Origin of the sequence: Paenibacillus sp. MMS18-CY102, assembly GCF_009789195.1 — a bacterium.
In the GTDB taxonomy this organism is placed as follows: Bacteria; Bacillota; Bacilli; order Paenibacillales; family Paenibacillaceae; genus Paenibacillus_T.
In genome coordinates, this window is sequence record NZ_WSTC01000032.1 from 1 (window position 1) to 57,671 (window position 57,671).

Consider the following 57,671-nt stretch of genomic DNA (forward strand, 5'->3'; position numbering starts at 1 on the left):
TACGGAGGATGATGTGAAAAGCCTCCTGCGCCTTTGTTTGAACGATGCCCCCTAGTGGGGCAACAACAACTAACAGGCTTCGCCTTCCTGATGGATAAATCTACTACACAAACTTTTTGACGCTACCCGGTTCGAGATTCTAACGGACACAGGAGCCGTTATTTGCACAAAAACAGCCTCTTTCGCACCATTTTTGCTAGAATAGCGGCTCTCAGGTCCGTTACAGATATAACATCGCATATTTCACGCAAATAACGACTGTACGGTCCGTTAGCGAGCACCAGCCCCACTAGCCCCTAGTTCGAAAAAACAAAAAAGCCGCGGATCAGCTCCGCAGCTCTCAACTCTTGCAAATCGCTTCTTACGTTCGCGGGACAAGAAACGCTACGCCAAACTGCTCAGCTTCCGCCTGCACTTCCTCAATAAACGGACGGAAGCTCTTATTGAGTGTTGGAACGCAAGTTCATAATTTCCATTACATTGCTGGAATGCATCAGCCAAGGCGACCGCCCCGCCGTACATTCAACGATGCACGCCATTCGTATCTGGCGTTACCGATAGTGAACGGCAACAGACCCGGAAGCGATAGCGCCGGGGTATTTTCCATGGACATTTTTATAAAAATGCTATTGACCGACCAACGGTCGGTGTCCTATACTTTAAGAAAAAATTGGAAGAGATGTGATCATCAATGGCCAGGACACGTGACGAAGGATTTAACGAAATTATACAAACGGCCGAACTTCTGTTTTTGGAAAAAGGCTTCGAAAAAACAACGGTTCAGGACATTGTGCTGCGAATGGGCATTGCAAAAGGAACCTTTTATCATTATTTCAAATCGAAAGATGAATTAGTGGATCATGTGCTTCAGCGTTATTCTGATCGCCTTATCGAAGGATTGGAAGCGACTGCACACAACAGCCAATTCGATGCGGTCTATAAAATTGAACAGATGGCCAAATCTTTTATTTATTTTGAAGGTTGGCATAGCGACCTCATGCGTTATATCCATCAAGATCAAAGTTTAGTGCTGAATCATTTGTTTGAAATTCGATGCAATAACGAGATTAAGCCACTTGTACAATCTGTGATCGAAGAAGGTGTTCAGGCTGGCTTGTTCGATGTGGAATTTCCAAAGCAAACCGCCTTTATGATCATCGCGGTATTCGACTGTATTTTTGACGACGGCAGTTTACGAACGGGTATTTTTGATCCAGAGGTTCTTGCTGCGATGGAAGATTTCTTAAATCGATTACTGGGGGCGAAACAACCATTTCATTTATCGAAACAATAAAGAAGGAGATGGTGGCGAGTGAACAATTTGAGTAAGGGCAGGACGGCACTAACGTTTATTGGAATTATTTTAGGATATTTTATCGCACTGCTGGATACGACGATTGTGAATATTGCATTGCCGAAAACGGCTGAATATTTTAATCGTGATGTGAGTGATATTAGTTGGGTCATGAATGGGTACAATATCGCATTTGCGGTATTGATGTTAACAGCTTCGCGCATAGCGGATCAATTTGGCCGCAAAAAACTGTTTCTCATTGGACTCGTTTTGTTTGCATTAACTTCGTTTTTGTGCGGCATCGCATCAACCCTTGATTTACTCATTTTGTTCCGTGTGCTGCAAGGCTTAAGTGCGGCCATCATTGTCCCCGTCACCATCCCGCTTGCCATTCAACTTTTTCCGAAAGAAAAACATGGCGCTGTTCTAGGAATCTGGGGAGCAATAGCAGGTGTAGCTAGTGCAAGCGGGCCAGCACTTGGAGGCATTTTGACCGAGTACTTCAATTGGCAGTCTGTCTATTTCGTCAATCTTCCGATTGCTATCGTTTCGTTTATCGTTTCTTACCTATTATTACAAGAATCCTACGACAAAACCGCTAGCAAAAACATGGATTTTGCAGGAATGTTAACGATATCCGCCGCTATTTTCTGCTTCACACTAGGATTAATTGAGACTTCGGATTATGGTTGGCGTTCCCTCTACGTCCTATCGTTATTCGCAGCATCATTACTGTCACTTGCCTCGTTTATCGTTGTTGAAAGAAGATCAACAGATCCGATGCTCCCCTTGTCATTGCTGCGCAGTTCAACCTTTAACGCCTCTTCCACTGCACTATTATTCACTTCGATTGGAACATCTGCTGGAAGTTTTTTAATCGCCTTTTACTTAACGAGTTTACGCCATATGTCGGTGCTTGAAGCAGGAATGACGATCATTGCAAGCTCTTTGACTGCAACAGTATTTTCTATCGTTTCCGGACCGTTGTCTGAAAAAATAGGCGGCCGCTTATTGGCAAGCATCGGTTTGGCCATGATCACTGTAACCGTCTATTTATTTGGCGGGCTAGACGCGGATTCATCTCGCTTGGACGTCATGTGGCGGCTTTCCCTGTTAGGTGCAGGGCTTGGCATATCGGTTGTGCCGCTGTTTGGTTCAGCTGTTAACAACATTGCTGCCGACAAGCTTGGGATCGTTTCAGGAGTGACCAACGTGGCTCGTACACTCGGAATGGTAGTCGGTGTCGCGTTATTAGCAACGATGCTGAGCAGCAATATGAAGCACGAACTTTCAATTGCCCGTGACAAAGCGATACAAACTATCCAAGCTTCCGCACTTGATGCGCCTATGAAAGACGGGCTGATTACAAGCATTCAATCCATGAACAATGAATCGCTACAAGAAGGAAACGCCCAGCAAAAGATGACATTAGAGAACGTGTTGGAACAGGTCGATCAACGTGAACAAGAAGCATTGCTTCAAGCGCCAAGCCAAACCCAGGAAACGAAAGCAGCCTTTGAGCATAATCGAGAACAAATTAAACAGTTGTGGCCAACGATTAATGCTGAAATTCGATCGGATATGGCAAAAGGATTTAGCTCAACGTTTCATTTGGTTAGCTTCTTGCTTATTCCAGGCATTATTATCGCTTTCTTCTCGGATCAACGAAGAAGGCAAAAAGCCAACGGAGAAACCAAGGCTGTCATTTCACACTAAATGTGATGTTGAACAAGCATAGGTGCCTCAATGGCCAAATGCAAAGCTCGCGTTAGCCAACGCGCAAAATGAACATGAGGTGAGCAGCCAGATGGATGATTGGAATCAATCAAGGCGAGGCAAGAACGGCAAATTCCAGAATGAAATCCCAGTAATCGTGAAATTGAGTCCCGGAGATATTGTCGCCATGCTTCGTGAATTCCTATCGGCTAAGACGCAGAGAAGGCCGAAGCAGCCGCTCCCGATCGTCCCTATTGTGCGTAGCACGCTAAGTGACGGAGAAGACAAGGTCGTTTGGTTCGGGCATTCGGCGTCCTTGCTGCAAATTGGAGGCAAAACGATTTTGCTTGATCCGATGCTAGGCAAAAACCCGTCGCCGCTTCCTTTCTCCCGCAATCGCAGATTCAGCGTCAAGCTGCCCCTTACAATTGAGGAACTGCCTCCAATCGATATCGTTGTTTTATCCCACGATCACCACGATCATCTGGATTGTTCCTCTATCCGCAAGCTTATTCCGAAAGCTGGCACGTTCCTCGTGCCGCTCGGAGTCGGCAAACGAATCCGGAAAATAGGAGCGGCGCCCGATGCCGTCATCGAGCTCGACTGGGGAGAAGAACGGATCGTTCAGGACATTCGCTTCATTTGCACGCCGGCGCGACATTTCTCGGGCAGAGGGCTTTTCGATCAAAACTCCACCCTCTGGTGCTCTTGGGTAATCAAGACAGGCGCGAGAAGCCTCTTCTACAGCGGGGATGGGGGCTATGGCCCTCATTTTGAGCGAATAGGCCGAGAGCACGGACCGTTCGAACTGGCCTTTATGGAATGCGGGCAATATATGGAATGCGGGCAATATGATAAGCGGTGGAGCGGCGCGCATATGCTTCCAGAGGAGACGGTGCAAGCGTTTCGCGACATCCAGGGAGGCGTGCTGCTGCCCGTACACTGGGGAGGATTCGCTTTGGCGCTGCATAATTGGAACGAACCTGTACGGAGGTTATCGGCCGCAGCCGAAGAGCAGCGCATTCCCCACCATATCCCTAGAATCGGCGAAGCGGTCTATCTGGACCAGATTCCGCTATCTGAGCAGCGGGATTTTTGGTGGAGGGATTAACTTTCATCGCCTGCATCCAGCCAACCATTCATGCCCCTGGCCGCCTAACGGACCTGAGCGCCTTTATTTAGCGAAAAAGTCAGGGTTTGAGATTCGAACGGACTCAGCAGCCGTTATTTGCACAAAAACGGCCGCTTTCGCATCATTTTTGCTCGAATAACGGCGCTGAGGTCCGTTACAGAAAAAAATTCGCTTATTTCATGCGAATAACGGCTGTACGGTCCGTTAGCGAGCGCCAGCCCCCTCCGTTCGGTACGGTATGCGGACTGTTGGCAAAATAGCCGATTTTGCCTAGCGGAATCATTACTTTTTAATGCTGTGTGCCTGTGTCGGATCACATCGACCATAGTTTATCAGTGAATGTATGTTCTACGCAAAAACTCCACCTGATTTGAAGGTGGAGTTAACAAATTCAATGCCAACGGTTTAAAAAGCGCATTCATCCGTCGTATTCGTCAATTCTGACCATCTTGCGGATAATAACTTCGCATAGTCCAACGAAGAAATTCCATAATGCCCCAGTGCGTACCCGTCATTTACTTCAATTAATAACGTTTCCCCTTTATCGGTTATACCAAAATCTACAGCATATCCTTTTGGGGCGGATTTGAATTGCATGACGATATCTTCAATAACTCGATAGTCGAAATGCGATCTCCAGTTCCCCCTATACCTTCGAACATCTAGAATATCCCCGTATCTGACGAAACATCTCCACTCTGCTACAAATTTAACCACATCCGAACATAATATCTCAGGATCTTCACCGAATGTCCCGCATCCTATTAAATCCGCCGTGCCTCTTACCACAACTCCGGTAAACTTTTTATCCTCCACCGGTTTAATAAATACATTCCAATTCTCTGGATTATTTGCAATCACGCTCAGTCTTGACTTCCATACTTTTCGTCCTAAAAATGCAGTTAATTGTTCTGGATAGTCCATCTCAGGTGCAACAATATCATATTTGCTAAGCATGGTTCTGACATCATCGACATAACTAACAATAATGTCTTCCTTTTGATGATCTAACAATTCGTTTACATCTTGGAAATAGCGTATTTCAAAACCCATTTGTTTAAATCCGTCATAAGCAGCGTAAAAATTATGGTTCGCGATTTCATCATCAGAACCTTTTTTTAAGTATATCTTCAATAGTAACTCACCACCTCAAATAGACTAACATCTGCCAGAAACGAGATAACTAGAATAACTTGTAGCAAACTTCGCGTTTCGGTGTAAAGCTCGCTCGGGAGATTAGAGTTAAAACTCGGAATGCAGAACTGCATGCACTGCTTGCCGAAACCGATGTCGAACCGAAACATTAACGTTAGCCCCTGTTAAAATACGTTATTGTTTTTTGAAGTAACGGGCAGGACAGTTTAATCATCTCGCCGAATACCTTGGACAAGTTTCAAAAACTGATGTGTTGGACCAACGGGGAAATAAAGATGCCGATGTAGTGCCTTTACGTTGGAATAATGATGGAACGATCGTTTTAAAGTGTTGTATGGATGAAGAAGGCGTGAACGAAGTTGAAAAAACAATAGATGTATCGTCATGCAAAAAATAAGCAGTTCATGATTTCTAGTCAATTCAGAGAAGTGCGAGGCATCTGCCTCTATATTTACGCTTACTCCTAATCGATCTAATATTAGATTGTGCATCTTGCTCTTCTCACTGCCATTGTTACCTACCAAAAAAACATAGCTGCTGCCGGCTCACTCATGATGAAGATCCCGTTCTTCAATCCGTTCGATTTCACCATTACTATGCTCTTTCACAAATTGACCTTTGCTTGTTTTATAAACAATATATGTGCCATTGGCTTTTGCGTCTAGCTTGGCTCGGTCAGTGGAATTTTCATCGCCTACAGACTCAGCATCGTAACCACTTTCTCCACTATTGCCAAATCCCGCTTCCCCTGATTCGTCTTCTGCTTGTGCATCGTCACCTACTGATTTATTGCCACTATTCCCTCCGGAAGTTCCACCATCATTAAAAGTGTTTGAGCTTGTACTGACTGTGCCATTAAAGCCTTCATACGATAGAAATGGTTGAACAACTAATCCCCGGACAAATAATCCAAAGATAGCCCAGCTTACAAGGTTTGAAAAAATTTCGCTAATAGAACACCCCATAGCCGGAGTGGATCGACCATCTGTAGGTGATGTGATTTTGGAGGGGGATTGTTCCGGCAAAGGTTCATCCAAGAACCATCGTACTTTCGAGTAAATGCTATATGAATGTATATAATCCAAATATAGTTGGTGCTGAGTCCGGCTAGCAAGGGAATAAGCATAACTGGCTGAATGTGTTCGAGACACGAATTCATAGAAAGTACCTATACAATGATTCAACTCCACTAATCTTTGCGGAAGTTGTTCTTCTTCCTCTTAATGAAAGGAATTGTCGAAGAACCCCATTTCGGACCATCGCAAAGGAGCGGCCTCATCGTTCACTTCTTCAACTGCACTTTCTCGACGATATCGTCGGGCGATAGTGCATCTTGGAAGTCTAATAGTTGAAGACGCTTCTTCTGAATGGTGAATATTTCGGCTTCAATCCGCGACATTCCCGCCTGTTCCAACGCCACGAGCGATGCCATAGCGGAAGGGGCGTTTTCATCATTCGCGTCATTGATGTTTAGCCCTTCGTGGACTTGCGACCATACGTAAGCGTAAATATCGTCGCAATATATCCATGTCCCTCAACCGCGATTTTCGCCCCAGCGGTATTCTTTACGTCGAAATACTGGAAGACCTTTTTGTTACCCCATATCATAGTGCGCCCCGGTATTGTATTGTTACAACTGCCACAACGAACCGTACACGGCGAATGTGGACGTGTCTGACAACGCAAATAAGCCCGGCGTACGCTTTGCCGAGCGGAAATGCCATCATACTGTATCTGGGGTATAAAGGCGGTGATTGAACTATTAATCCACGTTAGTCGAGGTATATGATATACAACGCTCAATCGCACAGCCAACCAGTTTGTAAGTGTGAAGCTTCATTTAATAAATCATTTCCTTTGTTTTCATTTAATTAAGCTCATGTAATTGGTGGTTACTGGAACTTTTTGAAACCCCCATTTTTCGTAGAACAACACGTTTTGATCTGCGCAAAATAAATCAACGCGTTCGAGACCTTTTATTAATGTACTGTTAACGACCGCTTCGAGAAGCAACCTTCCAAACCCTTGGCCTTGGAATTGTTCCAAAACGATAACGTCATATATCGTTGCTCTGAAAACGTAGTCAGTCACGACTCTCGTAAATCCTACTAGTTGATCTGATTCAGAATCACATAAACCAAATATATACGAGTTATCAATCATTTTTCGAACTTCATCACTCGTTCTTGTCTTGGTCCATGACCTTTCATTGTATAAGTTCATTAAATCTTGAAAATGCCTTTCTGATAACTGATTTACAATATAGGTACGATTCATCATTTTACTTCCTTTTCATATTTTTTATGATCTCACAGAACATTTGAACTGGGGGCAAATCGTCGTCTTTCCGCTTCCGATCGAAAAGGCGCTAAGTTTAATATAAGGAGGGTTATCATATTATGGAACCTAACATTTCAAAATTTTATGTATATGGTTCTCGCGCCCCAAGTGTCAAGGCCAGAATAACTTCCTTTCTGCTCCAGTATCCATTCTGACGCTTTTGCTTCATACGCTGCAAATAGTATTTTCCGTTTCTTTTCTGGTGATGATGTTTTATTTTGTTCTAGTAGTAAAGATAAATGATTCAAACTTGAGTTGCTTGCAAATAAGTTTACGATAGCAATATAAAAAAACTCGCTAGAATTAATAAGCGGATCATCTAACCATAGCATTGGTCCATCCAATAATATTTTTAGATGTCATTTAATAAAAGATGATAATGTTAACTCTAGGATGACTCGCCTCATTCCTGAAACTATACAGTTTGCTCGAGTACCGATTTCTACCATCGACGAAGATACTATTCTTAAGTGGTGCAGTATTGATAAGAGACTAGGTATCCAATAATATCAAAATTAATTATACCTTATAATAATTCTGAACATGGAATAGAGTGGGCTCCTCTCGCAATTTAATTGATCAGGAATTCATCCGATCCTACTATGATACTATCCCACTTTATGCATAATTTTAGACCGAACTCATGGAGTGGTTCGCGGGCAGAACTAATGCAAAGATATATTCCATTATTATTAGAATTAAAAGAACATGAAAATACAATCATTTCAAACCAGGATACTCATCAAGAACGGTCTTTTTGCACTGAAATACATTCAATTCGCGAGTGGGAACTAGCTTATGAATTAGAGCGTAATGAACGTTTTGAATAAATTAATACACCATCCAGAGTATTAACCGCTACGTCTTTTTTCAAGATATACAGAAAGTTACAGACTGCTCGAATGCTGAGCAGTCTGTTTTTCAGGAAATTCACTTCTTCACCTTATAAAACTCATGATATAGCTTCATGAGCGCCCTTTTCTCAATCCTTGAAACATAGCTACGCGAAATCCCCAGCTCCTTCGCAATCTCCCGCTGCGTCCGCTCTTCCCCGCCATGCTCCAGCCCGAACCGACCTACAACAACTTCCTTCTCACGGTCATCCAAAATATCAAGGTTCCGATATATCTTGCTCTTCTCAATCTTCAGCTGCACTTTCTCCACGATATCGTCGGCCTCGCTGCCGAGAATATCGATCAACGTGATTTCATTACCCTCTTTATCCGTTCCGATCGGGTCATGCAGCGACACGTCCTTGCGCGTTTTCTTAAGCGAGCGCAGGTGCATCAATATCTCATTCTCGATACAACGGGCGGCGAACGTAGCAAGCTTCGTGCCTTTGCCGACTTGGAAGCTCTCGATGGCTTTAATAAGACCGATCGTGCCGATCGAGATGAGATCTTCGAGGTCTTCTCCCGTATTGTCGAACTTTTTGACGATATGGGCGACCAGCCGGAGGTTATGCTCGATGAGCATGTTGCGCGAGTGCTGGTTGCCCTCGGCCATCAGCTGCAAATGCTTCATCTCATCTTCCTCATGAAGCGGCTGTGGAAACGCATTGTTTTTGACGTATGACACAAGAAGCGATAATTGTTTAATGAACAATGCTATTGCCGCAAATAATCCAGGCATTGATTAGGCCACCTCCATGCTGTTATGACGCGAGTGAAAATCCAATTCTCCGCGCACTCATCCTCAACTTTCTTATAGTGTATGTGGGCAGTGGCCCATCTGTGCCTGTACGCCACGTTTTCTTGGGAGCACCAGTCATTCTTATTAATCGTGTAATTGCACGTTTCCTTATTTCGTCCAACTAAAAAACCTCCCTAATGGGAGGTCTTAGCAACTTAACCTTTTGGTGTTTCAATTGTAGCAGTGGCACTATCCCGGTTCTTTTTCATATGGCTTTGCCCTTGGCCTGGATACCACCAACTGAATCGTCCGAGTAACTTCATGGTGACCGGCACAAGCAGCATCCTGATGATGGTTGCATCTAGGGCGATTGCTACGGCCATCCCAAATCCAATCATCTGAATTGGCAATGAACCTGAGAACGCGAACCCGGAAAACACCGCCAGCATTAATAAAGCTGCTCCTGTAATCAACGGACCGGTTCTCTCCATTCCGGTCGCTATGCTTTGCTCATGGTGACCAGTATCATCAAATTCTTCTTTCATTCGTGAAACGAGAAACACTTCATAGTCTGTACTTAATCCGAACAGAAGCGCCATCAGCAGGAGAGGAACAAAATGAATGATATATCCATTGGCCGTGACCCCGAAAATGCTGCTTCCATGCCCTTGAGCAAAAACAAATACGAGAATTCCGTAAGTCGCGGAAACTGAAACCAAGTTAAGTATGATTGCTTTTAACGGCAGGAGAATACTTCTAAATGTGAACAAAAGAATGACGTAAATTAAACCAAGCATAATCGCCAAGGCCGGCAAAAGGCTTTCATTTACTTCTTGGGATGACTGGATGCCCGACATCGTTTCCCCACCGATAAGGAAGGTTGTCCCGTCGGTGAATTGGGCGTTCGGCAATATCTGGTCCCGCAATTTTTTGACGAACTCGCGGCTAGTATCACTTGATCCATAGGAATCCAGCTTCACTTCGATTACAGCAACATGCTTATTTGTGCTCAGGAAGCGCCCTAGCATTTTCTGTACATCCATTGGCAAGTTATTGCTTCCACTTTGCAGAACTTCTGCTGCAGTAGATGAAGGTACGCCCGGCAAGAACGAAGCGACTGACGTCACTGCTTCAACATGTTCTTCCACTTTCAGTTTATTCTGCAACTCCATAATCTTCGTGTATGCCTCTGAAGTATCCAATTTTTGCTTTTCATTTTTCAAGACAATATTGACCGGGCTTGTCACACCTTTTCCAAACGAACCCTCGAGCGTTTCAAAGCCGTGACGCAGTTCGTTGTTCTCGGGGAGGACGCGGAAGTCCGGCGAGTAAAGCTTCATATTTAACGCGGGCGTAGCGAAGATTAGTAGAAGCCCCAACGATAAAATTAAAAAAACAAACGGACGCTTCATCACCATATAAGTCCATTTTATCCAACCGCTTAATGTTTGATCTGGACGCTTCGGAAGGGGAATCTGAAACTTGTTGATATTCGTGCCTAATATGCTTAGCAGTGCAGGCATCAGCGTTATGCTAACCAAGCCTGTAACAAATACGACCACAATTCCGCCAAACGCTATCGATTTAATCACTGGCATGTCGACGATAAATAAAGCAGACAATGCGGCGATAACCGTAATCGCGGAGAACAGGACGGTGTGCCCGGCCGTTTGTACGGTGTGCACCACTGCCTCCTCCTTATTTTTGCTCTCAAGTTCCTTCTTGAAGCGGCTAACAATAAATAAAGAATAGTCGATGCCTACTCCAAGCCCTAGCATCATGGCAGAACTTGTAACGAAGGAGGAAAGCTCTACATGGTTTGCAACCCCTTTAATGATGCCCATCGCTAAGATCACGGCAGCAATTGTAACGAATAAGGACGTCAGCGTGGCAGCTACCGAGCGGTAAGCAAACAGTAAGACGATAATGATGAGCGGGAAAGCCAATGTTTCTGCTTTAGCCAGCCCTTGCTCTGATAGTTTATCACTTTCCCCTGCATAAGCAGCTGCACCGAGTAAATCTGCCTGGATGTTCAAGGAATCAGCTTGCGCTTTTAATCGTTCTTGATAATCAGGCAGCTTCTTTCTTAAATAATCTGACGCAATACTCATGTCCACGAAGGCAATGCTGACATGCTTATCCGTACCAATCATCCCTTGCCTGATGCCGGAAGATGCATCTAATAGGCTTAATACGCTGGATACTCCCTCCTCCGTCTTGAAGCGAGTAATCAGTTTCTGAAGTTTATCTTTGTACTCCGGGGTGCCCGCCTCATGATCAGGATCACGAACAAGCAGTGTCAGTGACGTTTCAGACCGGCCTGCAAAATCTTTCGACAATAGCTCACTTGCTTGTTTTGCCATGGATCCTGATACTTGCATTCCGCCACCACTGAGAACACTATCCAGCCCCCTGGCATTCATTCCACCTAACGCTATAATCAGGACCCATGCGATGACGATAATCCATCTTGCTTTATAAACAACTTTACCCAATCCCTTAAGCATGCGATTCAAATAGCCACCTTCCATTCTCAGATAATCCCTTGTGACCATCGATTATCACCTCTTCCAATTTTTATAAATTATAATCCACCGACCGGCGGTCGGTCAATAAGATTCCAAAAAATATATGTTTTTTGAAAAACCAAAAAAACTCCTTTCGATCACTTTTTTTGAGGCAAGTGATAAAAAGGAGTTTTATAAGAAGACTACTGTTTAGGTGCCCGTAGACTATTAGCGAACAATCCGTTTCTGCTTCGCAGCCTCCAGCCATTGCGGGAATTCATCCAGCAGCCGGTCATAAAGCGCCTCATCGGACACCGTCTCGATGCGGTCCCAGTGGATGAAATTCGCGTTATCGACAACGCGACCGGCCATCGTATCAAGGCGCTTTAGCACCTCGAAATTCGATTTGCCTATGCCAACGAATTGCCAGAAAATCGGGAGCACAGCCGAGCGGGTAATCACTTTCTGAATCGACTTCAGCACGCCTCCATCGTTGATAAAAATAACGAATGCAGGCAGCTCCGATTCCTCTTCTACCGTATATTTGCGAATGACATCTTCCATGACCGGAGGCTCGTTGTTACGGCCGAATTTATGGACCGAAGGATCGTTCAATATCCGTTTCTTCACATATCCCTCAAGCTCTCGCTCCGTCACCGGCGCCAAGCGCGAAAACTCATTATCGTACACCCATACATCCAATTGGGCGTTGTCATCGAATTGGCAAGCAATTGCCAGAATGCGTTCGACCACATCCTGCACCGTTCCGTTTTGGTACAACGAGTGCATGGAGCCCGAGATGTCGAGCACGACCCCAACGCGAGCGACAACGCCAGCGATGTTCTTTTTGGTCAAAGTGATCGATACCGCTTTTTTGCGCAAATCAATCGTTGAAATCGGCTTCGCTGGATGCTCCGCCACTACGGCTGCCGGATGGGCTTCCTCAACTTGCGCCGCCGCTGCAGCAACTTCCGCAGACGCGTCCGATTCCTCCAGCTCCAAGCCGTAATGCGTCACTAATGCTTCCATTCCGCCATGAAAACCGCTGCCCACCGCGCTAAATTTCCACTCGCCTTGGTGGCGATACAGCTCACCTACCACAATAGCCGTTTCTTCGGAGACCGTGTCCCCACAGTCATAGGAAGCGATCTCTCCAGCTCCGCCCTGCTCTTCATCCTTCAGCTTCACGTACAAAGACGAAACGTCCTGCATCGTATGCCCACGTTTGGTGCTCTCGTAAATCGTCACCGTAACAGCAAGCCTAGCAATTCGGTCCGGCACCTGATCAAGCTTGACGCTAAGCGTGCCTTTGCCGCCGGCCTCATCTTGGGTATACACGACTGCGCCATCGAGCGAATATGGATTCCCGTAGAAAATTAGATCCTCGTCCCGCTCACAACGCAGATTTTCAGATAACATGAAGATGGAAGCATCTACGTTTACATTCGGGTTTTTCACCGTCCAGCCAAACGCAAGCGTCAACCGCTTCAAGGCACGCCCCTTCGTTATATCGATCTTCTGCCCTTTGCTTAATTGCATACGATGTCCCCCAGCTACGTATAGTGGTTAGTTGCTATCATATTGATTCTGTTCATGACGGTCGAATCCTTTAAACCGCGTCCCTTTAAATGTCAGGTAGCCATAATCGCCTTCGGCCAGCAGCCCATAATCCCGCGGGGTAACCCGGAATTCCGTTCGGCTGCGATTCGCGAATTCGAATGTAATGTAATAACTAGTGCTCGCGCTAGAATCCCCATCACCGCCAGAAACTCTCGTCCGCTTGCTGACGATATGGCAATATTCCGTAAGCAGCTCAGCCGCTTGATTGGATAAGCCGGTTGATACGGCTTTTGCCACTCCTGTAACAATGCCGCCAACAATTAAGATCACGATAATCGCGAAGAAAAACTGCATAAACACCGGCATATCGCCAAATAAGCTTACGAAACTAGGATCATTCATGGCCATCTCTCCCTCAACTCTCATTGTTGAAACTGCACCAAGAAGCGTTGGATCTCCGAAGGTACGATTGAATAGTTGACTATGCTGTTATGATTCGCTCCCTTTACAATCACCGTCTGCTTCTCGCCACCCCATTGCTGCATAAGGGCATGTGATCTGGCAGGTGAGATCGTCTTATCCCGATCGCCGATTAGCGTTAACACCGGTGTCGTGATCTTTGGCGCTAGCTCGGCTGATCTATAATGATTATGCATGAGAAACGGAGGAAACAACGGAAATAAATCTTGCAAAACATTTTCATACGTATCATAAGGAGAAATAAGGACAACGCCAGCCGCTGCACGTTGGCTCGCCACATATGCCGCAACGCCTGACCCTAAGCTTCTGCCCAAAATAACGACGTGGCTGGGATCGACATCCTCTCTTTGGACAAGCGTATCGAAGGTGGTTAACGCATCCGCTTTCAGATTGCCTTCATCAGGCTTGCCTTCACTCCGCCCGTATCCCCGATAGTTCGCATACGCGATATTCCAACCTTCAAGCTGTCCAAAAAAGCTTAGCGGCACATTTTCATTGTTTCCGCCATAATAAATCAACAACGGCGCGCTCTCAGCAGCGGATTGATTAATAAACCATCCTTGTAATTGGACATGGCCATTCGGCTCCACGATCAATTGCTCACGATTTGGAAAATGGCTCGCCACAAACGTTTCGGCTCTTTCAGACAATGCAGGGGACATGTAAAGCATGCGATCTTGGATCAAATAAACCGCACTCACCATTGCCCCGTAACCTAATGCGAGTGTAATCATGATCAACCCAACCATCGTTGCTAGCCGTTGCTTCGCATAAACCTTGAACAATAGAACGCCCCACGTTGCACACAACAGTAAGGTTAAACACGCAACAGGCCATAAAATCGGCAATTCACTGGATTGTTGAATCCGGGCGACAGGCCGAATGAAGAAGAGCAATGTGACTGCAGCGGCACCGAAAACAACTGCAAATAATCGAATCCATTTCCCGCTTTTTCGGATGGCTATCCCATTCATTACGTTCGCGTTTGCTGGCCTTAATTGCCGGGGTTGCTGAATTAGCGGATGATTCATTCTATCAATCTCCTGTCCCATATTATCCCAGTCGCATAAAATGTACCATATTCCCTTATCCTTGGGTCGAATCCGAACATCAATTTTCGCTAAAACTTTCGCCCGGGGACCTGTCAGGAGCCTAATGGCATTGGTCGTTGACCGCTGATCGTTCACCGTCAGCTATCGGCCGTCGACCTGCCACCTTCGACCTTCGGCTAGCTACCGTTCACCGTCAAGCTTGACCATCGGCTATCGACCGTCGACCGTCGGTCATCGGCTATCGGCCGGCTTTACTGACCGGCTGCTCGAATTCGCTCTCCGAATTGCTGTTTGCTGTCGGATTTGCCGTAACGGACCGGAAAGCCCTTATTTCGCTCAAATCAGGCTGTTTGAAATTTTAACGGACTCCACGGCCGTTATTTCGTCCAAATTGCACCATTTGATGCATTTTCAACGGGATTAACGCCTCTGGAGTCCGTTACAGCTCAAACCTCCCGTTTTTCGGCGCAATAACGGCCGTGGAGTCCGTTAGCGTCCATTGCCGTCCACACCAAAAAACCGCCAGCGCTTCATGCGCAGACGGTTTTCTAATTCGGCCTAATAAAAGTTGAGCTGCTGGCAAGGAGCAGGAGCAGCCTATAACCAATCTGTGTTTCCTACTAGCCCTATTCGCCTTCCGCCTGCGGAAACTGCAGCTCATACAGCTCTCGGTAGCGCCCGTCCAGCCGCAGCAATTGCTCATGCGTGCCGCTCTCCACGATGCTCCCGTGCTCCAGTACATGAATGTTGTCCGCTTGTTGAATCGTCGACAGCCGATGCGCGATGACGAGGCATGTTCGCCCTCGAAGCAGCTTTCCGAGCGCCTCTTGGATCAGATGCTCCGATTCCGTATCGAGCGAAGCAGTCGCTTCATCGAGAATGATGAGCTCCGGATTTTTCAGAATAACTCGGGCAATGGAGATGCGCTGCTTCTGGCCGCCGGACAGCTTCACGCCCCGTTCGCCAATCGCGGTATCATAACCGTCTGGGAACGCCTCGATAAAATCATGCGCATTCGCTGCGCGGGCAGCAGCCATCAGCTCTGCCTCAGTTGCATCTTGTTTGCCATAACTAATGTTATCCCTAACGGAGCCATTAAATAATATGATGTCCTGGGAGACGATGCCAAGCCGTTCACGCAGCGATGCAAGTGACACTTGGCGGAGCGGGTAGCCGTCAATCGTAATTTCGCCCGCCTGCGGCTCATAAAACCGGGCAATTAAATGGGCAATCGTTGTTTTGCCCGAGCCCGAGGACCCGACTAACGCCGTTACTTTCCCCGCTTCTAACGTTAAATTGAACCGTTCCAGCACCGCCTTATCGCCCGAACCGGAATAACGAAAGCTTACATCATGAAACTCCACTTGCCCTTGAATCCGCGGAAGGGAAATCGCGTCGGGTGCATCAATGATTTCAGGCTTTGTGTTCATAATTTCAGAAATCCGCTCGTATGCTGCCGCCGATTGCTGGATCGTATTAATAATCCGGCTGAAACGCCGAATCGGATTTTGGAGCAGCCGCAAGTATGCAATAACAGCAACGACCGTGCCAACGCTCAAGTAGCCTTTCATCGTCAGCCAAGCGCCGAACACGAGCACAATTGCAAGCCCGAGATAATTCAGCAGATCAATGACGGGCTCGTACATCGCACGAAGCTTCGTTACGCGGATGTTCGCCTCCATATTTCGTTTGCTGTGGCGGGCAAACCGTTCCGATTCCAGCGATTCAGTCGCGAACGATTTGATCAGCCGAATGCCCGAAAGCGTATTTTGCAAATGGTCGCTTACCTCCGCCACCGATTCCTGCACCGTACGGAACGAGCTGCGCATGCGCTTGCCGAACAGTCTCGTCGTCATCACCATAAGCGGGAATGTCGCCAGCAGCAGCACCGTCAGCCGCCAATCCAAGAACAACATATAAACCGTAATTGCGCTGAACGTGAATAGGTCCGTCACAAGCTGAATCATCGTGGACGAAATCAGCTGTTGGAGCACGCCGACATCGCTTGTCACCCGAGACATAAGATCGCCCGTCCGGTTCCGGTCGAAGAAGCCAAGGTCCAGCCGGTTAATATGCCGGTACAAATCATTGCGTAGATCGTAAATGACACGCTGCCCGAGTGATGCCGTGGTTGATGCACTGAGATAGTTCAGTATGCCAAGCAGCAGAGCTGCTCCCATAATGCCTGCCCCTAACCCTGCTAACTGGTTATAATGTTTTCCGGGAATAAGGACATCAATCGTATAGCGCGTTAACTGTGGAATCGTAAATTCCAGCAGCGAGATCGCAATGATGCATAATATAGCAACGATAAGAAGCTTCCATTGTACGCGTGCATGCTCGAAAATCCGGCTGAGCATGTGCCAAATGCTTGCCGGCTTTACTTTCTCTCCATTGCCGAATTTGCGCATTCCGCCACCGGGGCGATAAGTATGTGCTCGATACGGCTCAGCCATCATGCGCCCCCCCTTTATATTCTTATTAGAACCAACAGCAAAGAGATGCACATCCAAGCATGGATACGCATCTCCTTATGTCAAGCTAGGTTACTTCCCAACAATAATGCCATGCAACGCTTGCGTGCCTTGATCTGCGCCGCCTTGCGCCATCAGCCGCTCATACAACGACTGCGCTAGCTTCAGCCCCGGCAGCTCAAGGCCCATCTCAGCAGCAGATTCAATCGCAATGCCAATGTCCTTCACAAAATGCTTCACATAAAATCCCGGCGCATAATCGCCTGCGATCATCCGCGGCGCAAGGTTCGCCAGCGACCAACTGCCTGCTGCGCCCGACTGGATGCTCTTGAGCACCTGTGTTTGGTCCAGCCCTGCCGACTTCGCGTACGCAAGCGCTTCGCTCACGCCGATCATATTCGATGCAATCGTGATCTGATTGCACATCTTAGTGAATTGGCCCGCCCCAGCCTCGCCTTGATAGACAATATTCGTGCCAAGCAGCGTCAACAGCCCCTCCACCGCATCGAAGCCTTCCTTCGGTCCGCCAACCATAATCGACAGGCGCGCTTCCCGTGCGCCGATGTCCCCGCCTGATACAGGCGCATCCAATGCGCATAGCCCCCGTGCCGCAGCAGTGGCTGTAATTCGCTTCGCCAGCGCAGGGCTTGATGTCGTCATATCCAGCAAATACGCGCCGGGGCGAGCATGCGCCAGCAATCCTTCTTCGCCTAAATAGATGCTCTCCACATCGCTCGGGTACCCAAGCATTGTGAAGATCACATCCGCCCGCTCCACCACTAATCGCGGCGAATCCTGCCATTGCGCCCCAGCCTGCACAAGCTGGTCCGCCCTTGCTTTGGTCCGGTTATATACGTGGACTTCATAGCCGTTCCGCAACAGATGGCCTGCCATGCTCGCTCCCATAATGCCTGTGCCGATGAACCCGATCACGCTATTTTTCGTTATTGCCTTCTGCTGCGCCGCCATTGAAATTCCACCTTTCTATACCCCTAGTATAAACGTTCTGCCTAATTCTTACTTTACGAAAATATGGCCGCCAATCGTCGCTGTCACCGTACGTGATTTGAACCAATCGTTCTGCTTGGCGTTAACGCCGTTAAAATATAATCCGCCGTTCGTCGGGTCATTGCCCTTCGCCGCATCAATCGCCGCACGGAACGCCTCCGCATCCGGTTCGAGCCAATATGTACCGCTATCTATCGTATGGAATGCGCCAGGCGCAAAGATGACATCTTCAATCGTATCCGGAAAATCTTTCGAAGCGACGCGATTCAGCACGACAGCGGCAATTGCCACCTGGCCGTCATATTGTTCGCCCCTTGCTTCAGAATAAACGATTCGCGCCAGCATGGACAAGTCGGCCCGGCTGACCGTTACTTTTTTGAGCGCATGCATCGTTGTTTGCCCGACGACGCCTGTTTGCGCTATGGCTGCCCCTTTTTGAAAACGTTGAACAGCAACCTTCGTTCCATCGCCATAGTTGCCGTCTGCTTCCGAGCTTAAATAGCCGAGCATCCGAAGCCGTTGCTGCAGGTCTACAACCTGCGGACCCGTGCTTCCAACTGACATAGTTACGAAAGCATTGCTCGCTTCTGCCTGCGCCTGCGGGATGGCGATCCATGACAACAACAGGAGAGCAGCGACATATAGCCTGATCTTGTTGAACATCAATTTAAGTACCTCCAATGACGTAATTGAGCGAAAATAATGGCATGAAAACGATCACACGCGTTCAATTGTATCATTATTGGCCATTCTCCAACGTTTTCCTAGAGAATTCTAATGTTCCATGGCGGACATATTCCGATGTTCTCTCGGACAAATTAGTTGCATGAAGGAAACATTCCGTGGAAGAAGGAGGTACCTAAGACAATGGCAATATGGGTTGCAGCCGGGCTGCTAGCTGGGGGATTGTTGGTCATTAATACGATTTTTGCTTATCAAGCCGTCCACATCGATCATGCTTTGCTGCGAGCTGCATGGTATCACTTCAAGCTGCTGCCCTGCTTCTTTGTGGCAAATTTGATGATCGGTTATGGCGTGGTGGGCGTGCAAAAATCGTTTGGCAGCTTGACCTTCTCGCTTAGCTTAGCCAAAGGCATCGAGCTGGCGTTATGCGTGGTCGTCGGCTGGTGGTTTATGAAGGAAGCGCCGACTTGGCGAACGCTCGTCGGGTTGCTAGTCGTGCTGGGCGGGTTTGTCATTATGAAATGGAAGCCTGCGGGGTAATCAAGCCTGCGATGAAGGATGAGCCGCCCTCCTCGCTCCCAATCGATCCAATAGACGCACCGTGCCATACAGCAAGCCGCATAACAGCCATACGACTGGCTCGAGCTCGATCAAGTACCATGGCCAAGGGCCAAGCCAGTCGAGCATCGAGCCGCCGACAGGCTTCCAAGCGAGAAACATATAGTTTGTGCCCGCGATCGCGTTCACGATAGCACCAGGAATGGCGAACACATGAAGTGCAATGACCGCCATTGGCAAGGAACGCAGCCTTGGACGAAACTGCTCCACTGCTGTCATGTAGACTGATGCTGCAATAATGCCGATGTGCCCCACGAAAAAGTGAAAATACCGAAAATGAGGGAACGTCTCTGTGAGATCAGGCGTGAGCATCGCTTGCAGCGCGCCAATCGTGCCTAAGTAAAAGAGAATTTCATATAGCCTCTGGCTGCGGGTTAGCAGCATGATGGCTGATAGCCACAACGATATTGTGCATAGCTGGAACGGGAGTGCGCCTATGCTCCATTCATGGCGCATGGTATAGGTGAGATAGAGAGCCAACTCGGATATCGCCAGCACGAGCGCGATGGCAATGGCTGCTGCCCTGCTTGCTTTTTTATGGCTGCGAAGCTGCCTGCGCAAGAGAATGAAGCCTATGCACACGGCCGCACAGCCGATTAATGCGCCCCAATGGGCTGCCGAATATGGTTGGAACATACGCAGTCCCCCTTTACATTTATTGAAAGAGTTAGCCTAATTGTAAAATGGGCCTAATGGCGGGACTAGTACCATCTTTTTTTGGTACCAAAAACGAACAGCACCTCCGCTTCCATGCTTGGCTTCAAAGCCTTCAGGAGCAGAGGTGCTGTTTATTGTTTATTGCTTATTGCGATGCAGCTACCATTTCGTTCAACGCTACATTATGCGCGTGCTTCCGCTTGAACCGCAGCATTGGGCATGGAACGGGGCAGCGTCATCTCCACAGGCTGGATGCCGCCTTTGTCCACCAGCTCGATATAGCTGCCGAATTCATCGCGCTTCACCAGGATCGAATCCTGATGCGGCTGCAAATCACCCGCTGCATCAATATCGAGCGGCATCGCTTGCTCTTGCTCCGCTACCGCGTCAACGAGCTTCACTTTCACATGATAGGTTGTTTTGCCATACCGATACTCGACTTCGAAGGACGGCCAATCCCGTGGGACAGCTGGTCTCAAGTACAGCCGATTCGAACGGCGCTGCAGCCCGATAATCCATTCCAAGCCCGCTTGGTACATCCAGCCAGATGCGCCAGTATACCAAGTCCAGCCTGCGCGGCCTTTGACAGGATCACGCGTGTACACATCGGCCGCCATAACATAAGGCTCTCCTGCATACTTTCGTACGTCACTCTCGCTGCGCGCATGCGTTACCGGGTTCAGCAGATGGAACAGATCCATCGCTTTGTCTCCATTGCCAAGGCCACACCATGCGACGATGCTCCAAATGACGCCATGCGTATATTGGGCCCCATTCTCGCGCAGCCCCGGCGGATAGCCCTGAATGTAGCCGGGACTCGGGTCAGTCCGGTCGAATGGCGGCGTAAGCAGCCGTGCGACCATTATGTCCCGATCCACCAGCTCGCGATCGAAGGAAGCCATAGCTTGCTGCGCTTTCTCCCTCGGCGCTGCACCGGAAATAACGGACCAGGACTGGGCGATGGCGTCGATCCGGCACTCTTCGTTATGCGTCGTGCCGAGCCAATTGCCTTCATCGGTACGTGCGCGTCGGTACCATTCACCGTCCCATGCGCTCTTGTCAATCGCTGCCGCGATTGCTTCCCGGCGTGCACGGTATTCTGCCGCACGCTCAGCATCTCCCCGCCGATCACATACCTCTGCGAACTGGCGCAGCACTTCACATAGGAACCACCCAAGCCAGACGCTCTCGCCTTTGCCTAGATCGCCAACCGAATTCATCCCATCGTTCCAGTCACCGATGCCCATGAGCGGCAAGCCATTTTCGCCGAAGCGGGAAGCCCGCTCAATGGCGCGTACGCAATGTTCATAGACCGTGCTTCGCTGCTCGGACAAGACGGTCGCCTCGTACCGCTCATGCTCCTCATCTGTGAGCATTGCACTCGTGAGGTAAGGCGCCATTTCATCCAATACCGATTCATCATCGGTTTGTGTAATATATCGCGCGGCTGTGTACGGCAGCCAGAGCAAGTCATCGGAGTATTTGGTCCGAATGCCACGCTCAGTCTCTTCATGCCACCAGTGCTGCACATCGCCTTCTTCATATTGATGCGCAGCATGCAGCACGATTTGCGCTCGCGTAATATCCGGCCTTGCATGCAGCATGGACAACGAATCCTGCAATTGGTCGCGGTAGCCAAAAGCGCCGCCTGCTTGATAGAAAGCCGTCCGCGCCCACATCCGGCAGCAAAGCGCTTGATAAAGCAGCCAGCCGTTAAGCAAATAGTTCATTTCCTTGTTCGGCGTCGTTACCTTCGCCTGCAGCGTCGTCTCTTCCCAGAATTGGACAACCTCTTCGTAGGCCGCTCGGCATGTTTCGGCTTTGCTGTACTTGCGCGCGATTGCCAATGCACCCTCGCGAGAGTGTTCAGCGCCGAGCAGCACGTAAACGGTTTTCGAGGCTCCCGCCTCGATCGTAAGCTTCAATTGCACCGCACCGCATGCATCATGCGAAACACCGATATAGTTGGACAGCTGTGCCCGCTTCATCGCCTCCGGGGACGCTGGCGTGCCGCCTCGGCCAAGCCATTCGGCTCGATCCGATGTATACGAAAGGCGAGGCGGCTGGCCAGATTCAGCTTCCACCCCCGGGACCGCTCCTGCTCCAGCCTCATCATGAATGCTCAAAAACGCCCAATCGTCATGGAACGTTTCTTGGTAAGCGTTTCGGACGAGCATCGCGCCCGCATCCGCATCCCATTCGGTCACGATATGCGATGCACTAATGGATCGTTTCACGCCAAGCACCCAGTCGCATACATACGAAACCGACAGTTCCCGCTGTTGGCCCGTTGCGTTGTTGAGCGTGAGCTCGACGATTTTGACCGGATCGGATTTGGGCACATACACCGTCATTTGCTGCGTGAGGCCAAGCTCTGTCTTATTGAATCTCGTATAGCCGCGGCCATGCGACACGATACAAGGTGCATCGGCCGAGGCTGGCGCCGGCGACGGTGAACCAAACGCGCCAGTCTGCTCATCGCGAATGTAGCAGGCTTCGCCCGGATGATCGAGCACCGGGTCATTCGACCAAGGCGTTAGCTTGAACTCCCGGCTGTTCCGCCACCAGGTGTAGCCGGTGCCTAGCTCTGTGACGAGGAAGCCAAATTTTTGATTCGCCATCACATTGCTCCATGGGGCTGTTAAGAACTTGTCACCGCGCAAGTTGATGCGATATTCCTTCCCATCCGCCGTGAATCCGCCCCAGCCGTTGAATAGCTCCAGCTCGGCTTCTGGGCTTTCTGCAGTTGGCGGGGCATATTGATAGCCTTGCCGCCCTTCATGGAATGACAGCATCGCTTCGCCTTCAGCGTCAATAGACGGCTGTCCTGCCAGCGCCTTCAACTGCGCCTTCAAGCTCGGCCCGTCTGCGCGAAGCACGACTCGAGCAACGGCAAACAGCAATATCCGCTCTTCGGCAGACAGCTGATTCGCCGCTACCGGATAAACCCCGCCGGGGCGAACCGCTTGCTTGTCGACATTTTGCTCGATTGCGACACGCAAGTTATCCGACACATCCTGTTGGTAACCGCCTGCTGACTCGTTCAAGATAACCAAGTCATACGGCAGCCCACGCCGGCACAAATACCCATGTCCGCTCATCAGCCGAATCGCGAACGGCAGCTGTGACCGATCTTCAAGCGTCAGAAGCACAATCGGCAAATCACCCGAAATGCCCATCGGCCAAAGGCCAGATTGCCCTTTGCCATTCGCCGCAATGCTCTGTGCACGTTCTGGGCGAAGTGGCGCCGGGTACAAGATGCGGCCAGCAAGCGTATGAAACAACGAAGCTTCATGCGCGGTTAACCGTTGGTGGCGCAGGTCAATTCGGCTGTGCGTCCACGCCAGCTGGAACGTCCGCTCAATCTGCTGCTCGCCGCAAAGCGCTTGCGTAATGCTAAGCGCTTCATCACGGGATTCGGCCGTTCCTGTAATCGCGAACAGCTTCACCTGTTCGCCTGGGCCAATCGAGACGCGCCGGCGAATGGCGAATATCGGATCCAGAACAGCGCCAATCGTGCCTGATAAGCGGCTGCTTAAGCTTTGCGGATGCAGTAGCGTATGCCCTCGGCCGATGAAGCAAGCGCGATCCGTTTCGTATTCGATCGGCCCTAGAGCATCGCAGCCAATCGACAACGATTGAACCGCCCATCTTGGCTTCTCGTGGCTGTCGCGCGGCCGGCGAACGGCCAACAGGCATTCCCGATCCGCGTCGTATTCCGTTTGGACGAACAGCTTGCTGAATGCGGGATGCGCATCATCCGCATTCGGCGGCGCTAACGCCAGCTCCGTATAGGTCGTTACTTCAACGATGCGTATTTCTGGGCTCGTATTCGTCACCATGATCCGCCGTACCTCAGCTGGATATTCAGGCGATACGCAGATGTCCATCTCCGTCTCGAAGGGGCCGTCCTTCCGCAGGAAGCTCGCTTGGTGCAGCGAAAATTGTGTGCGCATTTCAGCCGAAGCGACTCGGCTTGGCTCATAAGCTGGCGACCATACCGCACCATTGCTCACATCACGAATGTACATGCCGATGCCAGGCGGATCGATGACGGGATCCTCTCGCCAGCGCGAAATCGAGATGCCGCCCAGCCGGGTAAAGCCCCCGCCATTATTCGAGACGATAGAAGAGAATGCGCCATTGGACAGCACGCATACCTCTGGAACGGGGGTAATTGAATCCGTGAACTCCCGCAGCGGTGCCACGCGTTCCTGCTCCTCCACAGCGGTCGTTCGCGACGTATAAGCTTTGGCCGAATCCGCAATTAACGCCGGTTTCTCCGGCATGCGCTCTTGCAGCAGCAGCTCTGCCGCTTGAACCCGCTTGTCCGCATGGAAACGGTCGACCATCGTGCGCGGCAGCAGCATGTTTGCCAGCGTCAGCAGGCTCATGCCTTGGTGATGCACCATGAAGCTGCGAATGATGACGGAGCGTTGGCCTTCTGGCATCCGCTTATCCGTGCAATCGATCGCTTCGTAATAGCCATGCTCTCCCCGTGCGCCCATCTCCCCCATTCGGCGGAGCGACTCGAGCGCTTCGTGCTTCGCATAGGGGAGCGCCATAATAGCCGCATACGGCGCAAGCACAAGATCTTCCTCAAGCCCACGCTGGAACCCGAGCCCCGGCACGCCAAACGCATGGTACTGGTAGTTCATTTGATAATCAAACGCGTAATAACCGGATTCCGAAATGCCGAACGGCACGCCGCGCTGATTCGCGTACTCGATCTGCCGGCGTACGGCTCCACGGTACGTTCGATCCCAAAGGGTATTTCGGTACGTCCGCATGAGCAGCGCCGGCATCAAATATTCGAACATCGTGCCGGACCAAGACAGCAGCGTCGCATCTTTGCCCGACTTGGTCATCGCACGCCCAAGCTTGAACCAATGCGCAGCGGGCGCTTGGCCAAATGCGATCGCAAGAAAACTCGCCTGCCTCGCTTCGGATGCCAGCAGGTCGTATAAAATCGTTTCCTTCCGGTCAGCAGAAGCATGGTAGCCTAACGTGAACAATTGGGAAGCATCATCATACAAAGGCGCAAACTCGGTCCCGTTAATGAGCTTTGCCAGCCTGTCGATGAGGCGCAGTCCCCGTTCGCGAGAAGCAGTTTCGGCCTTCTTCCCGCCATTTGGCATTTTGCCAGCGATATAGTCGGATATGCCTTCCTTGACCGTAATCAAATAACCGACGAAATTGCCGGAATCTACCGTCGAGACATAAAGCGGCGGCAGCGGGCGCAGCGTATGGGTTTCATACCAATTGTACAAATGGCCCTTCCACTTCTCCATCCGTTCGATCGTGTCGACCGTCCGCTCCATTCGCTCCAGCATGTCTCCCGTTTCAATAAAACCAAAATCCCTCGCAGCCAGCGTACAAGCCAGCTGCAAGCCAATATTCGTCGGCGACGTCCGTCTCGCTGGCCCGTTAGGCGGGTCCAGCTGGACGTTATCCGGTGCGAGCCAATTGTCCGATTGTACGGCATATTGGTCAAAATACGACCAAATATCAGCCGCGAGCTTCGTCAGCTCGGTCCGCTCATCCTCAGACAGCGGCTTATCCTTCTTCGCAGGCGGCGAGCTAATCCAACGGACAACGGCTGGCGCAGCAAGCCAAACAACTGCAATTGCTAGGCCTGTCCAGCGAACGGCCGCATAAGCGGACAACAACGAAACCGCGCCGTAGGCGAGGGCGATCGCAATTCCCCATCCAAGCCCATATATCGCACGCTGCTTCTCACTTCTGCGCTCCACTTCCGCTGAGCTTGTCCATTCCAGCAAATGTTGGCGGGAGCGGTACATGCGAAACAGCGATCGGCCGATTGCGTCGATCATCAATACCGTTTGATACGGCAGAGTAACGATCGTGACTACGGATTGCCCAAGCGCCGAGAGCAGCGTCCTAGGCTTACGCATTAATCGCGCAGGCTGCACGAGAGAGCGGATAATCGGCATGCCCAGCGTCAACAGCGCGATAATGGCCATCACTGCCCATGCCCGAACCGGCAGGAAAGCGGCGGCAATGAACAAGGCCGTTAAGCCAGGAAGCAGCAAACTGCGGCGCAAATTATCGATAATTTGCCAGCGGGTAAGCGGCGCCAGATCCACGGCTTGCAGCTCTCCCGTCCGATTGCATACGCGCGGCATTAGCCAGCAAAGCAGTTGCCAATCCCCCCGCACCCACCGGTGCAGCCTCTTCTGGTAGGCAAGAAACGTCGCGGGGTGCCCATCGATTAATTCGATATCGCATAATAAGCCCCCACGGAGAAATCCGCCTTCGAGCAAGTCATGGCTGAGCACCGTATTGTCGGGAATGCGCTCGCTGAGCACTGCTGCGAACGCCTCAATATCGATAATCCCTTTGCCCGTAAAAATCCCTTGCCCGAATACGTCCTGATACGGATCAGACATCGCGAAGGCATAGGGGTCGATGCCCGGTTCGCCTGACCACAATCGGGCAAGCCGGGAGTTCGAGACCGATTCGTAGCTAATGCCGATTCTCGGCTGAAGCACGCCATAGCCTTCCACTACACGGGTTCTTGAAGCGTTCAGGCGCGGGCGATTGTAAGGCAAATGCATCGTCCCGACCATTCGTTGCGCCGCACCAATCGGCAATTCTGTATCTGCATCAAGCGTTATCAAGTACCGAACATCACGAAGCTCTTCGCTTGGGACCTTGCTTGCCAAGAAGCTCGTATTGGCATCCCCGCGCAGCAAACCGACAAATTCCACCAGCTTGCCCCGCTTGCGCTCCCAGCCCATCCAGACGTTTTCCGCTTCATTCCATTGCCGTTTGCGCTGGAACAGGTGGAACGTCCGTCCGCCATCTTCACGCGGATGCTGTTCATTCAGCCGGGCAATTCGCTCACGGGCTGCGCGAAGCAAAGCTTCGTCGCCAGGCGCACGTTCATTCGACGCATCGGTGTAGTCTCCCAATAACGCGAAGTACAGTTGATCATCCCGATTGGCCAAATAGTGCAGCTCCAGCCGATCGGCAAGCTCCTCCACTTCCTCTGGCTTGGACCAAATAATCGGCATGGCAACAAGCGTCTTCGCCTCAGCTGGGATGCCCGATGATAGGTCATATCGAAGCAGAGGGCGCGTGCGCGCTGCGCTTCCAATCATGCCATGGCCAACCGTGATCGCCCATTCAGCCGCTGGCATCAGCAGCAGTACGATAACCGCTGCCCACATGCCAGCCGTTAAGCCTGCATCGATGCCAACCCACGCTGTGAAGCCAGCTGCGAATACGATGAAAGCTGCAGCTATCGACATTGCATAAGCCGAGCCCCGATTCCTGCGGACTGCAGCCCCGCGCAGCTTGCGCGGCTCACTGCAAGCATGGAGCGATTGATGCAGCTGCTCTACGCCGCTCGCATCAAGGAGATAAAATGCCGCGAACGTATCACGCGGAGCTGCTCCGCTCCGGTCCACAGGATGCAAATCCCCTTTGAGGTCGATATGAAACGCCTCGCTGCCATGGCGCTCCGCTCTCGTGCCCGCCAATGCAATCGCTTGCGAAGCGATCAGGTTTTCAGGGACGCCAAAGCGTGAGGCAAGCTGCTCCACGCGATGGCGAATCGTATGCCGGCTCGTCTCGTCAAGTTTGCGATATGTGCCGGAATGCTCGGTTATTAACGTACGCTCAACAACGCTAATTTGCTCGAATGCCTGCTTCCATTGCCCGCGCGACAACGTACGAATGCTGCCGATCAGGTGGCCGCACTCCACTTCATGCGCTGCCTGAAGCTGATGCTCATACGTTACGATGCGGTTCAAATGCTCCGTTCCGGTATCCAGCTTGCATACGAGCCATTCGCGCACTGTGTTTGCATCATCCGCCCATTCATTCAGGTGGCTGATCAAATGTACGAGAACCGCGCCCGATAACGGCAGGGAATCGCCTTGCCGTTCAAGCGCCTCCTTGATATCGGACGCGACGAGCTTCGTATCTGGCGGCCCAAGCGCCTTCAAGAGCCGCTCCACTCTTGTGCACGCTTCATGCCGCTCTCGAACTTCACGCATCAGATCGGCCAGCCTGCTAATCGCTGCAATTCGAAGAAGCACGGGCATGGACCATGCTTCCGCCAGCGTTAGTGCAGCAATCTCTTGATAAGCGTTCACGAACGAAGCCAGCGACTCGACCGTAAGCAGCCCATTCGTGGAACGGTAATAAACGTCACTCATCGCAAGCGTGCGCGGCCTTCCGTCGGTTTTGAGCCAGGTTAGTTTACGAAGCAAGCCGCGCTTAAGCTCCCGCCTAACGACTAACGCTTCCTTCTCAATAAAATCTGCATGATCGAGCAGCCATTGCTCTGCGGGCTGGGTGCATGCGCCCCCGTCCGCTTTCAACACGGCAGCAAATTGCCGAAGGCTGTCCATATCACGTTCCCAAGCACGCATGACGCCAGTTTCATTAGGCCGCGTTACGCCCGGATTATGAACAAGTGCCAGCTCATGCGCCTTCTGCTCCAGTTGCTCGGCATTAAGTATCATGGGTCCCCTTAATTCCTCTCGTGTGTATAATTGGCCAGTATCGGCTTCGGGATAAATACGAATAGAGGCAACCGCAGCATTCCGTGCTGTACAGTTGCCTTAAGTAAATATTCCCAAACCTGCTGCTTTTTATGACCTCCTGCATGCAAAAATTATGCTTATACAGCGGCCATAGGCCGCTTATGGCCAGACGGGTTGAGTGTCAACCATTCGAACCCTCGCTTTCAGGCACATTGGCCATCCAACAAGTTAGCCATTGCAGTTTGTAAAATGAACTGGCAGGTTGGCAACGTTATAGCATGCCTCATTGCAATTCGTGCAAAGGCGTAGCGGCGACTACCTCGATTTAGACGCTATCAACACCTATTCAGCGCTTGCCATTGCACGATCTGCAATGGCAGCTCCATTTCGAACATTTTGGAGCACTATTCGTTGTAACAAATGCAATGGCAATCGTGCTGAATGTTCTCACCCCCGCCATTAGTCACCTTAGACGCTGCAAGTGAGGGTTGGCGAGATGTGCCCATCACCCGACGCCGGCACAAGGAACGCAAAATAAAAAGCTCGGGAGACCCGAGCTTTAAGATATTAGCGTTGCATATTGGGCCTGTTCCCCCACACGCCAGCCGCCTTGCCACGAGCAGTTTGCCCACGAATAACTAGGCGAATGGCAAACAATGCGACAATCGCAACAATCGTAGCGCCGTACATGAGCTTTGCTGCTGCTTGCCCGCTATCCGTTCCCATGTAATACCCATGAATGGCTGCTGCCGCGAAGATCGGATAGGCAGACAGATGAATGCCGAACCATAACGCACGGCTGAGCTTGGAACGAAAATCAGACGAGAGCAACAATAGCGCCACGCCGTATAAAGCGAGCGTGCCAAGCCCGTTCCACACCGGATGCTTCACAGCAGCGAATGGCACGAGCACTTCTTTCCAGCTATATGGGGCGTAGGTGCTAATGAGCAGCATTGTCACATGCGCGAATGCAACAAGCGCTCCACCGTTCGTCATGTACGTGTGCCAGCGGAACAATGTGACTCTTGCTTTCGGCCGCTTTTTGAACATCGGATAGCTATAGAGGACACCCGTGCTTATGCCGGCAAAAAGAAGTAAATAAGCAATTATGCCGAACCAACGGGAAAGCCCCCAGGTTGGCCAATGTACGATCCATTCCATCATCTTCTGCTAACCCCCCACCTTAGTTGCCATCGCTTTGTTCCATCCCGTGCCATGCCAAGTTAGCAGCCCAGCCTTGTCCACAAGAAGCGCTTCGTAAGCCGGCGCCCGCTCCTGCAACATGGCCAGCCCTAATTGCTTCCCAACAATGCAGATCGTTTTGGCCCAAATCTCGCAGTCTATCAAATTTTCACCACTAACCGTACATTGCACGACATCACTAGCCGAGGGGCGCCCAGTTAACGGATGAATCAAATGATGCTTCGCCCCCTGCTGGGTCAACCATCGCCTCCGGTGCATGCCCGAGGTAGCCATCGATCCATTGTTTACTCGTTGCAAAATCGCCCCGTCACTTGCCATTAGCGGCATATCAACGTTTAGCTGCCAGCGCGGCCCCTCTGCATGATGCTCGTGATGCCAAGCTTCAAGGTCGCCTCCGGCGTTAACGAGCCCTGTCGATATGTCGTAATGGGTGCGGAGCCAGCGAGCGAGCTGCTGGGTGGCCCAACTTTTCGCGATGCCGCCAAAATCCAGTTGCACGCCCGCCTCCAAAGTGACGGCGCGCATGCCCATATCCAATTGGAGCGGTGATGGGACCAAATTAATAGGTTCGGGATTAGAATCACGAGCCTGGCTGCCGTTCCGGTCGCCTATTCCGTCAACCGTAAATTCCTTAAGCTGCTCAAGCTGTTCAAACGACCGGTCATAGCCTGCTTCCACTAGCTGTCTCCCGACATAAGGAGAAAAAATGCCCGAAGTTTGCCTGCGGTATTGTTCTGATAATTGCAGGAGATCAAGCATCAAGGTGGAAACCAGCACTGGTGCGCCATTTGCTTGATTAATGCGGCATAGCTCGCTATCGCGCCGGAATCGGCTGAATAGCCGCTCCACCTCTTCAAACCAGTCTTCCGCAAGTGCAATCGACTTCTCCATCGCATCGACGGTACATACAAGCGATAGTTCGATGGCTGTGTTCATTGCGCGGAATGTATAGGTTTTTAAGCTTTTGGCATTCACTTGATTTCCTCCCCTCTAAGAGACCCGGGAGTTTGACCCGAATGACGGGTTTTCCCGATCCGGGAAGTTGCCGTTTTGATTATCCTGGTTATCCGCAGAACTAGAGCTCCTCCCTGCGCCGCGGCGGCCGAAACTCGGCCTGCCCTCCATGCGATTCCCGTTTTCCCGCTGCTCCATCCAGGCATCAGCACCTTGTTGCCGGCTTGTCGGCAGGTTATTGCTAACGGCTGCCTTTGAGCCCGATTCCGCACCTTGCGCCTCCGCAAACTCAGGGCTTGATTTGACCGCATGAACCCCAAGCAATAACACGATAAAGCCAGTTGCACCGATCGGCCACTTCCAGCTTTTCCATCTCTTCAGCCGCTTCCCCATATTCCAATCCTCCATTCAACACGAGCGTTCTATTTTAGTAGATTCAGCAGTAATGGTTATTCTTTCGTATGCCTCTATTCAACCACACGAACATGAATGGAAGATGGGAAACAACTGAATGTTTGCTGAAAATGCCGTACACAAACGAAATATCCCGACAGTTTTTGTAAGCATTGAGCATTGTCAGAACAGCCACACCCGTTATAATAAAGCTATACCCATTAAAATGAACGGGATTGACCCATGAAAGGACACCACGCTTATGTCCGTTACGATTAAAGATATTTCCAAACAAGTCGGCGTCAGCTATTCCACCGTCGCCAAGGCGCTTAACAACAGCCCGCTCGTTAAGGAAGAAACCAAACGCAAAATCGTTGAAGCCGCCGAATCGCTCGGCTATCGGCCGAACTTAGCCGCTCGCAGTCTCGTCACGAAGCGGACGGGCTTAGTCGGCATCGTCTGGCCATCGGTCGAACGCGCGGCGTTGTCCTCGCTAGTGACATCCATCCAGCGCCGGCTAGCGACCAAGGGGCTTACCGCCCTGTTATCCATCCATGAGCCGCAAGAAGCGATCGCGACGTTCGAAAGGCTGCGCGTGGATGCTATCTTGCTGTTCGAAGAAAGTACGTTTCGCATGACTGCAGTTGACCAATTGCCCACCGTTCCGGTTCTAACGATTGGCACCCCGTTTCGCGAACACGTGCCCGCTGTGGACATGAATCGGCGGGAAGCGATCAAGCTCGCCGTGGCCAAGCTTGTCGATAGCGGGCACTCCCGCATCGCATACATCGGCCCCTATATCGATGAATCCATGCAGCAGCGGGAAAAATGGATCGGCTACCAAGAAGGGCTGCAGGCCGCTGGCATTCCCATTGAGGACGAGCTGCTGCTCGACTCGGAAGGTTTGCAATGGCAGAATGGCTATCACGCCGCCAAACGGCTGTTAGCAATGCAGGATCGCCCTACCGCTGTCATTAGCGGAAGCTACGATCTGGCAAGCGGCATCCTTCGCGCCTTCCAAGGAGAGGGCATTGCCATTCCGCGGGACGTTGCAATTGTGAGCTACGACCACATTCCCCACATGGAGCAGCTCGACATTCCACTATCTGCCGTCGGTGTCCCAGAAGCAGCATTGGCAGACGCTGTAGCCGAAACATTGCTGCAAGCGATTGAAGATGCAGGCAGTTTGCCTACACGCACCCTGCTCGTCCCAGAGTATATCCACCGCGAATCCGATTAGGAATACGGCAGGTTTACCTGCCCTATTTCGCCCTCTACCAGCCCAGCCGGCTAATACGGCAGGTTTCTCTACCCTATTCCGCCTTCTGCTTCAGCATCTGCCCGTTCTCCACCTTCCAGTCCCAACGCGAGCTAACCAAAGAAGCGTTGTAGCAGCATGCAAACCTACTGCATGCTGCTACAACGCTTTTTCAATTTACTTCACGCCCGGCGCTCACTTCGCATCCCATCATACCCGCAGCAGCTGCTGCGGCGGTTCGCCCAGCACAGACAGCCGAACAGCTGCCCAAGCGGAGCGAAGCGCTTCTTGCAGCGGCCACGATGCGGTGCCAGCAGCCATGACCGCTAAGCCATGTTTATGCGTAAGCGAAGCACCGATCGCAATGCCATAAACATCCCGATTAGGCAGCGCTGCAAGCGCTTCTCGCACCGCCTCCAACTGCGCCGCTCCGATTCGGTCGCCGAAAGCGAGAAAGCTGCCGATATGGCTTGCCTTCTCCCAGCTCCCAGGTACTGTGATCAGCTGGGAAGCAGGCTCGATCAGCTGGCGCTGGGCAAAAATCAACTCTTCCCCATAGTGCACCCGAGTGCGGCTATCAAATCGCGCATACTGAAACACCTCGCCGCGAAGCGTCCGGCCCGGGCACCACACATCCACTTGCATCCAGATGGCGCCTTGCGACAGCGTTACATTCGTCTCGCTTCGGAACGCCGCGCCTTTATAGAGCATGACAGGCTCTGGCATATGCTCCATAACGGCCCCTTCGCCAAGCGTGAACGATTGCCTCAGCAAAGCGCCGTTCTGCTCGCCCGCAGGGTGCACTTTCGTAAACGATTGGTTCGTCACATAAACACGGCTTCGATCCCCACATTGCCAGTTAAGTTCATAGTGATCGCCATCGAGCAATCCGGGCGACACGTCCATCACAATCGCGCCAACGCCCTTTCCCAGCGGGAAGGTTTTGGCTATTTTGATTGGAGCGTTATGGTATTTCTCCGTCATAACCGTCCGGTCTCGCGGGCATTCAAAGGAAGCGCGAAGCGCCGTCACCCGGCCGTGCCCGAGTGTCCTCGTACTAGTGGGAATGCCCATGCTTGTGCGCATGAACTTCATGATTATGCCCTTTCGTATGCGCTTGCTCACGACCATGGTCAGGCACATGCTCATGCGCCAACCCTTTGGCATGTGCAATCTCATGCTCCAGCCAAGCGACAATCTCTGCGACACCGTCGCCGCCGAATAAATTCGAGAAGACGAACGGACGGTCGCCACGCATCCGTTTGGAGTCTGCATTCATGACTTCCAAGCTTGCGCCGACATGAGGTGCAAGATCGATTTTGTTAATGACAAGCAAATCGGAACGCATGATGCCCGGTCCGCCTTTGCGCGGAATTTTTTCCCCTTGCGCCACGTCGATAATATAGATAAAACGGTCGACCAGCTCAGGGCTGAACGCTGCTGCCAGATTATCGCCGCCGCTCTCGATAAAAATCAGATCCAGCGGCGAGAAGCGGCTCTCTAACTCTTCAATCGCTTCAAAATTCATCGACGCATCCTCGCGAATCGCCGTATGCGGGCAGCCTCCCGTCTCTACGCCAATGATACGCTCTTCTGGCAAAACGCCCGTTGCTGCTAGAATGCGCGCATCCTCTTTGGTATAAATATCGTTCGTAATAACCGCTACGCTGTAACGCCCAACGATTTCTCGCGCTAGCCGTTCCACCAAAGCCGTTTTGCCAGAGCCTACCGGTCCGCCAATCCCAATACGAATCGGCCTCGATCCATCCACTGCTGGCTGCACCCACTCTTTATGGTCATGTCCTTGTCCTTGGCACATTGTACATTCCTCCTCGTTATTCGTAGCCTGTTCAAAATCGCTCGCTATGACATAAATAATCGCGAATACAACGTCTCATGGCGCATCATCGCCAGCTCAGCCATCGGCATGTTCGAATAAGCATCTTCCGGCCCTATTTCCCGGGCAATCGCCCACGCCTCTGCAGTTAACGGTGTCAACCTCGCGATGAGGCGCTGCCCTTCCGTTTGCCCCATAGACATAAGCCGAAGCGCGCTATTGACGCTCATTACGATGCTCGTGTAGCAATAGCTCTCTACGGCCTGCTGCTCGGTAGCGCCCAACCGCCAGCATATAAAGCCATGTGACAGCGGATGCGTCGCGAGGCACTTCCCTTCCTTTAACGCAGCGCTCAAATCCGACCAGTCCATCTGCGGCCAAATGTCAGCAGCGAGCTTAAGCAGCCGCTTTCCCATTTTCTCAACGCCTGCCCGCGTCTCCATCCCAAGCCGTTGCGTATGAACGAGCCGTTCTACTGCCCATAACTGCTCCCAATCGCCGGCTGCCGCATCACGGTAAACCGCTCGAATCGCCATCGCATCGCAAGTCGCCCAGCTTTGCCGCAGCATCGCCTGAATATAAGATTCCAACTGGCTGCCCGTAACCAGCCGCCCCTCTTGCACCATCGTCTCTAAACCGAAAGAATGCGAGAAGCCGCCAATCGGCAATGCTGAGTCGAGCAACTGCTGGATCGCTAACCAATTCGCCATCATCGTTTAGAACAGAAAATATCGCTGCGCCATCGGCAAAACATCCGCAGGCTCGCATGTCACATGCTCACCATCAACCGTTACGCGGTACGTCTCAGGATCAACCTCAATGCGCGGCGTAGCATCGTTATGAATCATATCCTTCTTCGTCACCTTGCGGCATCCGCGGACGGGCTCCACCCGCTTCTGCAAGCCAAGCTTCTCTTTTATTCCATTGTCAAAGGCGGCCTGCGATACAAAGGTAATCGAACTATGCGACAACGATTTGCCGAAGGCGGCAAACATCGGCCTGCCCCATACTGGCTGCGGTGTCGGGATGGACGCGTTAGGGTCGCCCATCTGCGCGTAAGCGATGCTGCCGCCCTTCAAGACGAGATCCGGCTTCACGCCGAAAAACATCGGATGCCACAGCACCAGATCAGCGAATTTGCCAACCTCAAGCGACCCTACCATATGCGAAACGCCATGCGTAATTGCGGGATTAATCGTATATTTGGCAATGTAACGTTTAATGCGGAAGTTATCGTTGCTAGCCGTATCCGGCGCTAGCGCCCCGCGCTGGCGTTTCATTTTGTCCGCCGTCTGCCACGTTCGAATGATCACTTCGCCCACCCGGCCCATCGCCTGCGAGTCTGAGCTAATCATGCTGAAAACGCCCATATCATGCAAAATGTCTTCCGCAGCAATCGTTTCCGGACGAATTCGCGAATCCGCAAACGCCACATCCTCTGGAATTCGGCTATCAAGGTGATGGCAAACCATCAGCATATCGAGATGCTCCTCGATCGTATTGACCGTAAACGGCCGTGTCGGGTTGGTCGAGGAAGGCAACACATTCGGCTCGCCAGCCGCCCGAATGATGTCAGGCGCATGGCCGCCGCCTGCCCCCTCCGTATGATACGTATGAATCGTTCGCCCTTTGAATGCCGCCAGCGTATCTTCAAGAAATCCCGCTTCATTGAGCGTGTCCGTGTGAATCGCGACTTGAATATCATACTGCTCCGCCGCTTCGAGACAGGTATCGATCGCCGCTGGCGTCGTTCCCCAGTCCTCGTGCAGCTTCAGCCCGATCGCACCGGCTTCAATTTGCTCCACTAACGGCCCCAGGAACGAAGCGTTGCCTTTGCCAGTCAAGCCGATGTTCATCGGGAAAGCTTCAATCGATTCCAGCATTCGCGACATATGCCATACGCCCGGCGTCACCGTTGTAGCGTTCGTGCCTGTTGCCGGACCCGTGCCGCCGCCGATCATCGTCGTCACGCCAGAAGAGAGCGCGGTTTCAATCTGCTGCGGGCATATAAAATGAATATGCGAATCGATGCCGCCAGCGGTTACGATTCTGCCTTCGCCTGCGATTACTTCCGTGCTAGCGCCAGCGATCATGCCCGGTGTCACCCCATCCATGATGTCAGGGTTGCCGGCTTTGCCGATGCCGACGATGACGCCGTCTTTTATGCCAATATCCGCCTTTACGATGCCCCAATGATCAATGATAACTGCGTTCGTAATGAGCGTATCGAGCACGCCTTCGTCTCGCAGGGCGCCGCTTGATTGGCCCATGCCGTCGCGGATAACTTTGCCTCCACCGAATTTGCACTCATCGCCGTATACGGTATAATCCCGTTCAATCTCCGCCCAAAGCTCGGTGTCAGCCAGCCGGATCGCATCGCCGGCCGTCGGGCCGAACATCTGTGCATAGCTCTGCCGATCGATTCTGCTCATTGCCCGTTCGCCTCCCATGCCTGCCATCGCGCACGAACCTCATCGTTCATCTGCCCGTGAATGGCCTCGCCCTGCGTTAAGCCGTTCAAACCGAAGGAGCGCTTCGCTCCCCCTAGCTCTACAATTCGAACAGGCTTCTCTTCGCCTGGCTCGAACCGTACCGCCGTGCCCGCCGGAATATCCAGCCGCATGCCGAAGGCAGCTTCACGATCGAACCGCAACGAACGGTTCACCTCGAACAAATGATAATGCGAGCCAACCTGCACGGGCCTGTCACCCGTATTCGCGATGATTAGCTCTGCGCCTTTGCGTCCCGCATTTAATTCGATATCGCCCGACGCTGTACGGTATTCGCCTGGAATCATCGTCTCACTCTCCTATTGGATGATGGATCGTCACTAGCTTCGTCCCGTCAGGAAACGTCGCTTCGACCTGCACTTCGTGAATCATTGCAGGCACGCCTTCCATCACCTGATCACTCTTCAAAATCGTCGTGCCATACGCCATCAGCGCAGCTACAGTCATCCCATCGCGCGCGCCTTCCATAATTTCCGATGTTAGGAGAGCAATGCTTTCTGGATAATTAAGCTTTACGCCCCGCTGCATACGCCTTCTGGCCAGATCAGCCGCGACCGTAATTAACAGCTTTTCTTTCTCGCGTTCTGTCAGTTGCATGCATGACACCTCATTCGTGTGAAGGATTCGACTCCCAACCCGCTTGATGCGGTACAATCTATCCATATTATAGTAGGCTACGAAAGAGGTGTAAACTATTTTATGTTAGGTTATATTACATTGATGTGTCATTTTAATTAAATCGGTTTACGAACCATCTTTTTTAATCACATATACCTAACACAAAATTCTTGAACTAGCCTCATTTTCCGAACAAAAGAAAAGAAACTACCCTTATCCCCCTGGACAAGAATAGCTTCTTCCTCTCTTCATCTAAGTTTGCCGCTGCGGCCATTAAACCGAACGTGAAGGCACAAACGCCAGGAACAATCGGGAAATCCCAGCAGCCAGCTTGTTGCCCGCTCCCTTCTTCTCCCCGAAGCCAAGATCATACAGCCGCTCCGTCTCGATGAACCGCCCATCGGCTGAATCTGCGCCCATAACGACGGCAATCAAACGTGTCCCGCCTCTTGCAGTCGTACCCGTAAAGCAGTATCCCGCACGTTCCGTATAACCCGTCTTAAGCCCATCGCTTCCCGGGTAAGCGAAACGTTCCCCCGGCAGCATTAAGTTCGTCGTCCGCAATTTAGCATCATCTGCTATGTTTCGGTTCGAGCCGACGGCCGCTCTTGACGTAATGGCCAGCACTTCAGGATACGAGCGAATCATATGCCTTGCCAACAATGCGACATCCCGCGCAGTCATGGCTGTTTCGCCTTCTGCTGCCGACGATTCGCCATAGCCCATCAAGTCACTGCTGCTCAAACCAGTCGCATTGGCGAATTTCGTGCTCTCCGAGAGCCCGATTGCTTTCGCTTTTTCATTCATCAGCGCAACGAACTGGCGCTCGCTTCCCCCGATCCGCTCGGCGAGCGCGACCGCAGCATCATTCGCCGAATGAACAGCCATCGATTCGAAGAGCTCTTTCACAGTGCGGTGCTCTCCGCCCCTCAGGCCCGCACCTGCTCCCGGCACGCCTGCCGCATAAGCGCTAACTGTCACTTGATCCTTCCATCCAAGCTTGCCTGCACGCACCGTTTCGAGCACGATGAGCTCTGTCATTAGCTTGGACATGCTAGCCGGCGGCAGCGCCTTATTCGCCCCTTGCGCGAAAATCGTCTGTCCCGTATTGGCATCGATCAAGATTGCAGACTTCGCTTCAATATGTGGCGCATCCCCTTTGCCAAATAGCCAGCCAGATGCGGAACCCGTTGATTGGATATAAATTAGCAACGCTGCAACAGCAACGACAACAAGCAACATTCGTTTCATGAAGCCAACCTCCGTACATTAAGAATGGATATTCCCATTGTACGAAAGCCAATTTAACGAAACCGAAACCGTTCCATAACCCTTTCATAAGAAAACCTTAAAATTGGTTTATATTTGCCGCCCTATGTTTCTAAATCAGGGAGGTGCATCGGCAATCGCAGCACGAACGCTGTCCGATACGAGTCGCTAAGCACGGCGATCGTGCCATTATGGCGCTCCACAATGCTCTTGGCAATTGCAAGCCCTAAACCAGAGCCTCGCGTGCCCGCTTCTTCCGTACGCGATTTATCCACACGATAGAAACGGTCGAATATATGCGGCAAATCCACCGATGGAATCGGCTCGCCATAATTCATCACTTCTACGACCGCGTGCCCATCCTCGGCATGAACGTTAACGTCGAGCCTTTTGCCATCCTTGCCATAGGCAATGGCATTCGCGAACAAATTTTCGAATACGCGAACAAGCTTATCCGCGTCCGCGAACATCGGCACCGTTGTCTCTGCGGCCTGCATCGTCCCCTCCAGTCCAGCATCTGATAGCGCTACCCGATACTGAACCAGCAGCTGTTTCAACAGCTCAATAAGATCAAACTCAGTACGTTTAAGCGGGATCGCATCATGCCGCATCCTCGTATATTCGAACAAATCCTCGATCAGCACGCCTAAACGCTTGGACTTGTCATGCGCGATTTGCACATAGTAGCGCAGTTCGATCTCATCGCGATAGCGGTCTTGCTCAATTAAGCCAAGATAGCCGATAATCGACGTCAGCGGCGTACGAAGGTCATGCGAAACGTTCGTTATCAGCTCATTTTTCGCCTGTTCGGAACGGCGCTGGTCGTCTAGCGTTTCCGACATGCGCGACACAATTTGATTCGTAACTTCTGCAAGCTCGGTTAATTCATTCCCTTGCCGAACAGGAATCCGGTGATTAAAGTTTCCTTCGGAAATGTCCTGAACGGAACGAATAATGCGTGCCAAATACCGATATTGCCGAATTTGCAGCAGAATCAAATAAAACAAAAACATCGCGATCAACAAGCTCGGAATAAACATCTCATCGAGCCCAATCGCCAGATCGGCTGTCGCTCGGTACATTTTCGGAAACTGGACCAAGAGCTGCAGCCCAACCGAGATCAGCAGAAAATACGTGATAAAGGACAAAGCCATCGCAAAAAACAGATGCCAGATAAGCCGCAGTGACATTCGAAGAACAATATTATGCATCGATCTTATATCCGACTCCCCATACTGTTATGATCAGTTTATCGCCAGTCTCCTGCTCCAGCTTGTCACGCAGCTTGCTAATATGGACCATTACCGTGTTGTTCGATTCAAAATATTTTTCCCGCCACACATGCTGGAAAATCTCTTCCGCACTAAATACGCGGCCCGGCTGGCTAGCGAGCAAATATAGAATGCCGAACTCTGTTGAAGTCAAATGAAGCAAACGCCCATCTGCCTCCGCTTTATGCGTGGTCCGGTCTATTCTTAGCCCACCAATAAACAAGCTGCCATCGTCCTCAGCCTTGGCAGGCTTGCTGTATTGGTACGAGCGCCGCAATAGTGATTTGACCCGAACTGCAAGCTCAAGCGGGTTAAACGGCTTCGTCATATAATCATCAGCGCCAGTCATCAGGCCCATGATTTTGTCCATGTCCTCCGCCTTCGCGCTTAACATAAGAATCGGCACAGTCTGGACTGACTCGTCCCTCCGCAGGCGGCGGCACAGCTCCAGCCCGTCCATTCTTGGCATCATCACATCAAGCACGATGAGATCAAACGGCTGCGCCTCAAACATCCGAAGCGCCTCCTCCCCGTCACCGGCAATCGCAGTCGAATACCCTTCATTGCGCAAGTATATGTCGACGAGCTCCGCGATCTGGCGGTCATCATCGACAATTAATATCGTTCGCGTCACAAGCGTTCCCCCGTTTTTTGTCGTTCATTTATATGATTTAACTATACACGATGGCAACACGCTTTGTCTTACAGCGGCGAGCACCTTAACAAGGTTTAAGCGTTTCTTAACATCTCGTTAAGATTCGGTGTCCGGCAGGGCGATTATGCCATTGATGGAGGCAATCCTCCCTACGTTCCGGTAGTCACTTTTCGCCCATTGTGGTACACTAATAGCTATGGACAAACTCATGGGAGGGACTTCAATGTCGGCCAAAAACAAAAAAATGCGCTCCGATATGATCAAAAAAGGATTTGACCGGGCGCCTCACCGCAGCTTGCTTCGTGCAGCTGGCGTAAAAGAAGAAGATTTCGGCAAACCGTTCATCGCGGTTTGTAACTCGTATATCGACATCGTTCCTGGACATGTGCACTTGCAGGAATTCGGCAAAATCGTAAAAGAAGCAATCCGCGAAGCTGGCGGCGTTCCATTCGAGTTCAACACGATTGGCGTCGACGACGGCATTGCAATGGGTCACGTTGGCATGCGTTACTCGCTGGCAAGCCGTGAAATTATTGCTGACTCCGTAGAAACGGTAGTTAATGCGCACTGGTTCGACGGCATGGTCTGTATCCCGAACTGTGACAAAATTACGCCAGGCATGATGATGGGCGCGCTTCGCGTAAACATCCCTACCCTGTTCGTAAGTGGCGGCCCAATGAAAGCTGGCAAAACAGCTGATGGCCGCTCGATCTCGCTCTCCAATGTATTCGAAGGCGTTGGTGCATTCCAAGCCGGCAAAATCGATGAGAAAAGCTTGACGGAGCTGGAGCAATACGGCTGTCCGACATGCGGCTCATGCTCCGGCATGTTCACGGCTAACTCCATGAACTGTCTGGCTGAAGGCCTCGGCCTTGCCCTTCCAGGCAACGGTACGATTCTTGCTGTAGCGCCAGAGCGCAGAGAATTCGTCAAACGTTCCGCTACACAGCTGATGGAACTCATCAAGCTCGACATCAAGCCACGTGACATCGTCACGAAAGAAGCGATCGACAATGCTTTCGCATTGGATATGGCGATGGGCGGTTCGACCAATACCGTTCTTCATACGCTGGCACTGGCACAAGAAGCTGGCATTGAATACCCAATTGCCCGCATTAACGAAATCGCAGACCGCGTGCCGCATTTGGCCAAAATCGCTCCTGCATCCGACTGGCATATCGAAGATGTTCATAACGCAGGCGGCGTAAGCGCTGTGCTGAATGAGCTATTCAAAAAACCAGGCGCACTGCATGGCGATAACATTACCGTAACAGGCAAAACGTTGCGTGAAAATGTAGCTGGCTGCGAAATTCTCGATACGGAAGTCATCCACACAATCGATAACCCGCATACCGAACGCGGCGGATTGGCTGTCCTCTTCGGCAATATCGCCCCTGAAGGCGCGATTATTAAAGTAGGCGCGGTCGACAAATCGGTTGGCGGCTATCACAAAGGCCCTGCAATCTGCTTCGATTCGCAAGACGAAGCATTGGCAGGCATCGCTAATGGCCAGATTAAAGAAGGCCATGTTGTCGTTATTCGTTATGAAGGCCCTAAAGGCGGACCTGGCATGCCAGAGATGCTCGCGCCAACATCGCAAATCGTCGGCATGGGACTCGGCGCTAAAGTCGGCTTGCTTACGGACGGCCGCTTCTCCGGCGCATCGCGCGGCATCAGCATCGGTCACATCTCGCCAGAGGCTGCTGAAGGCGGTCCGCTCGCATTCGTGCGCGACGGCGAAACGATTGAGCTGGACCTGAACAACCGTACGATGAACCTGCTCATCGATGATGAAGAGCTCGCTAAACGAATGGCAGAGTGGACGGAATTCGAGCCGAAGATCAAAACAGGCTTCCTCGCCCGTTATTCCAAACTCGTTACAAACGCCAGCATGGGCGCTGTTCTCAAAATATAATTAAATGTAATGGCAATAAGACCCGCCTCACGATGGCGGGTCTTTATTTTTGTAAGAGTTATCTTTCCCCCTCCCATTCAAGCATATGCTTCCAGCATCCTCTACTTAATAAACATAAAAAAAACCGCTATAGCCTGCTGAACAGGCTGTAGCGGTTTTTGCGATTATTTCAACCAGGCAAGGATTACCCACCCGGGCGATCCATTACCGCACCTTCTAACTCCAAATCCATTTGTTCAGCATTTTGCAGGCTGCGTGCAACATCACGTTTACGAGCTGCTTGCTTGCTCTCATTGTCATGTATGGTGACAGCATTCGCCGGATGCGCAAGCTTCAACAAATCTGGAATGGAAAAGGTTATTGCACGAGGGATAATTTCGCTCGTTAATTTGTCGCTTTTTTTGCTCTTGTTGCTCTTATGAGAAGGCGTTAATACGCGCATCAAGAATCGCAGGTATATTTTGGACATTCTCACGAAAAGCCCTTTAGGCAAGTCATGAATATGGAATCCTAGCCGATCCGCGCCTCGTGTAATCATTGTCACGCCATAGACCGCTTTCGCCGCTTTTGCCACAGGATCCTTCGCTAATACGGAAGCGAAGTGAGGCAGTTCCTTCTCCACTGCACGTACTAGCCGAATGGCAGAAGCGATCGGTGAAGTTGATTTGTGCGCGATCTTCATAAGCAGCTTGTTGTCAAAATGCAGTTCTACGATTGGGTCACCATTGCGAAGCGGCTCCTGGCCTTCTCCAATATGCAGTTCGCCGCCGTGATACTTGGCCATTCGATAATGGAATGTTGGCGCTGGCAAGCCGACTGGAATGGTCCGAAAGGCTGCATGGAATAGCGTTTCCCAGCCCAGCCATAACCGAATCATAAGCCGCTTCATGCGGCTTGGCACTAGCGATTTGCTCTTCTCCGTCAACGCTATCATCTCATCAATCGCAACGAACCGGAATCCTCTTCGCGTCCCTTCTGCTACATAAGCCTCAAGCGCCTTGATCATATTCTCAGGAGCGCGTTCATCTGCGCCTGGCGTCATGCCGCAGTCATGCAGCAAAATAACTTCTCCTGCTTTAAGTTTCTTCATGAGCCGCTGCTCAAGCCGTTTGGCGCCGAGCTTGTAACGCCAATCCCCGAATAAGGATGACCATAAGATAATGTGCAAATTGCCGAGCGAATAATCGAACATGTTGACGATGCCCCATGGCGGCCGATAAAAAATAGCACGTGAGCCGGTTGCCTTCTTGATGACTTCTTCTGTCTTATGGATGTGGCGTTTGACCGTTTTCGGCCGCATCAGCCAGTTCGTTTTGTGCTCGTAATTATGAATGCCAATAACATGGCCTTCATCAACCATTCGTTTCAGCAGTTCTGGATGCCTCTCTGCATGCGCGCCTACGACGAAGAAGGTAGCCTTAGCCCCATATCGCTTCAGTAAATCAAGCAACAGCGGGGTATACCTCGGATCCGGCCCATCATCGAATGTTAAAGCAATCTCTCGCTCGACCCGGCCGCGTTTGAAAGCACGAAAACCGAAGGTTCGGCTAATTAAACCCGGCAGAAAGGCGTAGAACGAAAAGACATAAAAGATTAGCATGAATAAATTTTGCATCGATTGTCCCACCAGATTTCTATATCTATTTCCGCCGTTAACCGGCGGTGTTACCCATCGAAAGCACTCCCTTAATTGTAACATACGTTCAACAAAAATAGGCACCATTTTCCGAACTGTAGTACAATGGAATTGGTGGAATTGGACAACATATGCATGTTATGTATGCCTATGCTTCCACTTTTTCGATCATCACTCATTTTTGTTAAAGGAGCTGCACCAACTTGATTATTTTCTATAAAAAATATTGGCGAACCGCGTTCGACATTGCACTGATTGCGCTCACGGTCTACCTCATCATGTTTGCATTCAGCCATTTGTACAAAATAGCAACGCCTGTGTTTTTATCTTTCTTCATCTACATGTTTATCGAACCGCCGGCGCGATGGATGAACAAGCTCGGAATCAAGAAATCGATCGCTTCCGCCATTAGCGTGCTTTTATTCACCCTTGTTATTCTAAGCGTGTTTCTAGGAACAGGCTACATTATTGCAGACCAAGCGAATGGGCTTATCCAGAAGCTTCCTGAGTACCAACAAATTATGAAGGACCAGGTCGCGCTTCATTCCGATTGGATCGCTGCGAAGATGGATACACTCCCTCCCGACTTATTAGGGCAATTCGACAAAGTCGTCGATTATGTCACGTCGAAGGGCCAGCATCTGGCGACGCAATTTTTACTGACGATTTCCAGCTATCTGACAAGCTTCTCTGCTTTTATTTTCAACTTTGCGATCGGGATTATCCTTGCTTACTTCCTGAGCGTCGAGATCAAAGATTGGAAGCGGACAGCCGCTGAGAAAACGCCTAACACGTTCAAGAAAGCTTTCTCCTTCCTGCGGGATAACGTGTTCAAAGGAATCGGCGCTTATCTCAAGTCGCAATTAAAGCTGATTTCGATTACGTTTATCGTCATCTTCATCTCTTTGCTGCTGCTCGGCGTCGATAACGCATTTACGATCTCCGTCGTTTCTGCCATATTCGATGTACTGCCTCTGCTCGGCGTTGGCACTGTATTCGTGCCGTGGATCATCTACTTATTCATCGTCGGCAAGACGACGTTAGCCATCTGGGTATCTGTGCTATTCTTAACGGTTGTGCTTGCGCGCCAAATTCTCGAACCAAAAATTACTGGAGACACACTTGGGGTTTCAGCGTTCACGATGCTTGCTTTCATGATCGTGTCGCTTTCCTTGTTCGGCATTGCGGGCGTCATTTTGTCCCCGATTCTGATCATCCTCATCAAAGCACTGTACGATCAAGGATACTTCCATCGCTGGATTCGGCTCCCGCAGGGCGAGTATGAAAAACAGCCTGCCGCGCCTGTAGCGGAACAAGATTAAACTCGAATTGCTAACCGAACTAGACAAAAAGGGTGTCTCAAAGCAGTTTTGCTTTGGACACCTTTTGTCTAACGGACTTCAGAGCCGTTATAAGCCTCCAAAAGTACCCGTTGCTAATTGTAACGGACACCACAGCCGTTATTTAGCTATTTTACAGCCAATTGATGACGCTATTGGCATAATAGCAGCTGCTCGGTCCGTTAGAACATAAATGCGCCTAATTATGTTCAAATAAGGGCTGCTCGGTCCGTTACAATTTCCATCATCGTACTTGATCTTCAACCGCCCCTACTTAGCGCCAAGCCCCTTGTCGTGCTGCGCCACAATATCCAGAATGCCACGGAATAGCTGAGTCGCTTGATTCGGGCTATTCGGCAAGCGATTCTCCGCAAGTACCGCTACCGCATACCGGGGCCTCTTCGTTGGGCCGTAACCGATAAACCACTGATTCACCAGGCTCTTGCCAGAGCGAATAACTTCCGCTGTGCCAGATTTGCCCGCAAGCTGCCATATCCCGCCTCGAATCGTGTATCCGGTGCCTTCCGCAACCACATCCTCCATTCCTTTTCTCAATTCATCTGCAGTTGCAGGCGAGATTCTCCCCTTGGGCTCAGGCGCCCGTTGGATTGGAAATGAAACGAAACGTTGGCCATTCGCATATCGAATTTCTTTCACTAGACGAGGCTGAAAAGCTTTGCCATCGTTAACGATTGTCACAACCATATTGGCTGCCTGAAGGGGAGAAAGCTTAACATCCCGTTGCCCGATGCCGGTTTGTGCCAACAGCCCGCCATCATCAGCTACTGGCGTTGTCGCGAACAGCATGCCGGATTCCTCCTCCATAAGTAGCCGAAGGGGTCCCATAATCGGACCGATTGGCTTCTCCGAATGCCAGCCTGCCTGATGGCCGATTCCGAGCCGGTAGGCTGTAGCAGACAATTGTTTCGCATGAAGCCTTTCTGCAATCGTAGCAAAAACAATGTTGCACGAGTGCGCGAGGCCTTCCCTCAGCGTCAAATCGCCATGCCCGCCGTGTTTCCAATCCGACAGGCCATACTTGCCATATTCGCCTGTGCAGTGAAAAGATTCATCCGGCGAGGTAACGCCAGCCTCTAATGCAGCCGCTTCGGTTACTAGCTTGAATATTGAGCCGGGCTCAGTTGCCCGAATGGCGTGGTTCGCAGCATCGGTTCCTTGAAGGCCAATCCGCTCCGGGTTTAAGGCAGGGCGCGAGGCTATTGCTGCAATATCGCCCGTTGCTGTATCCAGCACAACGACAGCTCCCTCTTTCAACCCTTGAAAATCGATGTAGTGATCAATCTGCTCCTGCAGCTGAAGATCCAGCGTTGTGACGACAGTCAGTGGATATAGCCGGTTAACGGGCGACACTACCCGCAGGCCAAGCCCCCGAAGCGGTTGCCCAGCAGCATCCAAATAATACGATGCCATCGTTTCCCGCCCGCCTCTTAGCAGCCGATCAAGCGACCGTTCAAGCCCTGATGCGCCAATGACTGCGTCAAGCTTCATCAGCCCAGTTGCATATTCATGCCCGTACTCGGCTCGCACACGTTCAGGATGCTGGCTCACATATCCGATTGATTGCGAAGCTGAATAAGGCATCAAGTACCGTAGCCGATAGGGCACTACACGTATGCCTTCGAGATGAATATTTGTTAACTCTTGCAACTCGCTAGCCGATAAGGCTATAGGCTCAAACGCCCCATCATCTGTCCAAAGAATCGGCTGCTTCACCCCCGATACCTTATCGTGCAATTCCTTCACATTCATATGCAGCAAAGAAGCCAGCCGTACAAGCTGCTCATGGGAACCTCTTTCTCCAGCATGCGGAAACAGGGCCAATGTTTGAATCGTCTTCCCCGTAATAGCCCTGCCGAATCGATCAACGAAATCGCCCCGCCCTGAGTCAATGATCAACGGTTGATCACGCTGTGCGACTGCCAACTGTGTAACCGATCGTTGCCCGCTAAGATTGTGATTGGGCCACAACGAGATTAGGCCCATTCGCCACTCCCATAATCCAAATATGACGGTAAACACGATAGCAACCTGAATCAATCTTGAACGCACTGCTGCTTATCTTCCTTTCATCAACAAACATAACTGCATGTACTACAAACCATTATTGACCAATGTAATTCAGGCAAAACAAAAAGCCCCCTGCTGCTATAAGAATGACAGCAGGGAGCTCGGATGAATATAGGATTGCGTAAAACATAAATCTCAGGTTGAAATCGATTTAACCGTTGCTCGATGTTGTAAATTTCGAAAGCGACTCTTTGAGCTTGTTCGAAACATCTTCAAGCCGGTTAGACAATCTAACAAGCCCTTCGCTAATGCTGAGCTGCTCCGTGCTAAGGGACGCAACCTCTTCAGACGTTGCTGACGACTGCTCCGCTACTGCGCTTACACTGCTCATTGCATCAGTCAGAACTGCTTGCGATTCATCGAGCTTGCCAATTGCTGCTGTAACAGAGCCCAAGCTCTCGCCAAACCGGCTCATATGGCCTTGGACAGCCAAGAAGATTTGGTTCGACTCTTTAACCGAAGACACTTGCTCTTGGAAGATTGGATAAGCTTCCGAAAGCACTTCTACCGTCTCATCAATCTCTTTCTGAATCGTCTCGGTGATTTGGCCAACGACATCAATGGATTGGCGAGATTGGTCTGCCAACTTGCGAATTTCATCGGCTACAACCATGAAGCCTTTACCGGCTGCACCTGCACGCGCCGCTTCAATCGTTGCGTTAAGGGACAAGATGTTCGTTTGCTTCGTGATGTTGTTCAATACGTCCAAAATTTTACGTATGGAAGACGTGGATTCCTTCAGTTTATCGACTTTGCTAACCATGTTGCGCGTCATTTCTTCTGTTTCGCCCGTCTTCTCAATCAGGCTGTTCATATGAATCGTGCCTTGCTCACTAGCTTGTTCGACAGCTGCTGCTGAAGATTCCATCGAGCTATTAGCACTCATAACCGTCTTCATTTGCGTGTTGATTGTAGCTGTCAAATCATTGCCGCGCTCTGCTTCCATCGCGAGGCTTGTTGCGCCTCCAGCAATTTCTTCTGTTGCAACGGAAATCTCTTTGGATGCAACAGCTGTTTTGCGGGATGCTTCCGTCAGCTCGCTAGCAGTATCCAGAACGTCCTTAGCGGACAGGTTCGTCTGGTCAACAAGCGACGTAATTTCCGTCATCATGCGGTTAAAGCTATCTGTCAATTGGCCGATCTCGTCGCTGCGCTTCAGATGGAGCCGAACGCTTAGATTGCCACGCTCGCCTTCATTCATCAAGTTACGGAGCTGGACGAGCGGACGGGCAAACATCCGAATGATCAAGTAGCTGATTACGATTGCCGCGACCGCTGCAATTGCCGTCACGATAAAGGTCATAACGAAAATTTTATTAGCATCCTTCACTAGCTCATTGACAGGCGTTTTGCCTACAATGCGCCAACCAGAATCGTTGAAGGACTCATACGCCGCAAGTACGGATTCGCCTGCATTATCATTCACTTCAACCGATCCCGATTTTGCTTCTTCGCCGCTATTCGGAATCACCGTATCGCTTGGCTTGCCATATTTGGATGCGGCATCTTCACCCTTATAGCTAATGTATTGGTTCTTCGCGTCTACGAGCGACACCGTGCTTCCATCGCCTAACGAGATGTTGCCCACTGTCTCTTCAATTGAAGCCAATTTAATTTCAAACACAATCGCAAACAAGGCTTCATTCGTAACGCTGTTTTTGAGCAAGCGCCCTACAGCAATCGTAGGCTCGTTAATATAGCCATTTAATCCTTTTGGCTGTGTTTCGATCCAGACAGCTTGGCCCGATGCATCGACCATCCCCTGATACCACGAGCTCTCGTGCGCTTTTTTGCTATCAAAGGCAGAGCTGCCCAACGCAAAATCCCCATCTGTCAGCGGAATAAGGTAACCATTCTGGATTGAGCCATTGCTGAGCACATACTTTTGGATCAAAGCATTCAGTTTCTGAGTCGCTTGCAGTGCTTCATACTGCGCTACCGACTTATCCTGAATGATCGCGAGCTGATCTTGAATCTCAGAATCAACCATGACTTGGAGCGTCAATCTTTCATAGTTTTCAAATAAAAGTTCAAGCTTTCCGCCTGCTTGTTGAATCGTTTGGAAGTTTGAATTCATTGCGTTCGTGCGTATGATGCTCTTCGAGGTGTTATACGCAAGCATCCCAACAACTAACACGCATACCAAAATACTAACAAAAATAAACAAAAACATTTTGGCGCCGACTGAACGGCTTGGATTAAACCAGCTAGCCTTGAATTTGTCCGTATTGAGCGTTTTAATCCCCGACGCCAATCGGATTTTTGTTTTTGTCTTTTTCTCTTTTGCTGCCTTCGTTTTCCCCGACATCGTTGACACCACCTGCTCTGAAATATGTAGGATGTAGAACAGTAACAATTACTACCAAAGTCCTATAACAAATCGTTTTACCTACACTTTATATATCGGTTAGTACCAGCATGATTGTAGGCTTAAAAATATGGAAACGCAACATTTTTTGAATAAACTTTTTAAAATAAGTGTCGAATTGTTCCTCCTCTACCAGAAAGAAGCTGAAAACTGTCGTCTGCGCTCCCTGATGGGTAGACGACATGTTATCAGCTTCCAAGTTTAAAAGTTTAAACTCTTAATATCAAAAATTTAGCGAATACGTTTGCGCATCATATCCATCGACCGCACAGGCTGTTCAACCGACAGGCAAATTTCTTGAAGCGGATGCCGCGCAGCATCGAGCACATTGCCTTCCTTGTCACGAAGCTCTCCGACAACCTGCTTGAAGAACACGCCCCCTGGCCCAATGAACTCAATTTCTTGCCCTGGTTTAAAATGGTTGCGCTGCTGTACCGTCGCAATGCCGGCAGCCTCATCGTAAGCAAGAACAATGCCAGCAAAATCATACGGTGCAGCTTTGTCTTCCGGCCCATAGATATGATCCTCTGCGCCAGGTGTATCTAAGAAGAAGCCCGTATTCAGCGGGCGGTTTGCCGCTTTATGGATTTCTTCGAGCCACTCAGGCTTCAGCACGTACCCATCTGGATCAGCAAAATAGGCGTCAATCGCTTGGCGGTAAGCATTCACGACGCTTGCAACGTAATGGATGCTCTTCATTCTGCCCTCGATTTTGAAGCTGTCGATCCCTACCTCGATAAGGGCTGGCAGATGTTCAATCATGCATAGATCCTTGGAGCCCATTGTAAATTGGTCGCCATTATCCTCGAACTGCTCGGCATCGATGAACAGGTCATATTTCCAACGGCAAGATTGGCAGCAGCCGCCTCGATTCGAATCGCGGTCCGTAAAGTGATTGGACAATACACACCGTCCGGAGTAAGAGGAGCACATTGCGCCATGAATGAACGCCTCGATTTCAATATCGACATGCGCCTTAATTTCCGCGATTTCTTCGAGGCTCGCCTCACGCGCCAGGACGACACGCGGCAGGCCTTCTTCCTTCCAGAACTGAACGGCTTGCCAGTTTAAGGTCGACTGCTGGGTACTTAGATGTACCTCAAGCTTAGGAGCTACGCGCAGCGCTGTTTCGACGATTACCGGATCAGCCGCGATAATCGCTGCTATTCCTGCGTTTTCAAGCCCCTTCAAATACGCTTCGAGCCCTTCGATATCCTCATTATGCGCATAGATGTTCGTCGCTACGAACACTTTGGCGCCATACCGGGCAGCGAACTCTACGCCCTCTCGCATTTCCTCGAAGCTAAAGTTGTCTGCATTGGAACGTAAACCGTATTTTTGCCCCCCAATATAGACAGCATCTGCGCCATAATGGACAGCAAACTTCAGCTTCTCTAAGTTGCCAGCAGGTGCAAGCAGTTCCGGCTTTTCCAACCGATAGCGCTTGCCTGTCAGCTTATGCCCTGTCATTGTTGCTGATTGGACAGACAATGGTACAACCTCCTATCAATACACTTGTTCTTTATAGTAAAATCCGTAGCTAAGCTCACGTTGGGGATCCTGTTTTGCCTGAATAGCGTCCAGCCATTCCTCTTGAAAACGATATTGCGAAGGAGCTGAGCAATAAGCATCGATAGCGGAGCGGTATGCACGGATGACCGCCTCATTGTAATCCACTGGCTTAAGCAGCCCTTCAATCTTGAAGCAATCGATGCCGGCTTCCATCAGTTCATGCAAATTTTCAAGCATACATAAGTCATCCGAACTCATGATATGTGTGCCATTCGCATCCTCATAGATGGGGAACCGCTCATCCGGTCGCTCCGCCTCCATGAGATAGATGTTTGCTTCCTGGCTCGCATCGCCCGCTGGAATTGGCTTGTCTTGATGCTCCATATAGCTCTGGACGAGGGAGCGCCTGGAGTGGTAAATGTTCGTCATGCCGTGCACTTGAACCTGCACCTCCAGCGCACACTTCTGCTTCATCTCAATAACCTGCTCCATATTTAGCTCCCGTGCCGCGACAACCCGCGTTGCGCCGCGGCGGCCCCAGAAGTTAGCTGTCTCATAATTCGTCGATGTCATCTCCGCGTTCCAATGCAGCTTCACCTGCGGCGCGTGCTGGCGAACAGCCATTAGCACGGCAGGATCGCCAAACGAAACGGCAGCCACGCCAGCATGCGCTAGCCCCGCTACATAAGCCGGGAGCGCCTCTAATGACGCATTATCCATCAAATTGTTCATCGCCGCATAGATTCGTACCGGGCGCTCATATTGATTCGCAATTTGGACAGCTTCCGCCATCTGATTAAGTTCAAATTCCCCCGCAAGTCTCGTACCGAATCGTGCATCGCCAACAATGACAGCATCAGCACCCGCTTCAATGAAACGCTTTAGCTCATCCAAATTCGCTGCCGTCACGAGCAACTCAGGCTTGTAGACCGTCACTTGTAATCATCCTTCCTAACAACCGCATGAAAAAAAGATAAGACGGAGGCGCATCCCCGGCTGCGCCGCGATGCCTTCCCCCGTCAATTCGCCTTGCGATGAGCGCTGCCAATAGGCAGTCCTCGCCTTATTGCTTGGCCGTTTCGTTGCTCAGCTCGATGTTGCGCAAATGCTGTTTGTACGTTTTAGCAAATAAGTGGGTATGCGATCCGTCTTTTTTCGTAACGTAATACACATAATCCGTCGTTTCAGGAGAAAGCGCAGCTTGAATCGACTTCAAGCTTGGGCTTGCGATTGGGCCAGGAGGCAGCCCCTTCGTTTTGTACGTATTATAAGGGCTGTCCACATCAAGATCCTTCTCCATTAGCCGTTCCTTCTGTTTATCGAGCAAATATTGCACCGTTGCATCAATCTGTAGAGGCATGTCCTGTTTCAAGCGATTATAGATGACGCCTGCCACAAGCCCACGCTCTTCATCTACGACCACTTCCCGTTCAACGAGTGAAGCAACCGTCAGCAATTGATGCAGCGTAATGCCTCTTGCAGCTAACGTTTCATCCAATTCCGGGATGCTGTCCAGCTTCCGGTCCATCTCGCTTAACATGCGGTGCACAACGTCTTCTGCCGTGGAGCCCTTTTTCACCTCGTAGGTTTCAGGGAACAAATACCCTTCTAGCCGATGAAGCTCAGACTTAGTTGCTGGGATCTGCAGTATAGCATCAACATCCTCCCACTTGCGGTCCGCATCGACGAGTTTCATTGTCTCCACTTGGCTGGCAATGCCTTTTTCATTCAACTCATCGGCGATTTGCTTCACCGTGAATCCTTCCGGAATCGTGAACTTGATCGTTTCGGCCTTGACCGTTTCACCTGCATTCAGCTTCGCAATAACCGCATCTAATTTCATACCCGGGGCCATATCGTAGCTGCCTGCCTGAAAATGAGTTCCCTCATCCTTCAGCTTCAAATAGTACTTAAATAAAAATGCGCTGCGAATGATGCCTTCATCCTCCAGCGACTCGGCGATCATAAACGGTGACATGCCGTTCTTCACTTCGATACGCTTAACATCGCCAGATGCCGTCGGGCGAAGCCCATTCCAGATATAGAGCGCGACGCTTCCTGTCCCTATGATCATAACGCCAAGCAATGAGAGAATTACCCACATCGTAATTCGGCTCTTCCTAGGGCCAGGCGATGGATAATCATTGTCTTCTTCATCCAAGTAAGATTGCGATTGCGGATATTGCGACAACTTATGCTCCTCCATTTCCACGAAAAAGGGCGGTGTTGGCCGCCCCAATCGTTTCAACTATAGTGTAATGGCGAAAAGGCGCTTCTAGCGTTGGCTCTTAGCTGTCATGCTCGTCAAAGCACAGCGTGTCATAAGCTTCTGCAGCCGTTTCCCACTCTTCGTCACTCTCGATGTTCTCAAGCTGCAGTTCTTCTCCGCCTACGACCAAACGCAGCATCTCGACTTCGCCCTCTTCACGCATCGCTTCGGACTGAAGCGCCGCGTAATAATGCTCGCCAAGCTGAAACTCGGACATGATCCGGTAAGCTGTTTCCGAGCCGTCGCCGCTCGTTAACTCAATAAATTTGCCGTATTTCTCTTTCAATTTCGTCCCGCGCTGCGGCGACATGCCGACCTCGTGCATACCGGCACCTTCCTTCCTTTTCCTACTGCGTTATCCGCAATTCTATTGGGCTTTAGTCATTATCGCTCTCATCAAGCTCGCCGAGCAGCGTATTAAACGTTTCCTCGACGATGCTCCACTCTTCCTCATCCTCGATCGTGTATAGCTTCAGGTCGTCGCCTTCTTCTTCATACCGAAACGCGTATACTTCATCTTCTTCTTCGTTGTCGGATTCCAGCGGCACAACCATCATGTACTTATGTTCCGAGCCATCTACTTCAAATTTCATGATGACCTCGAACTCTTCCTCGTTGCCTTCTTCGTCCGGAATATAAATAATTTCCGGTTCTTCAAATCCTTTTTCTTCTTTAGCCATAGCTCACCCTCACCTTTTCGCCTTAGAATCGAGATAGTTTTGCAAAATGAATGTCGCGGCCAACTTGTCCACGACCAGCTTTCGTTTCTTCCGGCTGACGTCCGCCTCCAGTAGCGTCCGCTCTGCAGCAACAGTCGTCAACCTTTCGTCCCAAAGGTGAACAGGTAAGTTTAGCTTTTGCTGGAGGTCCTCTGCAAATGCCATGCAAATTTCACCACGTGGCCCAACAGAGCCGTTCATGTTCTTCGGCAAACCGACAACGATCTCCGAGACCTCGTGATCCTTCACAAGCTGGGCAATCTCGTCAAACTCGCCGCCGTTACGCTTTTTCTGGACAACTCCTGTACCTTGAGCCGTCCAGCCGAAAGCATCACTAACTGCGACGCCAATATTACGGTCCCCGTAGTCTAAACCCATAATTCGCATACGTTTTTCGCCAGGCTCCCGTCTTATTTATGTCCGCTTAAGTAATACCGGACAAGCTCTTCAATCAGCTCGTCACGTTCTTTCTTCCGGATCAAGCTTCTTGCGTTGTTATGCCGCGGAATGTACGCAGGATCCCCAGATAGCAAATAGCCGACGATCTGGTTGATCGGGTTGTAATCCTTTTCCAGCAGCGCATCATGCACTTGGAGCAGAATGTCCTTCGCCGATGCTTCCAATCCTTCCGCCTTTACGTCGAATTTCATTGTGTTGTCCATGGAGCTCATCGCCAGCACCTCGCTTTGGAAACCGCTTAATATACGGCAGTGTCAATTATTACTATATCACATTTGATTGCGCAAGAACTAGTTCTTCCGCAAGTTTCAGTGCTTCGTCCAGCTTGGAAGCGTCTTTGCCGCCTGCTTGCGCCATATCTGGGCGCCCGCCGCCGCCGCCGCCGCATACGGCTGCAGCTTCCTTAACAAGCTTGCCCGCATTCAAGCCTTTTTTCACCAGATCAGGCGATACCGAAGCGACCAAATTCACTTTATCTTCCTGTGCTGCACCGAGAACGATAACTGCGGATGGCAGCTTCGCTTTGAGCTCGTCAACGATTCCACGAAGCGCGTCCATGCTTGGCGCACTAACGGCTGCCGTCAATACCGTGACATCGCCAACCGTCTTCGCTTTATCCGTTAATGAGCCCGCTTCAATGCGGCTGAGCTTCGCTTGGAGCGACTCATTGTCGCGGCCAAGCTCTTTTACTTGCCCGAAGAGCGCTTCAATCCGTTTAGGCACATCAGCCGTATTGGATTTGAGCAGGCCAGCAGCTTGCTTTAGCAGATCGAATTGCGATTCCATATACGCATAAGCATGGCGGCCTGTCACAGCTTCGATCCGGCGAACGCCCGAGCCGATGCCGCTCTCGCCGATCAGCTTGAACGTGCCGATTTGCGACGTGTTCGCTACGTGGCAGCCGCCGCACAGCTCAATGCTGTAGCCGCCGACTTGTACGACACGTACGACATCGCCATATTTTTCACCGAACAACGCCATTGCGCCCATCGCCTTCGCTTCTGCAATCGCTTTGCTCTCGATTACGACAGGCGTGCCAATCCAAATCTGCTCGTTTACACGGCGCTCGATATCAGCCAGCTCTTCTTCAGTAATCGCGCCAAAGTGCGAGAAGTCGAAACGCAAGCTATCGCTTTTCACGAGGGAACCTGCTTGGTTAACATGATCGCCGAGCACTTCTTTAAGCGCTTTGTGCAGCAAATGTGTAGCCGTATGGTTTTTCACGATATCCTCGCGCAGATCACGTGCCACGCTTGCTTGAGCGCTCTCGCCTAAGCGAATTGTGCCGCTCGCCACGATTGCATGGTGTACAGGCTGGCCTTGCGGAGCCTTCGTTACGTCCTCAACATTCAATACGAATCCATCGCCTTGAATCACGCCGCGGTCGCCGATTTGGCCGCCGCTCTCTGCGTAGAACGGCGTACGGTCCAGCAACACTAGCACGCGGCTTCCTTCGCCTGCGATATCAACGAGCGCGTTCTCGTGGATAATTGCTGTTACTTTCGCATTAACTGTCAGTTCGCTATAGCCGACAAATTCGCTCTTCGCTGTCAATTCGGACAACGCTCCACCCTGAACGTTCATGCCGCCCGATTCTTGGCGTGCTGCACGCGCACGTTCACGCTGAGCTTCCATTGCCGAATCAAATCCAGCGCGATCTACGCTCAGGCCGTTCTCGGACGCATAGTCTTCGGTTAAGTCGAACGGGAAGCCATAGGTATCGTACAGGCGGAATGCATCTTCTCCGCTAATTTCACTATTGCCCGCTTCACGCACTTGCGATACGAGCGCCCCCAGTAACGTAAGGCCATCGGACAGCGTCTCATGGAAACGCTCTTCCTCAGTACGGATAACACGCTCGATAAACTCGCGCTTCTCCACAACCTCTGGATAGTACATGCCCATTACATCCCCAACCACTTTGGTCAGTTCAAACAAGAATGGACGGTCGATGCCCAGCGATTTGCCGTAGCGAACCGCACGGCGAAGCAACCGGCGAATAACATAACCGCGCCCTTCGTTGGAAGGCAATACGCCGTCGCCTACTGCAAACGCTACGGTACGGATATGGTCGGCAATGACTTTCAGTGCCAAGTCATGGTCCGCATTCGTATGGTACGTCACGTTTGCAATTTCGCAAGTGCGGTCAATCATCGGACGGAACAGGTCCGTATCGAAGTTAGAATCGACATCCTGCAAAACTGTAGCAAAACGCTCAAGGCCAGCACCCGTATCGATGTTTTTATTCGGAAGCGGCGTGTAGCTGCCGTCTTTGTTATGGTTAAATTGCGAGAATACGAGGTTCCAAACTTCCAAGAAACGTTCGTTCTCACCGCCTGGCCAGCACTCTGGATCGTTGAGATCGCCATACTTGTCGCCGCGGTCGTAAAAAATTTCGGTACAAGGGCCGCACGGGCCTTCGCCAATATCCCAGAAGTTTTCGTCCAGCTTATAGATCCGTTCTTCTGGAAGGCCAATCTTCTTATTCCAGAACTCGAACGCTTCCGTATCTTCTGGATACACCGTTACAGACAGACGGTTAGGATCGAAGCCGAGCCATTGTTTTTCCGTC

At 50.8% G+C, this 57,671-nt stretch carries 44 protein-coding genes and 1 pseudogene (1 of these 45 running past the window's edge); 7 read left to right on the forward strand and 38 right to left on the reverse strand.

The window, feature by feature from the left end:
- Positions 1 to 691 precede the first annotated feature (691 nt).
- From GON22_RS20250 to GON22_RS20260, 3 genes are all read left to right on the forward strand, one after another.
- A complete protein-coding gene (locus GON22_RS20250) occupies positions 692 to 1,294 on the forward strand; it encodes a TetR/AcrR family transcriptional regulator (protein WP_160397937.1) in 603 nt (200 codons plus the stop codon).
- An 18-nt stretch (positions 1,295 to 1,312) separates the two neighbouring features.
- Complete coding sequence (locus GON22_RS20255; protein WP_160397938.1) at positions 1,313 to 3,010, forward strand: DHA2 family efflux MFS transporter permease subunit; 1,698 nt, start codon at positions 1,313 to 1,315, stop codon at positions 3,008 to 3,010.
- 91 nt (positions 3,011 to 3,101) lie between these two features.
- Positions 3,102 to 4,121 carry an MBL fold metallo-hydrolase gene (locus GON22_RS20260; RefSeq protein ID WP_160397939.1) on the forward strand — a complete coding sequence of 340 codons (1,020 nt, stop codon included), beginning with the start codon at positions 3,102 to 3,104 and terminating at the stop codon, positions 4,119 to 4,121.
- Between the two features lie 426 nt (positions 4,122 to 4,547).
- Here GON22_RS20260 and GON22_RS20265 read toward each other — a convergent pair whose 3' ends face one another.
- From GON22_RS20265 to GON22_RS20310, 13 genes and pseudogenes are all read right to left on the reverse strand, one after another.
- The gene (locus tag GON22_RS20265; RefSeq protein ID WP_160397940.1) at positions 4,548 to 5,276 is read right to left on the reverse strand and encodes an ATP-grasp domain-containing protein; all 729 of its coding nucleotides are present in this window, start codon (positions 5,274 to 5,276) and stop codon (positions 4,548 to 4,550) included.
- 566 nt (positions 5,277 to 5,842) lie between these two features.
- Complete coding sequence (locus GON22_RS25795; RefSeq protein WP_202113377.1) at positions 5,843 to 6,334, reverse strand: hypothetical protein; 492 nt, start codon at positions 6,332 to 6,334, stop codon at positions 5,843 to 5,845.
- 245 nt (positions 6,335 to 6,579) lie between these two features.
- The gene (locus GON22_RS26205) at positions 6,580 to 6,729 is read right to left on the reverse strand and encodes a hypothetical protein (RefSeq protein WP_237179263.1); all 150 of its coding nucleotides are present in this window, start codon (positions 6,727 to 6,729) and stop codon (positions 6,580 to 6,582) included.
- A 431-nt stretch (positions 6,730 to 7,160) separates the two neighbouring features.
- Positions 7,161 to 7,577 carry a GNAT family N-acetyltransferase gene (locus GON22_RS20270; protein WP_237179264.1) on the reverse strand — a complete coding sequence of 139 codons (417 nt, stop codon included), beginning with the start codon at positions 7,575 to 7,577 and terminating at the stop codon, positions 7,161 to 7,163.
- 990 nt (positions 7,578 to 8,567) lie between these two features.
- Positions 8,568 to 9,269, reverse strand: a complete 702-nt coding sequence (sigK, locus tag GON22_RS20275; RefSeq protein WP_160397942.1) for an RNA polymerase sporulation sigma factor SigK — start codon at positions 9,267 to 9,269, stop codon at positions 8,568 to 8,570.
- Between the two features lie 215 nt (positions 9,270 to 9,484).
- The gene (locus tag GON22_RS20280) at positions 9,485 to 11,824 is read right to left on the reverse strand and encodes an MMPL family transporter (RefSeq protein ID WP_160397943.1); all 2,340 of its coding nucleotides are present in this window, start codon (positions 11,822 to 11,824) and stop codon (positions 9,485 to 9,487) included.
- A gap of 180 nt (positions 11,825 to 12,004) precedes the next feature.
- The gene (locus tag GON22_RS26210) at positions 12,005 to 12,673 is read right to left on the reverse strand and encodes a vWA domain-containing protein (protein WP_336604340.1); all 669 of its coding nucleotides are present in this window, start codon (positions 12,671 to 12,673) and stop codon (positions 12,005 to 12,007) included.
- 120 nt (positions 12,674 to 12,793) lie between these two features.
- Positions 12,794 to 13,315, reverse strand: a pseudogene (locus GON22_RS26215) (TerD family protein); the annotation flags it as partial.
- Positions 13,316 to 13,342: 27 nt separating this feature from the next.
- Complete coding sequence (locus tag GON22_RS20290) at positions 13,343 to 13,738, reverse strand: DUF2500 domain-containing protein (RefSeq protein ID WP_237179265.1); 396 nt, start codon at positions 13,736 to 13,738, stop codon at positions 13,343 to 13,345.
- A gap of 20 nt (positions 13,739 to 13,758) precedes the next feature.
- The gene (locus GON22_RS20295; protein ID WP_160397945.1) at positions 13,759 to 14,847 is read right to left on the reverse strand and encodes an alpha/beta hydrolase; all 1,089 of its coding nucleotides are present in this window, start codon (positions 14,845 to 14,847) and stop codon (positions 13,759 to 13,761) included.
- 647 nt (positions 14,848 to 15,494) lie between these two features.
- Positions 15,495 to 17,324, reverse strand: coding sequence for an ABC transporter ATP-binding protein (locus GON22_RS20300; RefSeq protein ID WP_160397946.1), 1,830 nt, complete (start codon positions 17,322 to 17,324; stop codon positions 15,495 to 15,497).
- A 90-nt stretch (positions 17,325 to 17,414) separates the two neighbouring features.
- Positions 17,415 to 18,311, reverse strand: a complete 897-nt coding sequence (locus GON22_RS20305) for an NAD(P)-dependent oxidoreductase (protein ID WP_160397947.1) — start codon at positions 18,309 to 18,311, stop codon at positions 17,415 to 17,417.
- 48 nt (positions 18,312 to 18,359) lie between these two features.
- On the reverse strand, positions 18,360 to 19,013 hold the full coding sequence (locus GON22_RS20310; protein ID WP_160397948.1) for a cell wall hydrolase: 654 nt from the start codon (positions 19,011 to 19,013) through the stop codon (positions 18,360 to 18,362).
- 204 nt (positions 19,014 to 19,217) lie between these two features.
- Here GON22_RS20310 and GON22_RS20315 point away from each other — a divergent pair, with 204 nt between their 5' ends.
- Positions 19,218 to 19,574, forward strand: coding sequence for a hypothetical protein (locus GON22_RS20315; protein WP_160397949.1), 357 nt, complete (start codon positions 19,218 to 19,220; stop codon positions 19,572 to 19,574).
- Here GON22_RS20315 and GON22_RS20320 read toward each other — a convergent pair whose 3' ends face one another.
- From GON22_RS20320 to GON22_RS20340, 5 genes are all read right to left on the reverse strand, one after another.
- The gene (locus GON22_RS20320; RefSeq protein WP_160397950.1) at positions 19,575 to 20,288 is read right to left on the reverse strand and encodes a YwaF family protein; all 714 of its coding nucleotides are present in this window, start codon (positions 20,286 to 20,288) and stop codon (positions 19,575 to 19,577) included.
- Between the two features lie 203 nt (positions 20,289 to 20,491).
- A complete protein-coding gene (locus GON22_RS20325) occupies positions 20,492 to 28,804 on the reverse strand; it encodes a GH36-type glycosyl hydrolase domain-containing protein (RefSeq protein ID WP_160397951.1) in 8,313 nt (2,770 codons plus the stop codon).
- A gap of 588 nt (positions 28,805 to 29,392) precedes the next feature.
- The gene (locus tag GON22_RS20330) at positions 29,393 to 29,989 is read right to left on the reverse strand and encodes a ferric reductase (protein ID WP_160397952.1); all 597 of its coding nucleotides are present in this window, start codon (positions 29,987 to 29,989) and stop codon (positions 29,393 to 29,395) included.
- 6 nt (positions 29,990 to 29,995) lie between these two features.
- Positions 29,996 to 31,003, reverse strand: coding sequence for an FAD:protein FMN transferase (locus GON22_RS20335; protein WP_160397953.1), 1,008 nt, complete (start codon positions 31,001 to 31,003; stop codon positions 29,996 to 29,998).
- A 15-nt stretch (positions 31,004 to 31,018) separates the two neighbouring features.
- On the reverse strand, positions 31,019 to 31,375 hold the full coding sequence (locus GON22_RS20340; protein WP_160397954.1) for a hypothetical protein: 357 nt from the start codon (positions 31,373 to 31,375) through the stop codon (positions 31,019 to 31,021).
- Positions 31,376 to 31,637: 262 nt separating this feature from the next.
- Between GON22_RS20340 and GON22_RS20345 the strand changes: the two genes are divergently transcribed.
- Positions 31,638 to 32,615 carry a LacI family DNA-binding transcriptional regulator gene (locus tag GON22_RS20345; RefSeq protein ID WP_160397955.1) on the forward strand — a complete coding sequence of 326 codons (978 nt, stop codon included), beginning with the start codon at positions 31,638 to 31,640 and terminating at the stop codon, positions 32,613 to 32,615.
- A 228-nt stretch (positions 32,616 to 32,843) separates the two neighbouring features.
- On the opposite strand, the gene GON22_RS20350 is transcribed toward GON22_RS20345, so the two are convergent.
- The 9 genes from GON22_RS20350 to GON22_RS20390 form a co-directional block, all read right to left on the reverse strand.
- Complete coding sequence (locus GON22_RS20350) at positions 32,844 to 33,728, reverse strand: urease accessory protein UreD (RefSeq protein WP_160397956.1); 885 nt, start codon at positions 33,726 to 33,728, stop codon at positions 32,844 to 32,846.
- On the reverse strand, positions 33,691 to 34,452 hold the full coding sequence (gene ureG / locus GON22_RS20355; RefSeq protein ID WP_237179266.1) for an urease accessory protein UreG: 762 nt from the start codon (positions 34,450 to 34,452) through the stop codon (positions 33,691 to 33,693). The genes GON22_RS20350 and ureG overlap by 38 nt, the downstream gene beginning before the upstream one ends.
- Positions 34,453 to 34,496: 44 nt before the next feature.
- The gene (locus GON22_RS20360; protein WP_336604338.1) at positions 34,497 to 35,180 is read right to left on the reverse strand and encodes an urease accessory protein UreF; all 684 of its coding nucleotides are present in this window, start codon (positions 35,178 to 35,180) and stop codon (positions 34,497 to 34,499) included.
- 6 nt (positions 35,181 to 35,186) lie between these two features.
- Positions 35,187 to 36,902, reverse strand: coding sequence for an urease subunit alpha (gene ureC, locus GON22_RS20365; RefSeq protein WP_160397957.1), 1,716 nt, complete (start codon positions 36,900 to 36,902; stop codon positions 35,187 to 35,189).
- Entirely contained in the window at positions 36,899 to 37,267 is a 369-nt protein-coding gene (gene ureB / locus GON22_RS20370) for an urease subunit beta (RefSeq protein ID WP_160397958.1), read from the reverse strand. Before ureB ends, ureC begins: the two co-directional genes overlap by 4 nt.
- A 4-nt stretch (positions 37,268 to 37,271) precedes the next feature.
- Positions 37,272 to 37,577: an urease subunit gamma gene (locus tag GON22_RS20375; RefSeq protein ID WP_160397959.1), complete on the reverse strand. Its 306-nt coding sequence runs from the start codon at positions 37,575 to 37,577 to the stop codon at positions 37,272 to 37,274.
- A gap of 294 nt (positions 37,578 to 37,871) precedes the next feature.
- A complete protein-coding gene (locus tag GON22_RS20380; protein ID WP_160397960.1) occupies positions 37,872 to 38,849 on the reverse strand; it encodes a D-alanyl-D-alanine carboxypeptidase family protein in 978 nt (325 codons plus the stop codon).
- 122 nt (positions 38,850 to 38,971) lie between these two features.
- On the reverse strand, positions 38,972 to 40,078 hold the full coding sequence (locus GON22_RS20385) for a sensor histidine kinase (protein WP_160397961.1): 1,107 nt from the start codon (positions 40,076 to 40,078) through the stop codon (positions 38,972 to 38,974).
- A complete protein-coding gene (locus tag GON22_RS20390; RefSeq protein ID WP_160397962.1) occupies positions 40,071 to 40,772 on the reverse strand; it encodes a response regulator in 702 nt (233 codons plus the stop codon). Before GON22_RS20390 ends, GON22_RS20385 begins: the two co-directional genes overlap by 8 nt.
- A gap of 244 nt (positions 40,773 to 41,016) precedes the next feature.
- Here GON22_RS20390 and ilvD point away from each other — a divergent pair, with 244 nt between their 5' ends.
- Positions 41,017 to 42,708: a dihydroxy-acid dehydratase gene (gene ilvD, locus GON22_RS20395; RefSeq protein ID WP_160397963.1), complete on the forward strand. Its 1,692-nt coding sequence runs from the start codon at positions 41,017 to 41,019 to the stop codon at positions 42,706 to 42,708.
- Positions 42,709 to 42,892: 184 nt separating this feature from the next.
- Here ilvD and GON22_RS20400 read toward each other — a convergent pair whose 3' ends face one another.
- Positions 42,893 to 44,323, reverse strand: a complete 1,431-nt coding sequence (locus GON22_RS20400; RefSeq protein ID WP_160397964.1) for a polysaccharide deacetylase family protein — start codon at positions 44,321 to 44,323, stop codon at positions 42,893 to 42,895.
- Positions 44,324 to 44,547: 224 nt separating this feature from the next.
- Between GON22_RS20400 and ytvI the strand changes: the two genes are divergently transcribed.
- Positions 44,548 to 45,666 (forward strand): sporulation integral membrane protein YtvI, encoded by a 1,119-nt coding sequence (gene ytvI, locus GON22_RS20405; RefSeq protein ID WP_160397965.1) that lies wholly within the window; start codon positions 44,548 to 44,550, stop codon positions 45,664 to 45,666.
- A 288-nt stretch (positions 45,667 to 45,954) separates the two neighbouring features.
- On the opposite strand, the gene GON22_RS20410 is transcribed toward ytvI, so the two are convergent.
- From GON22_RS20410 to alaS, 10 genes are all read right to left on the reverse strand, one after another.
- Positions 45,955 to 47,754, reverse strand: coding sequence for a peptidoglycan D,D-transpeptidase FtsI family protein (locus tag GON22_RS20410; RefSeq protein WP_336604339.1), 1,800 nt, complete (start codon positions 47,752 to 47,754; stop codon positions 45,955 to 45,957).
- Positions 47,755 to 47,923: 169 nt separating this feature from the next.
- A complete protein-coding gene (locus GON22_RS20415) occupies positions 47,924 to 50,080 on the reverse strand; it encodes a methyl-accepting chemotaxis protein (RefSeq protein WP_160397966.1) in 2,157 nt (718 codons plus the stop codon).
- A gap of 291 nt (positions 50,081 to 50,371) precedes the next feature.
- On the reverse strand, positions 50,372 to 51,610 hold the full coding sequence (locus tag GON22_RS20420) for a peptidase U32 family protein (RefSeq protein WP_160397982.1): 1,239 nt from the start codon (positions 51,608 to 51,610) through the stop codon (positions 50,372 to 50,374).
- Between the two features lie 36 nt (positions 51,611 to 51,646).
- Positions 51,647 to 52,588, reverse strand: a complete 942-nt coding sequence (locus GON22_RS20425; protein ID WP_160397967.1) for a U32 family peptidase — start codon at positions 52,586 to 52,588, stop codon at positions 51,647 to 51,649.
- Positions 52,589 to 52,715: 127 nt separating this feature from the next.
- Positions 52,716 to 53,843, reverse strand: a complete 1,128-nt coding sequence (gene mltG, locus GON22_RS20430) for an endolytic transglycosylase MltG (RefSeq protein WP_237179267.1) — start codon at positions 53,841 to 53,843, stop codon at positions 52,716 to 52,718.
- Between the two features lie 97 nt (positions 53,844 to 53,940).
- Complete coding sequence (locus GON22_RS20435) at positions 53,941 to 54,246, reverse strand: DUF1292 domain-containing protein (RefSeq protein WP_233516791.1); 306 nt, start codon at positions 54,244 to 54,246, stop codon at positions 53,941 to 53,943.
- A 52-nt stretch (positions 54,247 to 54,298) separates the two neighbouring features.
- Positions 54,299 to 54,601, reverse strand: a complete 303-nt coding sequence (locus GON22_RS20440) for a DUF1292 domain-containing protein (RefSeq protein ID WP_006039884.1) — start codon at positions 54,599 to 54,601, stop codon at positions 54,299 to 54,301.
- A gap of 9 nt (positions 54,602 to 54,610) precedes the next feature.
- Entirely contained in the window at positions 54,611 to 55,027 is a 417-nt protein-coding gene (ruvX, locus tag GON22_RS20445; protein WP_160397969.1) for a Holliday junction resolvase RuvX, read from the reverse strand.
- Positions 55,028 to 55,050: 23 nt separating this feature from the next.
- Entirely contained in the window at positions 55,051 to 55,311 is a 261-nt protein-coding gene (locus tag GON22_RS20450) for an IreB family regulatory phosphoprotein (RefSeq protein ID WP_006039882.1), read from the reverse strand.
- A gap of 52 nt (positions 55,312 to 55,363) precedes the next feature.
- Positions 55,364 to 57,671, reverse strand: the 3' portion of a protein-coding gene (gene alaS / locus GON22_RS20455) for an alanine--tRNA ligase (protein WP_160397970.1). 326 nt of this gene lie beyond the right edge of the window; the window shows 2,308 of its 2,634 coding nt (coding positions 327–2,634); the start codon falls outside the window, past its right edge; the stop codon is at positions 55,364 to 55,366.

Coding starts and splice junctions, on each gene's coding strand:
- ilvD (WP_160397963.1), top strand. CDS start 41,017: ATGTCGGCCAAAAACAAAAAAATGCGCTCCGATATGATCAAAAAAGGA.
- GON22_RS20260 (WP_160397939.1), top strand. CDS start 3,102: ATGGATGATTGGAATCAATCAAGGCGAGGCAAGAACGGCAAATTCCAG.
- GON22_RS20305 (WP_160397947.1), bottom strand. CDS start 18,311: ATGGCGGCGCAGCAGAAGGCAATAACGAAAAATAGCGTGATCGGGTTC.
- ureG (WP_237179266.1), bottom strand. CDS start 34,452: ATGTGCCAAGGACAAGGACATGACCATAAAGAGTGGGTGCAGCCAGCA.
- GON22_RS20345 (WP_160397955.1), top strand. CDS start 31,638: ATGTCCGTTACGATTAAAGATATTTCCAAACAAGTCGGCGTCAGCTAT.
- GON22_RS20400 (WP_160397964.1), bottom strand. CDS start 44,323: ATGCAAAATTTATTCATGCTAATCTTTTATGTCTTTTCGTTCTACGCC.
- GON22_RS20300 (WP_160397946.1), bottom strand. CDS start 17,324: ATGGCTGAGCCGTATCGAGCACATACTTATCGCCCCGGTGGCGGAATG.
- GON22_RS20295 (WP_160397945.1), bottom strand. CDS start 14,847: ATGAATCATCCGCTAATTCAGCAACCCCGGCAATTAAGGCCAGCAAAC.
- GON22_RS20325 (WP_160397951.1), bottom strand. CDS start 28,804: ATGATACTTAATGCCGAGCAACTGGAGCAGAAGGCGCATGAGCTGGCA.
- GON22_RS20375 (WP_160397959.1), bottom strand. CDS start 37,577: ATGCAACTGACAGAACGCGAGAAAGAAAAGCTGTTAATTACGGTCGCG.
- ureC (WP_160397957.1), bottom strand. CDS start 36,902: ATGAGCAGAATCGATCGGCAGAGCTATGCACAGATGTTCGGCCCGACG.
- GON22_RS20415 (WP_160397966.1), bottom strand. CDS start 50,080: ATGTCGGGGAAAACGAAGGCAGCAAAAGAGAAAAAGACAAAAACAAAA.
- GON22_RS20450 (WP_006039882.1), bottom strand. CDS start 55,311: ATGAGCTCCATGGACAACACAATGAAATTCGACGTAAAGGCGGAAGGA.
- GON22_RS20315 (WP_160397949.1), top strand. CDS start 19,218: ATGGCAATATGGGTTGCAGCCGGGCTGCTAGCTGGGGGATTGTTGGTC.
- GON22_RS20310 (WP_160397948.1), bottom strand. CDS start 19,013: ATGTTCAACAAGATCAGGCTATATGTCGCTGCTCTCCTGTTGTTGTCA.
- GON22_RS20385 (WP_160397961.1), bottom strand. CDS start 40,078: ATGCATAATATTGTTCTTCGAATGTCACTGCGGCTTATCTGGCATCTG.
- GON22_RS20320 (WP_160397950.1), bottom strand. CDS start 20,288: ATGTTCCAACCATATTCGGCAGCCCATTGGGGCGCATTAATCGGCTGT.
- GON22_RS20280 (WP_160397943.1), bottom strand. CDS start 11,824: ATGGTCACAAGGGATTATCTGAGAATGGAAGGTGGCTATTTGAATCGC.
- GON22_RS20350 (WP_160397956.1), bottom strand. CDS start 33,728: ATGAAGTTCATGCGCACAAGCATGGGCATTCCCACTAGTACGAGGACA.
- GON22_RS20290 (WP_237179265.1), bottom strand. CDS start 13,738: ATGAATGATCCTAGTTTCGTAAGCTTATTTGGCGATATGCCGGTGTTT.
- GON22_RS20360 (WP_336604338.1), bottom strand. CDS start 35,180: ATGGCGAATTGGTTAGCGATCCAGCAGTTGCTCGACTCAGCATTGCCG.
- GON22_RS20270 (WP_237179264.1), bottom strand. CDS start 7,577: ATGATGAATCGTACCTATATTGTAAATCAGTTATCAGAAAGGCATTTT.
- ruvX (WP_160397969.1), bottom strand. CDS start 55,027: ATGCGAATTATGGGTTTAGACTACGGGGACCGTAATATTGGCGTCGCA.
- GON22_RS20380 (WP_160397960.1), bottom strand. CDS start 38,849: ATGAAACGAATGTTGCTTGTTGTCGTTGCTGTTGCAGCGTTGCTAATT.
- GON22_RS20435 (WP_233516791.1), bottom strand. CDS start 54,246: ATGCACGAGGTCGGCATGTCGCCGCAGCGCGGGACGAAATTGAAAGAG.
- sigK (WP_160397942.1), bottom strand. CDS start 9,269: ATGCCTGGATTATTTGCGGCAATAGCATTGTTCATTAAACAATTATCG.
- GON22_RS20330 (WP_160397952.1), bottom strand. CDS start 29,989: ATGATGGAATGGATCGTACATTGGCCAACCTGGGGGCTTTCCCGTTGG.
- GON22_RS26205 (WP_237179263.1), bottom strand. CDS start 6,729: ATGGCATCGCTCGTGGCGTTGGAACAGGCGGGAATGTCGCGGATTGAA.
- GON22_RS20340 (WP_160397954.1), bottom strand. CDS start 31,375: ATGGGGAAGCGGCTGAAGAGATGGAAAAGCTGGAAGTGGCCGATCGGT.
- GON22_RS20250 (WP_160397937.1), top strand. CDS start 692: ATGGCCAGGACACGTGACGAAGGATTTAACGAAATTATACAAACGGCC.
- ureB (WP_160397958.1), bottom strand. CDS start 37,267: ATGATTCCAGGCGAATACCGTACAGCGTCGGGCGATATCGAATTAAAT.
- GON22_RS20420 (WP_160397982.1), bottom strand. CDS start 51,610: ATGACAGGGCATAAGCTGACAGGCAAGCGCTATCGGTTGGAAAAGCCG.
- GON22_RS20440 (WP_006039884.1), bottom strand. CDS start 54,601: ATGGCTAAAGAAGAAAAAGGATTTGAAGAACCGGAAATTATTTATATT.